Genomic DNA, 55,483 nt, shown 5'->3' on the forward strand with positions numbered 1-55,483 from the left:
GCTCGCCGCGGGCGGCGCGTTCATCACCAAGCGCGCGCACCAGGAATACGTCGAAGAGACGTTCCCGTTCCAGCGGGTGGACTGCTACCTCAACACGTTCCAGGTGCGGCAGTGCTCGGCGTATCTGCTGTTTCGCTTCTGCGTGGACGGGCGCCCCGTCTCGCTCGGCTATCAGCAGATTCTGTTCTCGGACACGAACAAGCGGATCCGGCGGTTCCCCGCGGGCATCATCGAACGCGTCAAGGAATATGAGCTGATCCTGCCGCCGCTCGCGAACTGAGCGGACCATCCGCCATCGCCTGCCCAAGCCCGCTACGGGCTTCAAGGCATCACGGCATCACGGCGTGACGGCACAAGGGCATGAGGACGCGAGGCTGTGAAGGCAGGCGGGCATGAAGTCCTGAAGCCGGCCTAGCCGGCATACCCCTGCCCTGTGCCCCAGCGCCGGGACCGTCCCGGCGGATCGTGCAGCGCGCGGTCCGCCGAGGACCCGGGCTCCGGCAGCCGCAGCGTGAACGTGGTGTGCTCGCCGGGCACCGATTCGCACTCGATGTCGCCGCCGAACACCTCGCAGACGCGCCGGCAGAACGCGAGCCCCATGCCAGCCCCGTTGCCGTGCCCCTTGGTGGAGAAGAACGGGTCGAAGATATGCGGCAGCACCTCGGGGGCGATGCCCGGCCCCGTGTCGCTGAAGCGCAGCACGCAATAGCCGCCCTCGAGCACGGCGCTGATCTCGATCTTGCCCTTGCCCGCATGCTGGATCGCATGCAAGGCATTCTTGAGCAGATTGAAGATCACGAAAATGATCAGCGAATCCGAACCGGAAAAACGCAGCGACGGATCGATGGGCGCCACCACGACGCGCTCGCGGTCCGAGGCCGCAAACGGAAAGCGGTCGAGCGCGGCCTGAATGCACTCGTGAATGGCATGCGGCACGAAGCTGCGGCGGTCCAGCCGGTCGAGCGTGAACGAGGCAAGCGACATCTCCACGACCGTGCTCGTGCTGTCCACCTGACGCTGGATCGCCGAGGCGAGCGTGGGCAGCCGCTCCGACTGCCCCGGGTACAGCCCGTTCACGAGCAACTGGTGCTGCACCGCGAGCTGGTAGCCGCGCAGCAGTTCGGGCAAGGCGGTGCCGAGTTCCTCGGCGTGCATGCCGATGGCGGCAAGCGGTGTCGCCACCTCGTGAGCGACGGTGGCCGCAATCAGATACGGCCGCATCAACCCGTGCCGCACGATGGTGACGGCCAGAATGCCGAGGCTTACCGCGATGAACAACACCCCTGGCGGATAGAACGGCCAGCCGTAGTTGACGGCGTAATCGACGGCGGCAATCGAATAGAAACCCAGACTCACGAGGCTCAGGTCGAGCAGCCGCTGCCGCGCGCGCGCCCGCGACTGGCTGCGCGCCGAAATCAGCAGCCATGCACTGCGCATGGCAAGCAGCACCGTCTGCACGACGTGCACGGGATGCAGGCGCCCCGCGCGCGGGTAATCGCCGAAGAAAAACGTGCCGTAGCCCGAGATCACCTCGTCGGTGACCAGCAGCAGGATGGCGAGCACCACCGAAACGCCGTACGACGCGACGAGAAGCGGCTGCTCCCCACGCCGCGCCGCTACTTCCGTCACGAAGTGGTAGTACGTGGTGGGCAGGAACAGGATGAAGAAGTAGCCACACTTGACGAGTACGCCGGCCACTTCGGGGTTCGACGTCTGGAACAGGAACGCCCACGTGCCCTGCCAGGCGAACGTGGTCAGGCACATCAATGCAAATGGCACCGAGAGGCGCGTCACGCCTTCGGTGAGCAGCACATAAAGCCCAAACCCCAGAAATAGAGCGGATACGAACGCAGGCAGGATGGAGTACATGTGTACCGTCGCGTTTTGCTTCTCGTAGGTGACGCAGTTTTGATGCCGGTGCGCCCGCGTGCTGGCGGCAATGATCTGGTCCAGGACATCCGCCCGCAGCATGCTGGAAACATGAACGACCGGTTCTGGCGCAGGCCATTGTAAGTGAGCCGCACGCCCGCCGTCGCGCCTTTTTGTGGTGTTCGGCGGCCTTTTGTGCAGAGGCGGCATGCGGCTTGCTCGCCTTGTCCCTATCATGAATCCATCATTTCCCCCGCGACGCGAGAATGCCCGCGTGCGGCCGCCCGAGGTGCCCGGCCTGCGCACGCTGACCTCGATGGTGGCCGGCGTCATCGCGATCTGCGCGCTCTACTTCGGGCGCGCCGTGCTCATGCCCATCACGCTGGCCGTGCTGCTGAGCTTCCTGCTGGCGCCCTTCGCCACGGCGCTCAAGCGGGTGGGCTTTCGCCACGTTCCGTCGGTGATCGCGGCGGTGCTCGTGGCGCTCTCGGTGATCGCCGCGACGGGCGTACTGATCGGCGCCCAGGTGGCGCAGCTTGCCGGCGACCTGCCCCGCTATCAGGCGGCGTTCGAACACAAGGCGCAAGTGCTGCACGAAGAGACGATTGGCCGCGCGGACGCGTTGCTGCGCCGCGCCTCGGGAGCGCTCAATCACGTCGCGCCGCCGCGCGACGACGAAGCGAACCGCGAGCGCTCGGCGAGTCCTTCAGACCGCCCGCCGATGCCCGTGGAAGTCCACGAACCCACGCCTTCGCCGCTCCAGCTGATGCAGCGCTTCGCCTCGCCGGTGGTGAGTCCGCTGGAGACTGCCGGCATCGTCGCCGTGGTGGCGATCTTCATTCTGTTGCAGCGGGAAGACCTGCGCGACCGGCTGATCCGCCTGTTCGGGGCACGCGACCTGCATCGCACGACCACCGCCATGGACGAAGCCGCTCGTCGTCTGAGCCGCTATTTCCTCGCGCAGGTGGCGATCAACACGGGGGTGGGCGCGCTGGCGTGCATCGGCCTCGCCATCATCGGCGTGCCGGGCGCGCTGCTGTTCGGCGTGGTAACGGCGCTTGCGCGCTTCCTGCCTTACGTGGGCGCATGGATCGCGGGATTGCTCGCGGTGCTGCTGGCCGCAGCCATCGGGCCCGGATGGTGGATGGCCGTGTGGACGGCGATTCTCTTCGTGACGGTGGAACTCGCCGCCGGGCAGTTCGTCGAGCCGCTGCTCTACGGCAACAGCACGGGACTCTCGCCGTTTGCCGTGATCGTCTCCGTGCTGTTCTGGAGCTGGATCTGGGGGCCCGTGGGGCTCGTGCTGTCCACACCGCTTACGCTGTGCCTCGTCACGCTGGGGCGACACGTGGAGCGCGTGGAATTTCTCGACGTGCTGTTTGGCGATCACCCCGTGCTCACGCCCGGCGAAAACCTCTATCACCGTTTGCTGGCCGGCGACGCCGCCGACGCCCTCGCCCAGGCCGATACGGTGCTCGCGGGCCGGCCGCTGGAAGCGTGGTACGACGAGGTGCTGCTGGATTGCCTGCGGCTGGCGTACGACGACGTCGAGCGCGGTGTCGTGCCGCCTGAGCAGATCACGCGCGTGCGCCGCACGGCGTTCGCGGTGATGGACGGGCTGGCGTCGAATGCGGCCGGCGCCGGGGATGCAGTCAGCGATGCGGCCGGGATGGCGGCCTCTGCGTCGGCTTCGGCCTCCTTGTCCGAACGCGGTGAGAGCCGAAAAAGCCGGCAGGCGCGGCCGGGCAGTGCTGCGCGCGGCGCGCCGGTGAATGACCGCACGTGCAGGCCGGTGCTCTGCGTTCGCGGCCGCGGCGAGTACGACGGCATCGTGGCCGCCGCCACGGCCCAGCTCTTGAACCGGCGCGGCGTCGAAGCCACCGTGACGGGCTCGGACCGCTTCTCCCGCACACGCATGGACGACGCCCGGCCGCCTCGCGACACCGTGATCTGTATCGCGACGCTGCACGCGCGCGAAGCCCCGCCCTGGCTACGCAATCTCATACGGCGATTGCAGCCGCGCGCGACGAATCTGGTACTCGGCATCGCATTGCCGAACGACACCGAAGGCGTACCCGATGTGTCCGATCTCGCGCCATCGGCACGCGAGAACGATACCTCCGCTCACGACGACCTGCCACGCCCCGCCGCTTCGTTCGCCGCGCTGACCGAGGCCTGCGTGGACGCCGCGCGCGGTGAGTCCGGCGGTCTTCAGCCCGAATATCGCGCCCGAAACGACCACACCGAATTGACGACGAAGCCGGACAGCAGCACCACGCCGGTCGCCACGCACTGCGCGAGCAGGTAATAGACGTGCAGGCGCTCGACGAGTGCGTGCATCACCCACGCATTGACCGCCATGCCGGCCGCCGCAACCACGAAAAAACGCGGCGCCGCGTGTGCGTGCTTCGCGCTGCTTTGAAACGTGATGCGGTAATTGAGGACGTAGTTGACCACCGCTCCCGCCGCCGCACCGGCGGTGGAAGCGATGACGGCACTCGCGGCATGCGTCGCGGTGAGCGCCACGAGCAGCGCGTACTGCACGGCGGTCCCCATGAGGCCCATCAGCGCGTAGCGCGCAAAGCGCAGTACGCGGGCTTTGAAGCGGCGCTTCCCGCCATAGTCGATGGGATGGCGGGCGGACTCGTCGCGCACGGCCCTTTCCTGTGTGCTCATTGGGTGGGTCCGTTGCCGGTGTTGCCCACCTTGCCTGCATTGCCCACATTGCCTGTGCTCCCCGACATCGTCGCGCTGCGCGTGTTCCAGGCGTAGACAGCAATGCAAGGCGGCGGCTTCACGCCATGCAGCGGCACCACGTTGCAGGTAGATTCCACGCGACGCACGGGCGCCGGCACCTGGTCCATCAGCAACGGCATGAAGCGCGCGTCCGGCGATGCCGAAACGAGTACGACCGGCTTGCCCGCTCGAATATCGTTGGCCACCTCTTGCACGTCGCGCCGTGCGATGCCGAGCTTCTCGATCATCTCTTCGTTCTCGATGCCCGTCACCGCGGGGTCGTGCCACTTGACCAGCTGGCGCAGCGGCGGCCCGTAATAGGCAAGCAGCACCGCCGACGTATAAGGCGCGAGCACAACTTCGTCGGCCTGCATCAGCTCAGTGCGCGTGTCGCCGAACACGGTGCGCAGCGGTGCCTTCGCGCCGTCGGCGAGCGCGATCTGCCAGTAGAGGCCCACACCGAATGCGATGAGCGTGGCCACACGTGCGGCGAGGCGCAGCCTCGACGGCACCACGACGGCCCAGGCCAGCGCCACCGAGAGCGGCAGCGTGATCCAGCACAGAATGCGCGGCAACAGAATGGGCTGCTTGATGCTCGCGAGCGTCGCAAGCACGACGAACAGCATGGGGATGGCGACCAGCACCGCCATCGCGCGCCGCGGCATGCGCGTGGTCCATAGCGTCACGGCAAGGACCGCAAGCAACAGCGCCGCCACTTCGATGCCGGGAAAGCGCATTCTCGCGATAGGGCCTGCCACGAGCCCGCTCGCCACCACGAGCAGATCTCGAAACGACAGCGGTGGAATCCACGAGAGCCCGGTGCCGTGCCGTCCGATGGAAAGCATCGCCATGAGAAGCGGCAGCCACAGCATGCCGACGATGACGTTCGCCGCCAGCCAGCGAACGATCGCACTCACGCGGACGTGTTGCGTGGCGCGCGCTTCCCTATCCGTCGCAGCGGCCCCTGGTAGCGCGCCGAACGCAAGTGACACGAGTACCACCACGTTGCACGCGGCCACCACGAGCGTGAACGTCGCGTGGCTGTAGAGCGAGATCACGGCGCCTGCCGCGTAGAGCAGCAAGTCGCCGTTGCGCTGTTGTCGCAGATATCGCGCAATGCCCAGCAACATCATGCCCGCGGGAATCAGCGTGAACATATACACGCGCGCTTCCTGAGAGAAATACACGGCCATGGGCGAGACGGCGAACAGCGCGGCCGCGGCGAGCGCAATCGACGTGCGCCCGAACAGCTCGCGCGCCACCGCATAGACGAGCGGCAAGGCCACGAGCGACGCCACCACCGAAAGCGAACGCAACGCCACTTCGCTGTGCCCGAACAACGTCATCCACGGTTCGAGCATGAAGTAGTAGAGCGGCGGCGTGGGTTCGAGCGTGAGCCCCGTGGTGACGAGAAATTTCGCGCCGAACAGGTCGTAGTAGTAGCGCGAAAAAAGTTCGTCGTTCCACAACGGCAGATAGTCGAGGTGGTACACGCGAAGCATCACCGCGAGCCCGAAGATGGCGAGCGCGATGGGTGCGAAAAGCGTATCGGCGGCGGAGCGCTGTACGCGCGACGTGCGCGCGGTGTCCTGCGCGGTGGTCTCATAGGCTGCAGGGTCGGGTGCCGTGCCCGGGTTCGTCGTGTTCATCGATGGGGTCCCTGTGCGCGCGAGGCGCGATCCATGGTCTGCCGACGACTGCGAGAAGATTGCCGCAAGCATGTGCAGAGGTCACCGTAAAGGCGCGCCACCCGGGCGTATGTGTGCTTTCGCACCGAAGGCCCGGCGCACGAGGCGCACGGTTATACGCAATTCGCGGCGCCCGCCATGCGCGCCGATCATCCGAACCTGCAGCCCGAACTTCCAGGTAGAACCATGCTCCTCTCGTTGGTGGTGCCCTTTTACAACGAAGAAGATACCGTCGACCATCTGTTCGCGCGCGTCGTGCCCGTGCTCGCCTCGCTCGAAGGACTCGACTACGAGATTGTCTGCGTGGACGACGGCAGCCGCGACGCCACGCTCGCCAAACTGCAGACCGTGCGGCGCCGCTACGGCAAGGTCAAGCTGGTCGAGCTGTCGCGCAATTTCGGCAAGGAGTCCGCACTGACGGCAGGCCTCGACGAGTCGAACGGCGACGTCATCGTTCCCTTCGATGCCGATCTGCAAGACCCGCCCGAAGTGATTCCACGGCTCGTCGAAAAATGGCGGCAAGGCTATGACGTGGTGCTCGCGCAACGCGTGGATCGCAATACGGACACCTTCGCGAAGCGCAAGACGGCGGCGATGTTCTATCGCGTGCACAACGCACTCGCGCCGCAGCACATACCGGAAAACGTGGGCGACTTCCGGCTCTTCACGCGCGAAGTGCTGGAAGCGCTCAAGCTCCTGCCCGAGCGGCAGCGCTTCATGAAGGGGCTCTTCGCGTGGGTCGGATTTCGCTCCACGGTGGTCGAGTACGTGCGCGATGCGCGCGTGGCGGGCCGCACCAAGTTTTCGGGATGGAAGCTGTGGAATTTCGCACTGGAAGGCTTCACGAGTTTCAGCACGCTGCCGCTGCGCGTGTGGACCTACGTGGGCTCCACGGTGGCGGCATTCGCGGTGCTGTACGGCGCGTTCATCGTCGTGCGCACGCTGTTCAAGGGCAACGCCGTGCCGGGCTATGCGTCGCTTGCGAGCATCATCCTGTTTCTCGGCGGCATTCAGCTCATCGGCATCGGCGTGATCGGCGAGTATCTGGGCCGCGTGTACTTCGAGACCAAGCACCGCCCCATCTATCTCGTGCGCAGGCGCTACGATCCGATCGAAGTGCTCGCCCAGCAGAGCTACGCCACGACGCCCGAAACAGCCGGCGGGTCCGCGCGCTGGGCCGGCAAGCCGCGGCCCGCGACCACCTGAGCGGCTCGGAACGGCAAATCAGCACCTGAGCCGGATCGCGGTCTGTTTTACGCTTCATTTCCGCTTCATTCCCGCTTCATTTCCGCTCCATTCCCGCTTCACGCGCGGCACAAACCAACGGGCGGCTCGCGCGACGGCGGATCGACCTCCGGCAAACGGTCCGGGTCGGGCGGAAGATCCGCGTCGTCATCGTCGCCGGGCGGCGGCATACGATCCGGATCGATTTCAGGCAACGGGTCGGGCGGCGGCTTGCGGCCGGGACCGGAGGGCGGCGGTACGCGCGTATGCGCCGCGATGGCGCGCGCGCCTCGCCACTGCGCCCACGAAGCGAAACGGAAAAGCGAGCCGGGCCGCCGGTTCGCGTGGAAAGGGGATATGGGTTGTGCTGGCTCCATGCCCAAAGACGAGCAACGCCCGTACCCGCACGCGCCCGGCGGCACGGGCGAATGCGGTTAGACTGTCCGTCATGAACAAGTGCCGTTACTGCGGAAAGATCCGTGACGAATGGGACTGCCACGGATACGAGTGCCGGAGGGCCATTGCAAAGGCGCTGCGGCGGCAGCGCTCGGGCCTGCCTATGGTGCCCGACGTGATCCGTAACGAGATTCCTGCGGGCGCCAGCACCGGCGAGGTGATCGTCCAGCTCTCGCGTCAGCGGCTGCGCGCAAGGCGCGGCAACGAAGAACGACGCGAGCGCAAGGCCATCGAAGACGGCGACGACGAGTGAGCGGCACGCGCCCCACTCCGGCCATTCAAGCCTGGCCGCCGCGCAGCGTTTGCAGCAGATCGGCGAACGGCATGGGCCGTCCAATCGCGTAGCCCTGCGCGTAGTCGATACCGATCTCGTTGAGCACGCCCAGAATGGCCGGCGACTCGACGAACTCCGCGATGGTCCGCGCCCCCAGCTTGCCGCTGATCTCGTGAATCGACTCCACGATCGCGCGGTCCACATTGCTGTTCACGATGTCGCGTACGAAGTGGCCGTCGATCTTGATGTAGTCCACCGGGAACTGCTTCAGGTATCCGAACGAACTCACGCCCGCGCCGAAGTCGTCCAGCATGACCGAGCAACCCCGCGAGCGCAGGAACTCGATCAACTCCATCGCCTGCTTGAGATTGGTGACGAAGGCGGTCTCCGTCACTTCGAAGCAGAGCCGCTCGGGCGGCAGCGCCGACCCATCCAGCAGATCCTGCATGAACGAAACCATGGACGGGTCGCTCAGCGAATTCGCCGACAGATTGATGGAGAGCATCACGTTAGGCAGATCCGCCACCGTGGGCCCGATGTCGCGAATCACCGCGCCGATTACCCACTGGTCGATGTCGACCATCAGGTTGTTGCGTTCGGCGGCCGGAATGAAGGCGCCCGGCATCACCAGTTGCCCCGCCTCGTCCACCATGCGCACCAGCACTTCGACGTGGGGCCGCGCATCGCCCGATGCCGGCAGGGCGCGAATCTCCTGCCCATAGAGCCGGAAGCGGTTCGCCTTCACCGCCGACTTGATGCTCGACGCGATGCGCAGCGCCGAATGCTGGCGCGCTGCGTCGCCCACGCCGGGCGTGTAGGTGAAGATGAGGTTGCGCCCCGCAGCCTTCGCAGACGAACGCGCGATGCCCGCCTCACTCATCAGGTCGCTGACCGAACGTGTGCGGTCCGCGAATTCGGTCAGCCCGAAGCTCGCGCCCAGGTCGTAGACGTGATCGCCCCAGGCGAATTCCAGCGCGCGAATTTCCTGCAGCAGCCGTGCGCAGATCTTTTGCGCCTGATGCAGGCGGCAGTCGTAGAGCAAGACGCCGAACTCGTCGGCTCCGAGGCGCGCGAGCTGATCGGTATCGCGCAGTTCGTGGACGAGCAGCCGCGACACCTGGCGCAACAGCGTATCGCCCGCAAGGCTGCCGTCGGCTTCGTTGATCATGCCAAAGCCGTGCAGATCGATCATGCAGAGCGTGTGCACACGACCATGGTCCACATGCTGATGCAGCGCCTGGTCGAGCCGTGCCTCGAACGCGGCGCGATTCGGCAGGCCGGTGAGCCGATCGTGCATCTCGGCTCGTACGAGTTCGCGATGAAAGCGCCGATGCTTCGTGCGGTCCGAGTACACGACGAGTGCTTCGCCGTGACGCCCCGTTGTGTCGGGCATCGCGAACACGGACACGTCGACGTCGTAGCTCTTGCCGTGACGGCTCACCAGCATGCTGTTGAATTCGCGCCGCTCCGCAGCCGCGCCGCGCGAACTCCACTGGCGCGGGTCGAAATTGCAGGGGCGCCCGTGCCGGTCGACGATGCGCAGCACTTCCTTGAGCGGCTTGCCGATGGCGCGCTCCGAAGACCAGTCCGTGGTGCGCTCCGCGGCGGTGTTCATGAAGGTCACGCACTGATGGGCGTCGGTACGGATCACGGCCTGCTCGTCGCTATCCAGCGTGAACCGCACCGTTTCCTCGCGGCGCCGCAAATCGGTGAGGTCGTGCGTGATGACGAGATAACCGGCCGCGCGACGCATGCTGTGCGAAAGCCGCGTCACGACCATGCGCGCCCAGAACTGCGTGCCGTCCTTGCGGCGCAGCCATAGCTCGCCGCTGAAGCGGCCTTCGGCCGTGGCGCTCGAGAGGCTGCGCTCGGCCTCGCTTACCCGCCCCTCTTCGGCGCAAAACAGCTGGCCGAAATGGCGTCCCATGACTTCGCTCGCGCGATACCCCATCTGGCTCTCGGCGCCGCTGTTCCAGGTGGCGATGCGGCCGCGGGCGTCGAGTTCGTAAATCGAATATTCCTCGACCGAGCGCATGGCTTCCCGGACCGACCTGCGTGCCACGGCGCGCCAGGCCGCGTGATCCGGCGTTTTTCGACGTCCGCTGTACAGCCTGAATCCACTGAATGACATTGCTTTGTTCATCTCTTGTCTAGGCGCCGAGTAACGACTGGAAAGCCGCAAACCGAAAAAGAGCGATGCGCACAATCCATTCAGAACGCGGACGCCGCCCGGGGTGCATGCGCGCGGTGCACTCTGGCGATGCACTCGCATAGCCGGCCGATCCAGCCTGGACTGACAGCCAGTGTCCGTTTATCGGCAGTTCTTTAGATTACTTGAGGCGGCTCCCTCGCCTGGCCGCCCTCGCCATGAAGCAACGGAGACGAGGAATCCGGCTGCGGGGTCCGGCTCCGTGGGCCCGACGAGGCTGCGCCAGGATGGGGCACCGCTGGCGCCGCTACCGCAACAGGGGGCTGCGCGACCAAACCGGAAACGGCAAGCCGGATGCATATATGCAAACTGGATATGCCATTTTTTGCGAGTGCCGCAATAAAAAATTTTGCGAGCGCCTAATTCACCGCAAGTATTCCCTTTTCGGGACCCGCAAGTCGGCGATGATAAATCAGTTCGCGCTGCGCGAACTTTCCGGGAGATCAGAATCGGCCGGGCTGAGCCGGCCTCCACGCCTTTTTGGCGCGTGGAGCACAGACGCGCGCTTATCCGCCCTTCTTGAGGACGGCCCTTTCGCGACGCCTCACGCTTGACCCAAATCAACGTCGCAGCAACACCCGGCGGCACGATGGAACGCACTCGCGTTCGCATCCGTTGCCCGGGGAAATGTCCATGTCCGTTGTTCGAAGTCCCTTGTTCAAGGCCGCGCTGCTGGTTGCCGCGCTCCTTGCCGTTTCGTCTGCCAGCATCGCCCAGGGGCCGGGCAAGCCGCCCGTCGTCGAACCGCGCGAACTGGTTTCGCCCCAGGAGCGGCTCGATTACTGCAATGAAATGCACAACGCCTCGACGCTCGACGAGCGCCTCGCCATCGCGCGTCGCATGCGCGACACGCTGGTGGCTCGCGCGAAGGAAAAAGGCGTGGCGTTACCCTCGCCGACGCGCCGCGGCATGCGCGGCGCTCAAGGTGGCGCGCGGGGTGGCGCGGACAGTGGCATGCACGGCGGCAAATCTGGCGTGGGTCCGAACGGCGAGGCGACGATGCGCAGCTACGGTATGGACTGCGGCAAGGTGGGGCTGATGGTGGACAGCGGCGAGCCTGGGGCCGTGGCGGCTCAGGCGCCTGGCCTCGACGTGCACTACGCGAATGGCATTGCCTACGTCTCGGGCGGCGTAGGTCAGGACGAGGCCGACGCCATGCGCGCCGTCCGCGCGGACTACAGCATGCGGGCCACGTTTGCGACGTCCGCCGGAACGTATCTCTCCGACGTTGCCGTGCGCGTGGAAAACGCGGACGGCTCGACGCTCTTCACCACGCGCTCGGACGGTCCGTTCCTGTACGCGAAGCTGCCTGCGGGCCACTATCGGCTGATCGCCACGTCGGACCGGATCGAACGCGCCCGCACCATCGACATACCTCGCCACGGCAGCGTGACCGTCACGCTGACGTGGCCTGCTCCCACATTGAAGCAGCCCGCGAAACAGTCAGGCTGAGGCGGATCGCGCCGAGGCACTGGCGACCCAGGCCGCAATGCCGGGCCACGCTTCGCGCAGCGTGCGCGACCCCATGAAAAGCCCGATGTGCCCGCCGGGCACGAGCTTCTTCACGATGTCCGCGGGCGGCGTGCCGAGGTATTTGTCCGCATCGAAGACCTGCTCGCGCGTGGTGATGTCGTCGGATTCGCCCGCCAGCAGATAGACCGGGCACGTCACCGTGCGCAGGTCGAGGCGCTTGCCGAGTGCCACGAACTCGCCCTTCGCGAACCGGTTCTCCTTGAAAATCTGGCCGATGGCCTGGAGATACCAGCGCCCCGGCAGATCGACGGGATTCTCGTACCAGCTTTCGAACGCCTCTTCCTTCTTCAGATACGCCGGGTCGTCGATGTGCTCGTAGAGGTCGACGTGGTCGGTGATGTAGTGCTGGTCCGGATGCATGTTCTTCCAGCCCCGCAGCATGAACCGCCCGCGCATCAGGCCGTCGCCCAGGCGCACCAGGTCTTCGTAGAACGACAGGGGCAAGGTGTGGGCCATCTGCTTGATGGGACCGTCGCCCGCGTCGGTATCGATGGGCGAGCCGGCCAGCACGAGGCTCGCCACCTTGTGGGGAAAGCGCGCCGCGAACATCGCCGCCATCCAGCCGCCCTGGCACAGGCCGATCAGGTTCACGCGGCCGCCCAGCTCGTCCACGCACACGTTCAGTTCGGCGAGATACTGGTCGATCTCGAGATCCTTCATGTCAAGCGTTGCCGTTTTCCAGTCGGTTAGATAAAGCCGTTTGAGGCCATGCTTGCGCAGCGTTTCCATGAGACTCTGACCGGGCTGGAAGTCCGCGATCATCGCGCTGTGGCCCGCGTAGGGCGCGTCCACGATGGTCGGTAGAACCGTGTCGGACAGCGCAGCGTGCGATGCCGCCGCGCTGTGGTTCGCGTTCGGCGTCGAGGAGTAGTCGCGCAGCACCATGGTGCGCAGATCGAGCAGCGGGCGGCTCGGTGTCGCGAGGGCCGGATGCAAACCGAAGTGGATCTTCTCCTCTTCGGCGAGAAAGGCCAGATTCTTCGCGGACAGTTGGATGCCGGTTTGAACCATGGCGGCCGCGGCGGCGATCGGCCAGAAGAACGGCAGCGCCGGCGCGCGGTCCTTGCGGTGTGAGCGGGAAGCGGATCCAGACGCGGGAGTAGGCGTGTTCATGGGATTCCTGTCGACGTCAGAAGGTGATCGGGAGCGTGGAGTCGGGTGGAGTCGGGCTCGAAGCATGAGACACGAGGAAGTCTGTATGACGTGCTCCCGAAATAATTGATCGCCGTCAGACGTTGCAGAAGAATGACGACGCGGCGGCCCGGCCTTATCCGGTGAACTTTTCATGACAAGGAGACAGCAATGGACCTGAAACTGCGCGGCAAGGTGGCGGTGCTGACGGGCGCGAGCGTGGGCATCGGACTCGCGGTGGCGGAAGGCCTGGCGGCCGAAGGGGTGAACCTCGTACTCGCCGCGCGGCAGGAGGCGCGCCTTGCGTCCACTGCACGCGAGATCGCCGCGAAACACGGCGTCAAGGCCGTGCCGGTGGCCTGCGACGTCGCCACATCCGCGGGCGTGGAGGCGCTCGTGCGCGGCGCGCTCGAATCCTTCGGTGGCACGGACATCCTCTTCAACAACGCGGGCACGGGCAGCAACGAGACCATCATGGCCGCGCCCGACGAGAAATGGCAGGCGTATTGGGACTTGCACGTGATGGCCGCGGTCAGGCTCGCACGCGGGCTCGCGCCGGGCATGAAAGCGCGCGGCGGTGGCGTGATCCTGCACAACGCGTCGATCTGTGCGGTGCAGCCGCTCGGCTACGAGCCCATCTATAACGTCACGAAGGCCGCCCTCATGATGTTCTCGAAGAACCTCGCGAACGAACTCGTCGGCGACAACATCCGCGTGAATACCATCAATCCCGGGCTCGTGCTGACGCCGGACTGGATCAAGACGGCGAAACAGCTGAGCGCTCAGGACGGTGGAGACTGGGAAGCTTATCTACAGCGCGTGGCCGACGAGCACGCGCCGATCAGGCGCTTCGCGACGCCGGAGGAACTCGCGGACTTCATCGTGTTCCTCTGCTCGCCGCGGGCCAGTTACAGCGTAGGCGCGACCTACTTCGTGGATGGCGGGATGCTGCGGACGGTCTAAGACGCCGTGCCGTGAATCGAGCGTGCGCGGCGCGCCTGTAGCGGTGCGCCGCCGTGAAGCGTCATGCCTTATCGCGATTCACCAGCTGCTCGAGACGATAGCCGTAGCCGTAGATGGGCGAGAGCCGGTAGCCGTTTTCCGGCCTGAGCCCGAGCTTGGTACGCACCACGGAAATGTGCGTGTCCATGGTGCGCGACGGCGCGCCAGCCGAGGACGGCCACACCGCTTCGAAGATCTGCTCGCGCGACAGCGACGCGTCGATGCACTGAAAAAGCAGCAGGGCAAGGCTGAATTCTTTCTGGGTCAGCGTGACGGCTCGCCCTTTCACGAACACTGCGCGTGTGCCGAAATCGAATTCGAAGTCGCCGAACACAGCCTTGCCCGTACTCTGGTCAATTCTGTGATCGATCTTCCGGTCGATGGCCTGGCCGTTCCTGTAGCCATTCGCATGGCCGTTCATGCCCGCGTATCCGTGCGCGCCGTGTGTAGCCAGCGCGACCGAGCGCTCGGCAAGCGCCCGGGCCAGCATGGCATCGACCTCACCGAGCAGTGCCGCTGCGGACAGCGGCCCGATCACGCAACGGTCCACGGGGACATCGCCGATTACGCCAGGCGGTGCTGCGCCCCCGGCCTGCACAATGCACAGCACCGGCGTTCTGGCCGGACTGCGTTGCCGCGCCCAGCCCAGCGGCATGTCGCCGCGCATGCGGGACATGTCCCAGTCGATTACCACGAGATCCAGTGCTTGCTGTTCGAGCGCGTGCGCGAGCGACACGCCGTCGAAAAATGCCCGGCAGGTATGGCCGCCGCGCAACAGCGCCTGAGCGGCAAAGTCGGCGCGCGTCACGTCCGCGGCCAGAATCGCTATCCTCATGCTCCCCCCGCAATGCTGCAACATGGCGGCTTTGTTCCCGGTGCACCCGGCACTCCGTCACTGTGAACGCGACAACCATGCGAGCCGGTGCGGCCCTGTCGCGTTGGCGAAACATCCGGGCGCTGCCGCGGCGGCGCGACTGAAGACGGCAAACGGCGCGCAACGATGACGCACATGCCGCATGCAAACCAAACGGACGCTATCGCGTCTGATCCGTTTGCATTGGGTTTTGCCCTTCTTTTTGCCGTTCTTTCAGCCGGCCGCGCCGAGCAGGCGCACGAGCGCAAGGCACTGACGTTCGGGAATAAAGTCGATAATCGAAACGGCCAATCGGTTTCGCGACCGAAAAAATTTCGGCGAGATTTAACACTTACGATGACGGCCAGTTTCTCCTGCGAATCGATTCTATTGGAACGTCACGAGGGCGAATGTCAAAGATCGTCAGATTGGGAATGACGCGCCCATGTCGGCCGCGCGGCAACGGCGCCGCGCGTGCATAGCGATGTGCATGGCGAAAAGAGAAAAAACAGCGGCTGTTAGCGGGACGAGATAACGGCGGACGCCGGCGTATCGGTACTCTGTGCCACCACACTGCTGTCGGACGCGCCTTGCATGTGGATCTGCCGGTTAATGACGCTGTCGCGCAGAATAGCGCTGAGGCTCACGAGTAATGCGACCACCACGACACCGAGCGCGCAATACCCGGCGATTTTTAGCGTTTTCATCGTCACGCTCCGTCAAAAGCGAGTGACTGATATAGCGGACAGTTGCCGTCCACCAGAATGTGGGAACGTCGCCATATATACCACGGCCGTACGAAGCGAATATGGCAAAAAGATGGGTAGCGCACTGCGCCGTCATGCCGCATGGCCATACCGGATTCACGGCGTGCATCTTGCGCACACGGCACGGGTGTAGTGGAACCCGGTCTACTTCTTTTACCTGGCGCCGGACCGATAGTGCGATTCAATTTGCATCGGGCCATCCGGTGTTCTCTAATCAGACCTGCGCGTCTTTCTTCCCTCGTCCTGTCGCCCCCGGAGAGCAACATGGCTCAGCCCAACAAAGCGGAAGTCGTCCACGCCATTGCAGCTGAAACCAATACGCCGGAAGAAACGGTGGCAAGAATGTACGAAGAAACATGGGACGACTACCGGGCCGACGCCCGCATCCTCGACTATGTGCCGCTGTTCGTCGCGAAAAAGGTTCGCGAAACGCTACGGCATAGCCACACGCGCAGCGCGAAGTAAGCCGGCCGCTTCTCCTTTTCCCTGCTTTTGAAGTCGACGCTGCGCCAGCGGCGTCGCATGCTCGGGCACGCCCCTGGTCAGCCGCGCTCACTGACAACGTGCAGGTTTTTGCACGCACCTCGCTCGTATGCCCTGCTCCGCCGATATGCGGCGCGACTCCATCACGCACCCTGCGCACACCGTCCGGCGCTGTCCGCGCATCCGCTCGCGAAATGAACTGATACAACCTCACCGCGTGCTTTAAGGCTCGTTTAATTCTTCGCTGCAACCATACGACCATCCCCTGTTCGGCCGCCAAAGCATCGGCGGCATTTTTTTGGGCTGTTGCAGCCTCACAGGGCGTGCCAGGGTCGCTGACACGTGGGGAGAAACCACAATGACCAGAAAAACAGTGCTGGACGAGAGCGCGGTGCTTCAACTGCTTCACACCATGCAGCGCGATACCGCAGTCAAGCCCGTGCAAAGCTGCAGGATATCGGCGCCGCAGCGTCATCCGTTCGGACGTTCGTACCGGCTTGTCGAATGGACACTGCCTGACGACGAAGACGCGAGACGGCAGGTCGTGCCCGCCGAAAGCAGCGCGCTGGATATCGCGCGCGTGGTCGCGTCCCATGTCCCGGGGCGGCGGGTTCTTCAGAACGGCGAAGCGTAACGTGGCGAACGTGGTCGCTGCCTGAATCCCGTCACGCCGCCGTACGGCGACCCGACGCGCCAACGCCGAACTTTCTGCGATATTGCGCCGGACTCGTCAGCGCAATGCGCCTGAAGTGACGGCGTAGCGACTCTTCCGAACCAAAGCCTGCGAGCTGCGCCACCTGCGCGATCGGCATCTCGCCGGATGCTTCGAGCAGTTCGCGCGCAATCGCCACTCGCTCGCGAATCAGCCACTCCACAGGCGCCTGGCCCGTGGCCTCGCGAAACTGGCGCTGCAGCGTGCGGGGGCTCATCGCGGCTCGTTCCGCGAGCGAGGCGAGCGTATGGGTCTGCGCCGCGTTCGTGCGCATCCAGTCCATCAGCTTCGCAAGACGACCGCCGTTGTCGGGCGGCATCGGTCTCGGCACGAACTGCGCCTGCCCGCCGTCGCGATGCGGCGGCACGACGAGGCGCTGCGCCACGCGATTCGCTACCGCCGGCCCGTAATCGCGGCGCACGAGATGCAGCAGCATGTCGAGCCCGGCCGCCGACCCCGCGGACGTCATCACCTCACCTTCATCGACATACAGCGCGTCGGGTTTCACACGCAGCTGCGGGTAGCGCTGCTGCAACTGCTGCGCGTAGCGCCAGTGCGTCGTGACGGTTTTGCCGTCCAGCACGCCGGCGGCCGCAAGCACGAACACACCCGAGCAGATCGAGCACAGACGCGCGCCGCGCCGCCAGGCGGCGTATAGCTTCTTCAGCAACGCGGGCGGCGGCAGTTCGGCGGCATCGCGCCAGCCCGGCACGACGATGGTTTGCGCACGGTCGAGCAACGCCAACGTGTGAGGCGCAGCGAGCGTGATGCCGCCTGCCGCGCGTATCGGTCCACGCTCCACGGCACACACCGCAAAGCGGTACCAGTCCACACCGAGTTCCGGGCGCTCGAGCGCGAACACCTCGGTGACGCAGCCGAATTCGAAGGTGCAGAGCCGGTCGTAGACCAGCGCGACGACGAGATGATCTGGCATGGCGCGATGTTACCGGAGATTGTCGATTGCGCCACTTACCTGCGCGGCGTCGCCATCGCACCATGTGGACTCCATCCCGATCAAAGAGGAGCCCCACCATGCCGCCCGAGTTTTCACGCAGCGCAACCAGCGCCCACGCAATCGATGCCAAGCCGGACGCGGCACCGAACGCCGTCACCGCCGTACCCGCGGCCCCGAGTGCCTCGGCCCTCGCGCATTTCGAATCGTCGCTGGGTTTCGAGACCGATTGCTGGGACGTCCACGATGCGCTCGCTTCCGGCACGCCCGACTTCGTGTTGCTCGACGTGCGCAGCCCTGCTCTCTACGCACGCGGCCATGTGCCCGGCGCAGTCAATCTGCCACACGGCAAGATCGTGGCGTCGAAGCTCGCGGGTTACGCCGCGGACACGCTCTTCGTCACCTACTGCGCCGGCCCGCATTGCAACGGCGCCGCGCGTGGCGCCATCCGTCTCGCCCGACTCGGCCGGCCGGTGAAGGTCATGATCGGCGGCCTCACCGGCTGGCTCGACGAGAGCTTCGCGCTCGACGCTACGCCGCCAGCAGCGTCTCCAGCTGACGCTGCAACGACGGGCTGACCGGCGTCATCGGCGCGCGCAGCTCGTTGCGCATGACACCGAGCGCGGCGAGCGCCGCCTTCACGGGCGCCGGGTTGGGTTCTGCGAAGAGTGCGCGCACGAGCGGCACGAGCTCGTGCCACAGCGCGCGTCCTTCGTCGAGGCGCCCCTCGGCAAGCGCGCGATACATCGCCACGAAGCGCTCCGGCTGCACGTGCGCAGACGCCGTAATGCCGCCGCTGCCGCCCATGCACAGCGTGCCGAACAGATTCAGGTCCTCGCCGCACAGCACCTGGAGCCGGCCATCCAGAATCAGCGCCAGCGTCGTTTCGAGCGACCCGGAGCAATCCTTCACGCCTACGATGCGCGGATGTTCCGCGAGCGTAAGCAGCGTCGGCAGATCGATACGCACGCCCGTGCGCTGTGGAATGTCGTAGAGCAGGATCGGCTTCGCGCTCGCCTCGGCGAGTGTGGAGAAATAATCGATGAGCCCGGCCTGCGACGGCCGCACGTAGTACGGCGCGCTGATGAGCAGCCCCGCAATGGGCTTCTCGTTGAGCATCGCAATCTGCTCGCGCACGCTTGCCACCTGATTGCCGCTCACGCCGGCCACCACGGGCAGTGGGCCTGCGGCACGCAGGATCGTGGCGAGCACGGCGGCCTGTTCGGCTGCATCGAGCGCGGCCGGCTCGCCCGTCGTGCCCAGCGCGACAAAGCCCGCTACCCCGGCCTGCGCCTGGCGGCGAACCATCGCGGCAAGTGCCTCGTGATCCACGGCCCCATGGGCGAACGGCGTGACGACAGGAATCCAGATACCCGAAAAAATCGACATGACATACCTCGAATGCGACCGTATGGAAGATCCGCAGAGCGGTGCGCGGCGAGGCTGGTGAAGACCCGGGGACTACAGAAACGGCGGGGGATATTGCGGGGCCGGGGGCTGCCAACTGTTCCGTCGCACATCTGACGGAACAGCAGGCTCCGGTCAGATGAGCAGCTGTTTTTTGGCTTTCGAGCCGGCGAACATGCACGCCACCGCGGCCCGCGCGGCGAGACCGGCGGACTGGAACACACGATGTTGGAAAAAGGCGGCGGAATGCATGGGCGGCAGTTTAACCGGTTTTGGACGGCGGTGGCGCCCGCGGCGGAAAGACGAAGCCGTGCGCAGGCGCAAGCTCGGGCCAAATCCGCTTGACTTCCACAGGCGACGAACTAATATACGCACCGCGTATAGATTCCTTTCGCCGACCAACCGCACGGTGCCACCATGAGCGTCCCCCAACAAGCCTTCCTTCGCGACGCCATGCGGCGTCTGAACATGACCCGCGACTCCTTCGCAAGCCGCATCGGCGTGTCCCGCCGGGCGCTGGACACATGGCTTCTGCCCGACGATTCGCAGGAATCGCGCGGCATGCCCGAAATCGTGGAGCGCTTCGTTTCCGAGATCGTGGTCAATGCCGAGCCCGGCGAAGGCTATACGCAAAGCGTAGATTCACAGTCGCTTGCCAGCCAGATGCTGTTCGAAGGCAAGCCCCAACTGCTTTCCGTCGACCAGTTCTCGCGCGACGCCGTAGAAGCGCTCTTTCGCGTCGCCGACATCATGCAGCCCATCGCCCAGCGCCGGAAAATCTCGCGCGTGCTGGAAGGCGCCGTGCTGGGCAATCTGTTCTTCGAGGCCAGCACGCGCACGCGCGTGAGCTTCGGCGCGGCGTTCTGCCGGCTCGGGGGATCGGTATGCGACACGACGGGCTTCACGTTCTCGTCGATGGCGAAAGGCGAATCCATCTACGATACGAGCCGCGTGATGAGCGGCTACGTCGACGCGATGGTGATTCGTCATCCTGAACAAGGCTCCGTGGCCGAATTCGCGCGCGCCACCAACATTCCCGTCATCAACGGCGGCGACGGCCCCGGCGAACATCCGAGCCAGGCCCTGCTCGACCTCTACACCATCCAGCGCGAATTCTCGCGGCTCGGCAAGATCGTGGACGGTGCGCACATCGCACTCGTAGGCGATCTCAAGTACGGCCGCACGGTGCATTCGCTCGTGAAACTGCTTGCGCTGTATCGCGGCATCAAGTTCACGCTGATCTCGCCGCCCACGCTCGAAATGCCCAGCTACATCATCGAGCAGATCTCGCGTAACGATCATGTGGTGGAACAGACGCACGCGCTCGCGGAAGGCCTGCGCGGCGCCGACGTGGTGTACGCCACGCGCATCCAGAAAGAACGCTTCGCGGACGAATCGTTCGAAGGCTACACGCCCGAATTCCAGATCAACCAGGCGCTCGTCGATGCCGTCTGCGGGCCGGACACGCTGATCATGCACCCGCTGCCGCGCGACAGCCGGCCGGGCGCCAACGATCTCTCAACCGACCTCAACCACGACTCGCGTCTCGCCATCTTCCGGCAGACGGACAACGGCATTCCGGTGCGCATGGCGATCTTCGCAGTGCTGCTTGGCGTGGAAAAACTCGTCCAGCATTCGATGCGCGATGCCACGTGGAAACGGCCCGCATGGCTCGGGCCGGACGACGCGATCTTCCACGGCATCGACTGATGCGTGCCGCGGGGCGCATCGACGCGCCCCGCGCGCGCTTTTAGTGATGCAGGAAGATAGGCGCCGAGTACGACGACACTTGCCGCTCAGCGGGCTGACCCGATTGCGACGAACCCGCCACCGTGCCGCCATAGGCCTGCGCGTCACCGTTTTGCGCGGCTACACGTGCCTGCGCAGCCTGCAATTCCGACGGGTAATTGGTACGGTCGCCGGACGGGTTGTAGCCGGCCTTCTCCAGTTGCACCAGTTCGGCGCGAACCTGCGCACGCGTCACAGGCGCATTCGACTGCGCGAACGAAGCCACCGGCGCAGCGATAGCAAGGGCGATAACCACAGACTTGACGAGCGATTTCATGATGGACCTCCTAAGTTTGTTTGTCCGGCAAGCCCCAGACCACTGTTTGTCTGAAGCTGTTAGAGAGCAGTGTAGGAGTTGAGCCGCCCTAGTTAAACGGGCCGCGCCCGAAATCACTGTTTTGTCTGGCGAGATAATCGCGTCGCGCCTGCAAAACGACCGCCAAATAACTCCCCAAACGAAACAAGCCCGCCACTCCCCATTAACGGGAGTGGCGGGCTAGCGCCTTCAAAGCCAGAGCCTTCAAATACCGCTCAAATCACGCGCCAGCCCATTCATCCGGCCGGCGCTGCTTCCATCAATGACGCACGAAGATGGGCGCCGAGTACGACGACACTTGCACGTCGGTGCGCTGGCCCGATTGCGACGAACCCGCTACCGTGCCGCCATAAGCCTGCGCGTCACCGTTCTGCGCCGCGACGCGCGCTTGCGCTGCCTGCAGTCGCGCCGGATAGTCGACGCGGTCCGAAACCGGGTTGTAGCCCGCCTTTTCCAGTTGCACCAGTTCGGCGCGAAGCTGGGCGCGTGTTACGGGCGCATTCGACTGCGCAAACGAAGCCACCGGTGCAGCGACGGCAAGAGCGATAACCACGGACTTGATAAGCGATTTCATGATGAACCTCCAAAAGTTGTTTATCGGATAAGCCGCAGACCGTTGTTTGTCTGAAGCTGTTGGATGCCAGTGTAGGAGTTGCGCGGCCCGCGTTAAACGGGTCGCGCCTGAAATCACTGTTTTGGCGAGCCATACAATCGGCGCCCGCGTGCCGACACACCGACCTTATGCAACGTCACGCAACGTTATGCGACGGCCGGAAAATCGATGTCCGTGTCGTTCACGCGGTTAACCAGATTCGTGAACGTGATCGACGCGATCGCGAGATTGATCTCGATGACCTGGCGCTCCGTGTAGCCGGCGGCGCGAATCGCGTCCACCGCATCAGCCGGCACCGTACCGCGCGTGCCGACGAGCGTGCGCACGTACGTGACCAGCGCGTCGCGCTTCGCGTCGCCGGTTGCCGCGCCCGACCTCGCCTGCTTCATCTGTTCGGCCGAAAGCCCCGCGAGCTTGCCCATCAGCGTGTGTGCAGCGACACAGTAATCACAGCCCACGTGCTCGCTCACCACGAGCTTGATGACTTCGATATCGGACTTGCCGAGCGTGCTGGCGGCCACCGCGGCGTCGAACGCGAGCACAGCCGAAAGCGCTTCGGGGCTGTGCGTGCCGACCGTGGCGTAAGCGTTCGGCACCTTGCCGACGGCCTTCTTGATCTTCGCAAACACTTCGGCGGCGGCACCGGTGGCGGCTTCGGGGCGGATGCTGGTGAGACGGGTCATGATGTGCTCCTGAGTTGAGGGGTTAGCCATGTCGTATGGCATGGACGTCAGTGTAGGCACACACCGCGAGCCGTTTAATGCCACAATTGCGCAAATTCATGCTCAAACGTCTCACATGGAACTACTCGACCGACTCCTTTCGCTGATGCCCGTCGCCGGGCGACTCGACGTGCGCTGCCACTTCGGCTCCCCGTGGCGGCTGGACGAGCCACGCGCCGGCGAGTGGGAAATCCGCTATCACGTGCTGTTGCGTGGCGAGGCCATCGTCGAAATACCCGGCGCGCCACGCGGCGAATCCGCGGTGCGCATGAAGGCGGGCGACATCGTGCTGTTCCCGTCCGGCAGCGCGCACACCGTGCACGACGGCAGCGGCAAACGGGCACGCGCCGTGCGCGAGGAACAGGTTGACGGGTTGACCATCGCGACCAACGGCAGCACGCGTGGCGGTGCCGACCTGCTCTGCGGATGGTTCGTGTTGCCGGTCGTGCCGCAGCAGTTGCTACGCGATCACCTGCCGCAACGCCTCATCGTCAGCAGCATGACCGCGAGTGTCGAGCAGGACGAACGCGATACCGCCTTCGCGGCCAGTCGTCTTGCGCGTCTCGTCGAACTCATGCGCGAAGAAGCGTTCGAGCAGCGTCCCGGTTATGGAACGATCGTGAATCAACTCTCCGGTGCGCTGTTCGCGTTGACACTGCGCTGCGCGAGCGAATCTGCCGACGCCCCGCGCGGCCTGCTTGCACTCGCGCAGAGGCCGCGTCTGCAACCGGCCATTGCCGCGATGTTCGACGAGCCCGCCCAACCGTGGACCCTCCCCGCACTCGCCGCGCGCTGCCACATGTCGCGTGCGACGTTCGTGCGCCACTTCGAAGAAGCGTTGGGCCGTTCGCCCGCCGACGTGCTGACCGAAATCCGCATGACGCTGGCCGGCCGCAAGCTCGCGCAAACACGGCTTTCCGTGGCGGAGATCGGTGAAGCGGTGGGGTATCAGTCCGACGCCGCATTCCAGCGCGTATTCAAACGACACGTGGGCGTGACCCCGGCGCAATGGCGCGCGCAGGCGAAACGCGATGCGGTGAACGAAGGGGCGTAGCCGCGCAACAGCGCAAGCCGTCGATCGATCGCACACGCTACCCATCGACCCATCGCGTTCGAGCGTGCGGTAGCGAAATCCCGTAGCGAAATCGCAGGCCTTCGGCGTAACGTCGCTCACGCCCCTCCAAGCCCTTTTCTGTCGATCACGACAGCATGCCGACACCTGCGTGACAGCCTCGCGCCAGACCGCTGTCATATCGAACGAAAGTCGCGACATCTGCTTTACTTTGCCGCGTGTTGCGTGCAACGTGCGACGTTGATGCGCGGGCCTGCACCCTGCGCGCGGCACTGAAATTGCTGCCTCTGCACCCACCTTCATGGAGTGAGCAGAACGTCATGTCCAGCGATCGATTCACGACGACACCCACCCATGCCGAGACGCCTGATGACGAGGCGACGGCATCGACTCATCGGCCCCACGCTTCCGATGCCGACAGCGCGCCGCCCCCGGCCAATACGGCCCGCCGCCGCTTCCTGCAGTCCGCGGCGGCGGCCGCAACGATAGGCGCGGCGCCGCATCTGCGCGCGCAGGCGCCTCAGGTGGCGGCGCCCTCTGCCGTGCCGCCATCGGTCTCGCCCACGCCCCAGCGCGCAGCCGTCCCGCCGCAGCCTGTGCGGCTCGACATCAACGGCCGCGAGTACACCTTGCAACTCGAACCGCGCGTCACGCTGCTCGATGCGCTGCGCGAATACGCCGGCCTCATGGGCACCAAGAAGGGCTGCGACCGCGGCCAATGCGGCGCATGCACCGTGCTCGCCAACGGACGCCGCATCAACGCGTGTCTCACGCTCGCCGTCATGCACGAAGGCGAACGCATCACCACCGTCGAAGGCCTCGCGAACAACGGTGTGCTGAGTCCCATGCAGCAGGCGTTCATCGAACATGACGCGTTTCAGTGCGGCTATTGCACGCCAGGCCAACTGTGCTCGGCCACGGCGCTTCTGAACGAGTTCTCCGCAGGCACCGCGAGCGCCGCCACCGACGACGTACGCACGCGTCCCGCGCAACTTTCCGACGACGAGATCCGTGAGCGCATGAGCGGCAACCTATGCCGCTGCGGCGCGTATCCGAACATCGTGGCCGCCGTGCGCGCTATGCATACGGCGAAGGCATAACCCACGCATCGATCCACGCAACAGACAACAGACAGGAGCGAGCCCACATGCAAGCGATCTCCTATGAACGCGCAACCGACGTCTCGAGCGCGGTGCGTGCCGCGCAGCAACCGGGCGCGGTGTTCATCGGCGGCGGCACGAATCTGCTGGACCTCATGAAAGGCGGCGCGGCGCATCCCGTCAAGCTCATCGACATCACGCGCATCAGCGGTCTCGATTCGATCGATACGCGACCGGGCGGCGCGCTGCGCATCGGCGCACTCGTACGTAACAGCGACGCCGCGAATCACGCGCTCGTTCGCACGCGCTATCCGTTGCTCTCGCAGGCGCTGCTCGCCGGTGCCTCGGCACAGTTGCGCAACATGGCGACGGTGGGCGGCAACCTCATGCAGCGCACGCGCTGCGCGTATTTCTACGATCCCGCGTTCGCCCAGTGCAACAAACGCAACCCGGGCAGCGGCTGCGCAGCGATGGGTGGCCACAACCGCATGCACGCCATACTCGGCGCGAGCCCGCAGTGCGTGGCCGTGAATCCGTCGGACATGAGCGTGGCGCTCGCGGCGCTCGATGCCGTCGTGCTCGTGAGCGGCCCGAGCGGCGAGCGGCAGATCCCGTTCGCCTCGTTTCATCGTCTGCCCGGCGACCGTCCCGATCTCGACACCACGCTCGAACCCGGCGAACTCATCACCGCGGTCGATCTTCCGCCGCCGCGCTTCGCCGACCACGCGCATTACCTCAAGGTCCGCGACCGCGCGAGCTACGCGTTCGCGCTCGTTTCGGTGGCGGCTGCGTTGCAGATGGACGGCCACACCGTGAAGGAAGCGCGCATCGCGCTGGGCGGTGTGGCGCACAAGCCGCTGCGCGCCACGGCAGCAGAGCAACGGCTCGCGGGCCAGCGCCTCACCGATGCCACGTTGCGCGACGCTGCTGCCCTCGCCCTGCGCGACGCCCGGCCGCTCGAGGGCAACGCCTTCAAGGTGCCGCTCGCGCAACGCGCCATCGTGCGCTGCGTGAAGCGCGCCGCAGGACAGATCGGAGACTTCGCATGAACAACCTGACCGGCCAGCCGCTCGATCGTATCGACGGCGTGCTCAAGGTGACGGGCGAGGCACGCTACGCCGCCGAGTTTCCCGAAGCGCGCCTCGCGCATGCGGTGCTCGTCACGAGCACGATTGCGTGCGGCAGCATCGCATCCATCGATGCGAGCCGAGCGCAGTCCATGCCTGGCGTGCTGCTCGTCATGACGCACGAAAACGCCATGCGTCTGCCCAACAGCGGGCGCTCGCCGTTGTCGCCGCCCGCGGGGCGCCGGCTCACGCTGCTGCAGGACGACCAGGTGCGCTACAGCAACGAGCCTGTCGCCGTGGTGGTGGCCGACACGCTCGAACGCGCAACGGACGCCGCGAACGCGCTACGCATCCAGTACCGCGCGAGCAACGCCGCGCTCGACTTCGATCGCGCCAAGGCTGCGGCCCACACGCCGCCTGACCAGCAGAACCGCCCGATGGCCACGCAGCGCGGCAACGTGGAGGCCGGTTTGCACGAAGGCGCCGCCGTGCTCGACGTGACCTACACCACGCCGATGCAGCACCACAATCCCATGGAGCCGCACGCCACGATGGCCCACTGGGACGGCCCGCAGCTCACGCTCTACGACTCGACGCAAGGCGTCTCGGGCGCGCGCACGGCGGTGGCCGCCGTGTTCGGCATCGCGCCCGACAACGTGCGCGTGATCTCGCCGTTCCTCGGCGGAGGCTTCGGCTGCAAAGGGTCGTCGTGGTCGCACGTTTCGTTGTGCGCGATGGCTGCAAAGCAGACGGGCCGCCCCGTGCGCCTTGCGCTCACGCGTCCGCAGATGTTCGGCCCCGTGGGCGGCCGTCCGCACACCGAGCAGCGCCTCATGCTCGCCGCGCGCCACGACGGCACGCTCACCGGCATGCGTCACGACACGCTCGCCAACACCTCGGCCTTCGAAGACTGGACCGAGATGTGCGGCCTCGCCACGCGCATTCTCTACGCCGTGCCGAACCAGGCCACCACGCACCGGCTCGTGCCGCTCAACGTCGGCACGCCCACCTTCATGCGCGCGCCGGGCGAAACGCCGGGCTCGTTCGCGCTCGAATCCGCCATGGACGAACTCGCGTGGCGCCTGCGCATGGACCCCGTCGCGCTGCGGCTCGCCAACTACGCCGAGGTCGATCCTCAGGATGGCAAACCATGGTCGAGCAAGGCGCTGCGCGAGTGCTATCGCGTGGGCGCGCAGCGCTTCGGCTGGTCGCGCCGCACGAGCACGCCGCGCTCCATGCGCCGCGGCGACACGCTGGTCGGGCTCGGCATGGCGACGGCGACGTATCCCGCGAATCGCAGCGAAGCATCGGCCATCGCGCGCATCCTGCCCGACGGCACGGCCATGGTGGCCTCGGGCACGCAGGACATCGGCACGGGCACCTACACGGTGATGACGCAGGTGGCCGCCGACGCGCTCGGCTTTCCCCCGCAGAACATCCGCTTCGCGCTGGGCGATTCGACCTTGCCGCGCGCGCCAGGGTCGGGCGGCTCCCAGTCGGCGGCCAGCGTCACGCCCGCGGTGCGCGAAGCAGCATTGCAGGCGCGCGCGAAGCTGATCGCCGCGGCCATTGCCGACAAGGGCTCGCCGCTCTTCGGCGCCGCGGCCGAAGACGTCACCGTGGAAGACGGCTGGGTGACGAGCCGCCGCGACAACTCGCGGCGCGATCCGGCCGCGGCCATCATCGCGCGGGCGGGCGGCCAGCCCATCGAGGCACAAAGCACCACGAAGCCTGGCGAAGAGAAAGCGCGCTACTCGTTCCACTCGTTCGGCGCCGTGTTTGCCGAAGTGCACGTGGATGCGGAACTCGGCACCATTCGCGTGGCGCGCATCGTGGGCGTCTACAGCGTGGGGCAGCTGCTCAACGCGAAGACCGCGCGCAGCCAGTTGATGGGCGGCATCGTGTGGGGCGTGGGCACCGCGCTCGAAGAAGGCACGCAACTCGACCTGCGCCATGGCCGCTTCACGAACGCGAACCTTGCGGAGTATCACGTGCCCGTGAACGCGGACATCCACGACATCGACATCACGTTCGTGGACGAAAACGACCAGCATTTCAATCCGCTCGGCATTCGCGGCATTGGCGAGATCGGCATTACGGGCGTGCCCGCTGCGATTGCCAATGCCGTCTATCACGCAACGGGTGTGCGGGTGCGCGATCTGCCGATCACGCTCGACAAGGTGATGGGTCCCGCGCAGGCGTGAGCAGCGCCGTCCACCGCAGCGGCGCGCCGAACGCCGCCGCGCACGTCAAGGCTTGCGCGCCCAGTGCGCAAGCCCCGCACAGAGCATGAGCAGCGAGCCCGTGACGAAGAACACCGCGTGCAATCCGAACAGCACGCCAATCTGCCCGCCGATCAGCGGGCCCGCCACCTGCCCGCTGAACTGCGCCGATTGCAGGTAACCGAGCATCTGGCCGGTGCTGCGTTCGTCCACGGCGTGCCGGGCGAGCTTGGCGATGGCGGGCAGCAGCCCCGCCAGCGTCATGCCCATCAGCACGCGCAGCGCCGCAAGCTGCCACCACTCCGTGACGAACGCCTGCGGAATCATGACGAGCGCTGTCGCCATGAGACAACCGACGATCACGTTCCAGCTGCCGATGCGATCCGCGAGCGCGCCGAGGCGCGCCGCCGTCAACATGCTGCCGAGTGCCGAGCACGCCATGACGACGCCCGCCACGCGCGTCAGCCGATCCGCCGCGACGCCGAGCCCGCCGATATAGACCGTGATGATGGGCTCGATCGACATGTTCGCGAGCAACACCATCATCGCCGTGACAAGCAGCGCGGCGATCACCGCGTAGTTGGCGCGATGCGGCAAGCGCGTGCCGTTGCGCCCGTCAACGGCCGGGCGCGATGTCGCCCGTGATGCCCGCGCCCCCGCATCGCCGCGCTGAAAATCTTCCTTCACGACAAAGATCGTAAGCAAAGCAGCCACGGCGATCATCGCGCCGCCCGCGAAGAAGGTGCCGCGAATGCCGATCCAGCCCGGCAGCAGCCCGCCCACAAGCGGCCCGATCAGATTGCCCGCGAGCGCGCCGGTCGACAGCACACCGAGCGCCCAGCCTGCGCGTTCGCGCGGCGCCTGGGTGCCCACCATTACCGTGGACGCCGATGCATAACCGCCCACCAGCCCCGCGACGAGGCGCAGCGCCACGAGCTGATGCACCGTGTGAGCCACGCCGATCAGCGACATCACCACCGCCATGCCGATAGCGGCGCGCACCAGCATCGGCTTGCGTCCGTAGCGGTCGGCCAGCCGGCCCCACAGCGGCGACGTCACCGCCGTGCCCAGAAACGTGGCGCCAAACGCCACGCCGGACCACTGGATCACCGCAGCCTGCGAGCTCACGCCGAGTTGCCGCACATAGAGCGGCAGAAACGGCAGCAACATGCTGAGGCTCACGAGCGTGGTGAACGAGCCGAACACGCAGACGGCCAGGTTGCGCCGCCAGTAGCGCTCGTTGCGCCCGGCATAGCTGCCAGGGGCTGACGCGTGCACGTCCGCTGTTACGTCGGCTACGGCGGTGACATCATCAGCCGTCGCGGCCGCTTCCACCGTTCCGTCCACGTCGGCGGGCCGGCTCATTTCGCCTTCTCTGTCACGATCAGATCGAGTGCCAGCGCGAGCACCAGAGCGACCGCGCCGATGGCGAACAGCATCGCGTAACCGCCGCCCGTTCGGGAAAACAGGAACGACAGTCCATACGCGGCCACCGCCTGCATCACGGCGAAGCTCGTGGTCGCCTTGCTCCATGCGCCTTTCTGCGCCGCGGGGTGATGCGCGAGCATTTCGTTCACGCGGCCCAGCACGATCGGCACGATGCCGGGCGCGAAGGCGCCCATCACCACGCTCGAGATCATCAACGGCACGGGGCCGAGCCCCAGCAGCGGCAGCGCCACCGCGATCATCTGCACCCCGTATGCGATGCGCAGCGCCCGCGCAAAGCCCGCCCGGTCGGCGAGATGACCGCTCACCAGCGGACCCACCATCGCGCCAAGGCCATACAGCACCCAGTACTGTGCGCCGCCGTCCACGCCCTTGCCGAGACCGCGCGCCACGTAGTCCACGAGGAAGATCATGTGCGGCACGAGACCCACCGCATTCAAGCCGTAACCCGCGTACAGCGCGCGCAGTCCGCGAACCGGTGGCGCCTTGTGCGCGGCGTGGGGGGTGTGCGTGGCGGTGGACGCGTGCACCGTCGGCTCCTCATGCGGCCAGCCGTTCCACGCGACAACGGTAAGCACGAGCGAGACCGCGGCGAGCCCGAGCCAGGTCTGCGTCAGACCTTGATGCAGCAACAGCGGCACGATGGTCCCCGAGGCTGCAATGCCAAGCCCGATGCCCGTGAAGATCGCCCCGCTCGTAAAGCCGCGCCGCGAAGGCGGTACGTGCGCGAGGATGGTGGGCGCGGCCATCACCATCAGCACGCCGCCCGACACACCCGACGCGAGCCGCCACAAGAAGAACCAGAGGAACGACACCGGCAGAGCACACGCGACGAACGCCACCGTGACGAGCGCCATCATCGCGCGCAGCACCCACGCGGCGGGAAACTGCTTCGCGAGAGCACGCGCCGCGAGTGCGCCCGCGAGATAACCGCCCAGGTTGGCCGCGCCCAGATACGCGGCCGTCGAAGCGTCGAACCAATGCGCACCGATGATGGCGGGCAACAGCGGCGTGTACGCGAAACGCGCGAGGCCAATGCCGACGAGACTCGCGCTCGCCCCGGCCACGGTGCCGCGCCAGAGATTGAAGGAGGCCGCGCCTGCGGCTCTGCCCTTGGTTGCTGCGTAATCCATCGTCGACTCCTTCCGGCCGGGGAGGGAGAAAGGTCCCGGCCTTCGCTGAAAGGCAGTCTAGATTGAATCGTTTTGCAACTGAATGACCTCGCCACGGAAGACATTCTTCCGCGCGGCGATCGAATCACCACCCTCACGCAAGACCCACGCAAGGCCCACGCAAGCCCGTGCAAGGCCCGCGCGAGGCAGGCCGCACGTTACCGGCGGTCGGTAATCCGCTGCCGCTGCGCGAACTGTTCGCGCAAACGGGGCGCCGCGAAGTCGACGAACGCACGCACCTTCGGCACCGAAAGCCGCCCTTGCGGCGTGATCAGATGCACCGGCAGCGGCGCATGCTCGTTGTCTTCGAGCACGATCTTCAGCGCCCCGCCGCGCACCGCCTCCGCCACGTGATACGAGAACACGCGCGTCACGCCGTGCCCCGCGCAGGCCGAGGCCACCGCCGCGCGCACCGTGTTGACGGTGAAGCACGGCGTGAACTGCACGACGAAAGGCACCGTGGAGCGCCCCGCAGGCGGGAAGCTCCACGAGTCGAGGCCGAAATGCGTCATGGCGATGATGCGATGGCCCGCAAGATCGGCGGGCTGCGTGATGGGCGGATGCCCGCCCAGATAGTGCGGTGCGGCGGCCACCACGCGCCGCACTTCGCCCACGGGAATGGCGATCAGCGACGAGTCCGGCAGATGCGCGATGCGCAGCGCCACGTCCACGCCTTCGTCGATGAGACTCACGGGACGGTCCAGCAACTGCAGGCGCACGGTGACATCGGGATGGAGCGCCATGAACGCTTCGAGCACGGGCTGCAATAGCTCCTCGCCCGCGGCCACGGGCGCCGTGACCGTGAGCAGGCCGCGCGGGGCCGCGGCCTCGCCGGCAACGAGCAGGTCGGCCTCTTCGAGATCCGTGAGAATGCGTCGGCACGCGCCCGCATAGCGTTCGCCGGCTTCGCTCAGCCTCAGCGTGCGCGTCGTGCGGTGCAGCAGCGCTGTGCCCGTGTGCTCTTCGAGGAATGCGACGGCACGACTCACGGCGGCGGGCGAGCGTCCGAGGCGCCGGCCCGCGCCCGCGAGGCTGCCTTCGTCCACCGCCGCAACGAACACCCGCATGGCGTCGATTCTGTCCATTTAGCCTGTCGCTTTAGTCCGTCGGTTGGTCCGTCGGTTGGTCCGTCGGTTGGCCTGTCAGTTGGCCCATAAAAGCCTCACATCGAAGTTGCCGCAGTCTACCGCGCCATGCCCGAAGGCATCGTCCAGCCGGGCATGAGCACGCGCGTGCCGCCGGCAAGCGGCGTGCGGCAAGCGCGTGTCGCGTCCGCTTGCTGGCCGGCTCCTTTAAAATGCCGTCATTTTTTGCGTCCGCGGCCACGGCCCGCATCTCGACAAGGGGAGTACATGATCATCAAACCGCGCGTGCGCGGCTTCATCTGCGTCACGGCCCATCCCGCCGGCTGCGAAGCCAACGTCAAGGAGCAGATCGATTACGTGACGGCGCAAAGCCGTGACGGTGCTGCAGACGAGGTGGCGAACGGGCCGAAGAAAGTGCTCGTGATCGGCGCCTCCACGGGCTACGGGCTCGCCGCGCGCATCGTCGCCGCGTTCGCGTACGGGGCCGATACGCTCGGCGTGTTTTTCGAACGCCCCGGCAGCGCGAGCAAACCGGCCACGGCCGGCTGGTACAACAGCGCCGCGTTCGAAAAATTCGCGCGGCGAGCGGGCCGCTACGCGAAAAGCATCAACGGCGACGCGTTCTCCCACGCCTTGCGCGAGCAAACCATCGACGCCATTCGCCGCGATCTGGGCCAGGTCGATCTCGTCGTGTACAGCCTCGCGGCACCGCGGCGCACGCACCCAATCACCGGCGAGACCTTCGTCTCCACGCTCAAGCCCATCGGCAAGACCGTCACGCTGCGCGGCCTCGACACCGACAAGGAAACCATCGGCGAGACGGTGATCCAGCCCGCCACGCAGGCCGAGATCGACAACACGGTGGCCGTGATGGGCGGCGAAGACTGGCAGATGTGGATCGATGCGCTGAGCGAAGCCGGCGTGCTCGCCGACGGCGCGAAGACCACGGCGTTCACCTACCTCGGCGACACGCTCACGCACGACATCTACTGGAACGGCACCATCGGCGCCGCAAAGAAGGACCTGGACCGCAAGGTGCTCGACATACGCGCGAAGCTCGCCGCGCACGGCGGCGACGCGCGCGTGGCCGTGCTCAAGGCCGTGGTCACGCAGGCGAGTTCGGCCATTCCCGTGATGCCGCTGTATCTCGCGCTGCTGCTCAAGGTCATGAAGGAAAACGGCACGCACGAAGGCTGCATCGAGCAGGTGTATGGGCTCTATCGCGAGAGCCTCTACGGCGCCGCGCCGCATCTGGACGACGAAGGCCGCCTGCGGGCCGACTACAGGGAACTGGCGCCCGAGGTGCAGACGCGCATCGGCGACCTCTGGAATCACGTAACGAAAGAGAACCTCTACGAACTCACGGACTTCGCCGGCTACAAGCAGGAATTCCTGCGGCTCTTCGGCTTCGGCCTCGCGTCCGTGAACTACGACGCCGACGTGAATCCGGACGTGGCCATTCCGCATCTCGTCGATCTGACCGCGCAGGGATAAGGTCTTCGCACATTGCATCGCGTGGCATTGCATCGCGTCACGGCTTCCCGCTCGCAAAATGCCGTGACGCGATGCGAACCCGCGGAAGAAATTACAAACGGGCGCCTCCCATCAACGCCCGCTGCGCGCTCGACCCGCGCTGCCGCTACGGCTTCGAAACCGTCAGCGTGACGCGCGAAGCGCCCGCTGCCGCCGCCGTGATTTCCGTACGATCGCCCCGTGCGCCCAGGTAGAAGTGCTGGCGCGCGGGCGAGTTCTGGTCGTGCGTGGCATCGGGCAGACACGAGGCGATGTCGGCCCCCACGCCCTGCAACGCAGCCGCCGACGATCCCGCGTCGTGCGGCGTCCATTCGCATCGATACGCCGCGCGCGACGGCGTGCAGCGCGCGTCGTCGCCATAGGGTTGGGCGACGGCGCGTCCGTCGTCGGGACCGAGCGACTGGAAGCCCTGGGGCGCTGCCGCGACGATGCGTTTGAGCGCCGCGCAGGGGCTCGGCGTATCGTCCGCCCCGTCTGCCCGCGCGCTCGCGAGGGGAAGCGCGAGCCCCGCTGTCATCGTTGCCGCCAGGGTGGCGATGGCGGGCAAGAGGCGAAAACGTGTCATGACCGTTCCTCCATTGCATGCACGCAATGCTGCAAGCCGCGTGCCGGGCACGCTTCGTGCGAAGCGGCCAGTGGGTGCATCGCATGCGTGGCAACCCGCTATTGCAACTGCGCAACCCCAGCAATCCAACACTCAGCCACAGCAAGGACGCCCGGGAGGAACCATGACTACTCGCGTCTCGACAAGCTCGGTACTCGCCTGCGCGCTGCTCGCCACAGGGCTCGCGCTCAGCGTGTCGTCCCCTGCCCAGTCGCGCAAGCAGGAAGAAAGTGCCTGCAAGGGCGACGCATTTCACTTCTGTGCAGAGGACATTCCCAACAAGCAGAAGATCGCCCACTGCCTGCAATCGCACTACGACGAGTTGAAGCCCGCGTGCCAGGCCATGTTTTCGAAGCCTTCGCAACGGTCGCAACCGGCGCAGCCCGGGCGGAAGGGCGCCGATACGCAGTCCAGTTGAGCCCGCATGTGCCGAGGCACATCCGCACTCGGCCTATAAGCCATCGGGCCTCGCACCAGGCCTATAAGCGCCCGCCGGTCGCGACGCTTGCCTCACGACCGGTTGCGCCGCACAATCGGCCTCATTCCCCACCTGGCCGTTCTCATGCCTTCCTACGAATCGTTCGCGACCGGCGTGCTGCTTGCCGCCGGTACGGGCTCACGCTTCGATCCCGACGGTCTGCGCAACAAGCTGCTCGCGCCGCTGCCCGATGGCACGACGGTCGCGCACGCGGCGGCGCATCGTCTGCTGCTCGTCGTGCCTCAGGTCGTGGCGGTGGTTCGTCCTGGCGCAGACGCGCTCGCGCGCGTGCTCAACGAAGCGGGCTGCGACGTGATCTTCTCCCCCGCGGCCGAGCGCGGCATGGGCGCAAGCCTCGCCGCCGCTGTCGAGGCGACGGACGATGCGCAAGGCTGGGTCGTTGCCCTTGCCGACATGCCGTGGATCGCGGTCTCCACCGTTGAAGCCGTGGCGCGCGCCGTCGATCAGGGCGCGCCGCTCGCCGCGCCGTACTATCGCGGGCAGCGAGGCCACCCGGTGGGCTTCGGTGCCGCGCATCGCGAAGCGCTCGTGGCATTGGACGGCGACACCGGCGCACGCGCGCTCTTCTCGTCACAGGCCGTGACCCGCATCGAGGTGAACGACCCCGGCATCCTGCGCGACGTCGATACGCCGGCCGACCTCAAGGGCGAATGAAACGACAGACGACGCGTCGATGCGCCACGCTCGCGCGCAGGCACATCGCTTGCCCCACGTCGTTCAAGTCCCGCGAAAATGTCCTACGAAAGCAGCGTGCCATTGTCTAAGCTGATGTGACCGCCGCTCTCACCGGTCTTGCCGCCAGTCGTCGTTGTTGCGACGATGGTGACCCGCTGTCGCGCGCCACTGCCCGCTACCCTTCCGACGCCCATGAGCGAAACCAACCCGCGCCTCTTTGTCGTCTCCCCTCATTTCGACGATGCCGTGTTCGGATGCGGCGCCCTGCTCGCCACGCATCCCGATGCCGCCGTCTGCACCGTGTTCGCCGGTGCTCCCGAGCACGACCTGTCCACGCCCTGGGACAAGCAGTCCGGTTTCAGCGGCGCGCACGAAGCCATTCGCATGCGCGCGGCAGAAGACGACCGCGCGCTCGACTTGCTCGATGCGATTCCGGTCCGCATGCCGTTTCTCGATGCGCAGTACCTCGACTCGCCCACCGTGAGCACGCTCGCGGCCGCGCTGGAAGAGGTCATTTACGGGTCCACGGCCAATACGCTGCTGATGCCGCTCGGGCTTTTTCACAGCGACCACGCGCTCGTGTTCGCGGCGTGCTGCGAAGTGCTGCCGCGGCTCGCGCATCTCTCGTGGTTCGCCTATGAAGAAGCGATTTACCGGCGCCTGCCGGGCCTCGTGCAGGAACGCCTCGCAGATCTGCTCGAACGCGGCATTACTGCCACGCCCGCGCATCCCGCGCACGATCACACGCTCGACGAATCGCGCCAGGCGTTCGCCAAACGCGAAGCGGTACTCGCCTACGAAAGCCAGTTGCGCGCGCTGCCCAACGGTTACGACGACGTGTTCGCGCCCGAACGCTACTGGCAGCTCGATGCCATCCGGGCGCACGGCAAACGCGCGAGGAAGCCGGTGCGGTGAGCGACGCGCGGCGCACCGAAGTCCCTGCATCGCCGCGCGGTATCGCCTACGCTATGAAAGACGACGACCGGCGAGCGCCGGCTGCTTCCCGTGCACTTTCGAAGCACGCCGGCCTCGCTCCTTCCCGCGAGGTGAGTTGATGATCCGCATGCATACCGCCCCCATACCCGATCCGCTGGCGGACCCCACGCGCGACCCCGACAGCGAGCGCACATCGCCGCCCACGCCGGGCCATCACAACGACGAACCTCAGCGCCCCGAAGGGCCGCCCGAGAAAGATCCGGTCACGCGTCCGGGCGCACATCACGCACACGACAGATACGACGAATACGACGAATGTGCAGAACACGTTGCAGTGTCGTGCGACGCCCTCTCGCTCTGCGAATAGCAACGACACATCGCAAGGAATAGCAGGCGCTGCAAACAACGAGGGAGCACATTCGCATCGCAGGCAAGCGTGCGACAAACAGCCTGAGCATGAGGCTCGAAATTACGGGTTTCCCCTGCTGCGCTGCGGCATCCGCAGTGCCGTTATGGCAAGTAACCCCGCCAGGGACGCGCGTTGCCCGAGAGCGGCCTTACAAAGAATGAGCCCCCACCATGCACAAGCTAACCCTCAACCAGAAACTGGGTTCGATGATCGTCGTTCTGTGGATCGGTCTGATCCTGATCGGTGCGTCCGGCGCGTGGCAAAGCCGCACGTCGATGATCGCTGAACGACGCACCCAACTCGTCGCGCTCATCCAGCAAGCCAACGGCGTCATCAAACACTATTACGACCTCTCTCAGCAGCACGTGCTGAGCGAAGACGACGCGAAGAAACAGGCGCTCGCCGACATCGCCGCCATGCGCTACGGGGCGGACGGCTACATCTCCATCAACAATTCGCAGTCCGTCATGTTGATGCATCCCATCAAGCCTGAACTGGTCGGCAAGCAGATGGCGAACTTCACCGATCCGGCCGGCAATCACATGTTCACAGACATCGTGAATGCGGCCAGCAAGGAAGGCGGCGGCTTCGTCGATTACCTGTGGTCGAAGCCGGGTAGCCAGGAACCGGTGCCCAAGACGAGTTACGCGCTGCGCTTCGCGCCGTGGGACTGGATCGCCGTCACGGGCATGTACATGGACGACGTGCGCACGGCGTTCCTCGAAAGCCTCGCGCGCTGGCTCGCCATCACGGTGACGCTCGGCGCGGTGGCCACGGCCGTGATGGTGCTGGTGCTGCGCAGCGTGCGGCGCAGCCTGGGCGGCGAACTGGAAACCGCGCTGGAAACGGCGCACCGCATCGCGCAGGGCGACCTCACAGCGCACGTCACCGTGCAAGGCCGCGACGAGCGCAGCCTGCTGTTCGCACTGCGCGCCATGCAGGAGTCGCTCGTGAACACCGTGGGACGCGTGCGCAGCGGTGCCGAGAACATCAACGTGGGCGCCAACGAAATTGCGGCGGGCAACACCGACCTTTCGCAGCGCACCGAGGAACAGGCCGCCGCGCTCGTGCAGACCGCGTCGAGCATGGACCAGATGACCTCGAACGTGAAGCAGAACGCGGACAGCGCCACGCAGGCGGCAACGCTTGCGAGCGAAGCGGCGGAAATCGCCACGCGCGGCAGCCGCGTGGTGGACGACGTGGTGCGCACCATGGGCGAGATCACGCACAGCGCGCAGCAGATCGGCGACATCATCGGCGTGATCGACGGCATCGCATTCCAGACCAACATCCTCGCGTTGAACGCTGCGGTGGAAGCGGCACGCGCAGGCGAACAGGGCCGCGGCTTCGCGGTGGTCGCAGCGGAAGTGCGCAGCCTCGCGCAGCGCTCGGCCACGGCGGCGAAGGAAATCAAGGCACTCATCGAGAAATCGACAGACACCGTGGAAGGCGGCGCGGCGCTCGTTTCGAACGCGGGCTCGACGATGACGGAGATCGTGCAGTCGGTGAAGCGCGTGAACGAGATTCTCGAAGAGATCAGCCATGCCTCGCGCGAGCAGAGCGCGGGCATCGAGCAGGTGAACCGCGCCGTGGGCGAGATGGACCAGGTGACGCAGCAGAACGCGGCGCTCGTGGAACAGGCTGCCGCAGCGGCCCATTCGCTCAAGGACCAGGCAAGCGCGCTGCGCGACGCTATTGCGAGCTTCCAGTTGCCGGCTTGATCGCCACCATGCAGAGGCCGGCTTCGCTGGTCTCTGCAAAAAATGAAGACGCCGGCGCGTGCGCCGGGCGTCTTCGAAACCACGCCATGCCGGAATGGCGCACTCACTAGACGAGTGAGCGGCGCGGAATTTGAAAGGGTCGCGACACGGCCCGGGCGCGGTCTTTGTGCCTTCTCTGCGTGCTTTCTCTGCGCGCGTTGGTCCTTCCCCTGCAAACGCCGGCCCCGCGCTCATCGGGAGCGCAAATCATGTCGCGACGCCACGCTCCGGCCATCGCTTCACACGTTCATTACATTATGATTACGGCCTACCCACCCGCTTCGTGACGGCGACCGCTGTCCGCTCTCGTTCATGACCTACACGAAGAACCGGCAACGGCCTGCCGGCTATGCCCGCAACAGTGTTCACCCCGCGCTCGCGGCGCGCCTGCCCTCGTGGCGCTCGAAGTTCGTCGTGCTGCTCGCCTCCGCGGCCTTCGCCACACTCGCGGGCCGCGCGCTGTGGGTACAGGTCGCCAATCGCGAGTTCTACGTCGTGCAGGGCGAAAAGCGCTATCAACGCACGGTCGAACTGGATGCCACGCGCGGGCGCATCGTGGACCGCAACGGCGGTCTGCTCGCAGTGAGCCTTGCCACCTACGAAATGTGGGCCACCCCCAAGCTCGTGGACGAAGCGGCGTACGGTCCGCTCGCGGAATTGCTCGACATGCAGCTCGACGAGTTGCGCCGCCGCTTGCGCAGCGACCGCTCGTTCGTGCTGCTCAAACGCCAGGTGGATGCACAGACGGCGCAGCACATCGAGCGGCTCGCGCTCGCCGGCATCACGCAGATTGCGGATACGAAGCGCTTCTATCCCGAAGGCGAATCCGCGGCGCACGTGGTGGGCTTCACCGACATCGAAGACAAGGGACAAGAAGGCGTGGAGCTGGCGGCAAATGCGCAGCTTTCCGGCACGCCGGGGCACCGCGAAGTGATTCGCGACCGCCTGGGGCGCGTGGTCTTGGAAACGCGTCCGCCCGTGCCCGCACGCAACGGCGAGACCGTTCGTCTCACGGTCGACCGGCGCATTCAGCAACTGGCCTACGCGCAGCTGAAGACCGCGGTGGCGAAGCACAACGCGCATGCGGGCAGCGTGGTCGTGCTCGACGCGCACAACGGCGAGATTCTCGCGCTCGCCAACTGGCCGTCGTTCGATCCCAACGACCGCGCCCGGCTCACGGGCAGCCAGTTGCGCAACCGCGCGGTGGTGGACACGTTCGAGCCCGGCTCCACGATCAAGCCGCTCGTCGTCGCGCTCTCGCTGGACGAACGCAAGGTGCGTCCGCAGACCATCGTGGATACGTCGCCGGGCACCTGGCGCATCGGCCCCGCCGTGATTCACGACACGTCGAATCATGGCCGCGTGACGGTGGCCGAGGCGCTGCAGAAATCGAGCAATGTCGCGCTCGCGAAGCTCGCGCTGAACCTGCCGGCCGAAACCCTCTGGCGCAAGTATCAGGACTACGGCATCGGCCACCAGCCGGCGCTCGCGTTCCCGGGCGCCGCGTCGGGGCAGTTGCGGCCATACGCACGCTGGCGGCCCATCGAGCAGGCCACGATGGCCTACGGTTACGGCCTGTCGATGTCGCTGCTGCAGATCGCGCAGGTCTACACCGCGTATGCAGGCGACGGCACGCTGCACCCTGTGCGTCTCACGCAAAGCGCCCCGGCCACCGACGCAAACGGCGCACCCAACACCAGCGCACCCGCGCAGCCGCGCCGGGTGACGACACCCGCCACGGCGGCCGCGATCCGTTCAATGCTGGAGATGGCCACGGGCGACGGCGGCACCGGCCGCGCCGCGAACGTGCCGGGCTACCGCGTGGGCGGCAAGACCGGCACGGCGAGAAAGCACGTGGGCCAGGGCTATGCGAAGAACCGCTACCGCTCGCTCTTCGTCGGCATGGCGCCGATGAGTCGCCCGCGCGTGATCGTCGCCGTGATGATCGACGATCCCGCTGCCGGCCAGGGCTTCTACGGCGGCACGGTGGCGGGTCCCGTCTTCGCGGGCGTGACCGAAGGCACACTCAAGCTACTGGGCGTGCCGCCCGACGCCTGAAAACGGCGCCTGAAAACAACGCGGAAGCACCCGAGCCGAACCTGAGCGCTATCCGGCGTGCCGGCTTCGGCTCGCCGGAAAAGCCGTCAGCTTTCCTGGTGTTCGATCAGCATCCAGCCTTTTTTCGCATGGCCATCCACGGAACGGTCGAAGCCTGCGTTAAGCTTCCATTCCCACGTGGGCGCCGGCATTTCGCTGCCGTGCGCGGCAAGCGCCTCGATCTGCCGCTTCACCTGCTCGCGATTCGCCATGAAACGCGAGCCGGCATACACGACGTTGTAGAGCGGGACGAGCGAGTCGACCAGAAACACCCGAACGACTTTGCCGGGCGCAACCACGATTTCAGTGGTCGATCCGACCGAGATGGGAAAGCGGATGGAAAGAGAAGACGTCTGCATTTCAGGGTTCGTTTTTATGCCTCGGCCAGCGCATGGCGCATGGCATCGGCCAGTTCCGCGGCGGCAAACTTGGCGACGTAGCCGTTTGCGCCTACCTTCTTCACATGCTGTTCGTTCGCGCTGCCCGACAGCGACGAGTGGATGACCACGGGAATGGCGCGCAGCTCGTCGTCGGACTTGATCATGCGCGTGAGCGTGAAGCCGTCCATCTCGGGCATTTCGAGGTCCGTGAGCACGAGCGCGATCTCGTCGGAAACGCGGCTGCCCTGATCGCGCGCACGCTGCACGGCGCCCTGCAGGAACTCCCACGCCTCGCGGCCGCTCTTGGTCGTGACGTAGGACACGCCCATTTCATCGAGGCTTTGCTCGATCAGCTTGCGTGCCAGACCCGAATCGTCCGCGGCCAGCACCTTCGAACCGGGACGCAGCGTGATGCGGCCCGTCTCCTGCTCGGGCTGGGCGCCGTGGTCGGGCATTACGTCGCGCAGAATCTGCTCGACGTCGATCACCTGCGCGAGGCGGCTGTCGGGCGTATTGCCGTCCAGTCGCGCGAAGCCGGTCACGGCGCCGTTGCCGAGCGACGCATCGGCGGGAATGACGTGATTCCATTCCAGCCGCACGATGTCGTCCACCTCTTCCACCGCGAAACCCTGCGTGGTGCGGGCAAATTCGGTGACGAGGAGAATGCGCGGGCCACCCGCCGTGCGACAGCCGATGGTCTGCGCCAGGTCGATGACCGGCATGACCTGGCCGCGAATATCCACCACCCCCATCACTTCGGGACGTGAGCCCGCGAGGGCGGTAATGGGCGGCATCTCCACGATTTCCCGGACCTTGAACACGTTGATGCCGTACAGCTCGCGCTGGTCCGAGCCGGGCGCGCTGCCCAACCTGAACAGCAGCAGTTCGAACATGTTGTTGCCGGCCAATCTGACACGCTGCTCAATGTCCTGCTGGGCTTTGTCGATCATGCAGAACTCCTCTCTGTCTCTTTCCTCATAGGGGGCAAGAGGCATAACGGCAGACGGGCGCATTACTTGAGAGCGGTCTTTTAGGGACGGTTGATCGAAAACAGGCCGGATTGATATGAGCAAAACCGCGGCAAACGAAAAGCAAGGGATCGCCCTTATCGCGTCCTGAACAGGGCATGTTCAACCACGCATGTTCAACGACGCATGTTCCACGAACAAAGCGCCGATGAACGCGCGCGCCAGGACCTCGAAACGAAGCTCGCTCTCCACCCCGCTGACGGAGCCCGTCTGTAAGCTCTCGCACCTGTGCGCAGGCCGTTCGGCGAACCGATGCAAACGCAACGCAAAACGCCCCGCCGTGGTGGAAAGCGTGCATTCGCTGCTCTGTGGTCGAGCATTTACGCCTTCAGACGCCATGTCCTGAAACATACCTATAAACGTCATTTACGCCACCCTCCGCGACGCCTACGATTTGCCTTGCCGAATCCACACCACTCAACCGCAAGGAGCAAATCATGACTCAGGCACATCAAGGCACGGCGCTGGTAACGGGCGCATCGTCGGGCATCGGCGCCATTTACGCCGACCGCCTCGCGCGGCGCGGCTACGACCTCGTGCTCGTGGCGCGCAATCGCGAGCGCCTCGTCACGCTCGCCGACCGCATCACCACCGAAACGCGCCGCAACGTGGAGGTGATCGAAGCCGATCTCGGCGACCGCGCCGCGCTGGCTGCCGTGGAAGCGAAACTCAAGGAAGACGCGAGCATCGGTCTGCTCGTGAACAACGCGGGCATCGGCACACACACGCCGCTGCTGGAGAGCAACGTCGAACGCATGACAGACATGATCGAGCTGAACGTGACGGCGTTGACGCGCCTCGCCTACGCCGCGGTGCCCGGCTTCGTTGCGCGCGGCAAGGGCGCCATCATCAACATCGCGTCGATCGTCGCCATTACGCCCGAAATGCTCAACGGCGTGTATGGCGGCACCAAGGCGTTCGTGCTGGCGTTCAGCCAGTCGCTGCACCACGAACTGGCGAGCAAGGGCGTACAGGTGCAGGCCGTGCTGCCCGGCGCCACCGCCACGGACTTCTGGCAGACGGGCGGCCTGCCGCTCGAACACCTGGACAGCAACATCGTGATGCCCGCACCGGACATGGTGGACGCGGCGCTGGTGGGCTTCGACCGCGGCGAGCTGGTCACCATTCCGTCCCTGCACGCGGGCGAAAAGTGGGACGCCTACAACGCGGCGCGTCTCGCCATGTTCAACGAGTTGTCGCGCAACGTGCCGGCGCCGCGGTACGCCGCTGCGCGCTAGTTGTCGAACGTGCCTTGATATTCGGGGGCGGCGTCTGTGCGGGTGTTCAGTTCGAACATCACGCCGCCCGGCGCGCGGCAGAAGAAACGCGAGCCGCGGCCGTTGTTGAAGACCTCGGTCTCCATCTGCACGCCGTCTGCCTTGAAGCGTTCGTACAAGGCGCGCACGGCCGCGAGGCTCGGTAGCTCGAAGCCCGCGTGGAAGGCTTTCGGCCAGGCGGGCACGTCGTCGCGTGCGTGATCGATCACCACGTCGAAGCCGGGGCGCTTCAGGATGTACGACTGCTCCCACGTGCCGGCAATCGTGAAGCCGAGATACTGCTCGAAGAAGCGGGCGGTGGCGGCGGTGTCGGCCGAAGGGAAGCTCAGGTGATTGAGCTTCATGGTTTGCGCCGTGGCGTGTGTCGTGGTTTGTGTCGTGGTTTCTGAGGTGCGTTGAATCGTATCGGTCATCGTGAGTCTCTCGAAGCGTGGCGATGGCCCCATGCCATCTCGCCCAACGACGCCAGAATAGAAGCCCGACCACCCTTGCCACAACTCGCATTCCCTGCACGCTGCGGCACGCCGGGAAACGCTGACGGCACGGCGTGTTTCGACGATGGGCTGTGGTCGAGCGCGTGCCTGTTGCTCACATTTGCGTGTTTGCCGCCGTGCTCCGCGTTTGAGTCGGCGTGCGCCGGCACGATACCGTGCGGCTCGATCAAGCCCCGTGCCACAGCTTCACGAGCGGACCTTGCGCGCCGTAGAGCGGGTCCGACTTCGGATACCCCACGCGCTCCAGTGCTGCGAGGCGCTCCGCGTCCAGCGCCGTGCGGCTGATGCCGGTGTCCTGATCCGGCGGATACGCGCCCACGACGAGCAAGTCCCGGCTCGCGTCGATGCGGCAATGGCCGGTGCCCGCGGGCAGCACGACCACGTCGCCCGCACGCAGCGTGACCTCGTGCCCGCCGGGCAGCGGCCCGCCCAGCATCACGCGCGCCGTGCCCGCCGCAATGCCGAGCACCTCGTGCGTGGACGGATGGAAGTGGTGGAAGTCATACACGCCATTGCGCCATTGCGGCGGCCAGCCGTTCTGCGCGAAGCGCGCTTCGAAGCGCGCGGCGGGGTCGCGGCCGGACGGCGCAATCGCGTCTCGATAAACGAGCACGGGCAGCCGCGGATGATTCGGAATCCAGCCGTTCGGTGCAAGGCGCAGCGTTTCGGGTTGAATGACGGCGGGAGCGGCGCCCTCCACCACAGGCAGCACGCAAAGCGCAGGCACGAGGCGCGCGAGCATCCGCGCCCCGATGAGGTCGAATGGCATTCGGTGAGCGTTCGTCATCGGTTCCCTCCTTTCGCGACGAGGCCTGGCTCAGGGGACATACAAAGTCATACCCCGGCTACACCCAGGCTACACCCAGGCCACACCCAGGCCACGCAGCAGTTTTCAGGCCCGCCGCCGCGAGCGCGCCGCGGCACGATACGTTAACATCGGCAGCTTCCCCGCTCCTTCCGTAGAGGTTCGCCGATGCCCTATCTTGCCCAACTTGCTGCCGTAGCCGGCGTGATGCTGCTGGCCTGCATCAGCCCCGGTCCCGACCTGATCGCCGTCACGTCGCACGCGCTCTCGCGCCGGCGCGCCGGACTCTGCGCCGCGGCCGGCATCGCCACCTCGCACGCACTGTGGGCCACGCTCGCCGTGTTCGGGCTCGGTCTGATCCTCGCGAAGCTCGCGTGGCTTTACGAAGGCATCCGCATTGCGGGCGCCCTCTATCTGCTGTACCTCGGCGTGAAAACGCTTGCGGGCCTGCGCCAGCCGTCCGAGCCGCAACCTGCTGCCGCCGCGTACACGGGCAGCGGCTGGCATTCGTACCGTCGCGGCGTGCTGGTCGGGCTCACGAATCCGAAGGCCGCTGCGTTCTTCGGCAGTCTGTTCGTCACGCTGCTGCCCGTGCACGCGCCCATGTGGGTGCACGGTGCAACGGTGGCGACCGTCGCTGCGGTCTCCATCGGCTGGTTCAGCACGGTCGCGGTGCTGCTCTCCACGGCGAGCGTGCAGCGCGGCTACGCGAAGATCCGCAAGCCGATCGATGCCGTCATGGGAACGGTGCTGCTGGGGCTCGGCGCGAAGCTTGCCATCGATCGTTGATTGAACCGTTGATTTAGCCGACTACCTTGCCGCCCGGCGCATTCGCGCCGGGCAACCAGCGGCCTCGCATCAAGCCGCCGTGGTGCGGCCATAGAGCGGCCACTGAGGCCGCTACAGAGCCACATCAAAGCACCACCTCAAAGCACCACATCAAAGCGCCGCATCGATCCCGATGCCGGCCGCCGCCTTGCGGTGATATCCGCCCGTCGCGAGCAGCAGACTGCGCGTGTAATCGTGCTCCACCTGCTGCGCGCGCACCGCTTCCACCGAAAGCTGCTCCACGATCTCGCCGTTGCGCATCACGGCCACGCGCGCGCACAGAAAGCCCACTACCGCGAGGTTGTGACTCACGAGAATCATCGTGAGCCCGCGCTCGCGATGCAGCCTTCGCAACAGGTTGAGAATCTCGGCCTGCACGGAAACGTCGAGCGCCGATGTCGGCTCGTCGAGCAACAACACGCGCGGCTCCACGATCAACGCCCGTGCAATCGCCACGCGCTGCCGCTGTCCGCCCGAAAGCTGATGCGGGTAGCGAAACCGGAATGACGGCCCCAGCCCCACTTCGCGCAACGCATCGACAATGCGTTCGTCCTCGCGGTCAAGCCCGTTGATGGCGAGCGGCTCACGCAGCGTCTGGTCCACCGTGAAGCGCGGATGCAGCGACCCATACGGGTCCTGAAACACCATCTGCACGTTGCGCCGGAAAGCGCGATCGGGCTTCGCGCCTACGGCGTGGCCTGCGATCTGCGCACGGCCTTCGACGATGGGCGCAAGACCCGTCAACGCCCGCAGAATGGTCGACTTTCCCGAGCCCGATTCGCCGACGAGCCCGAACACCTCGCCCTCGTCCACATGAAAGCTCGCGCCGCGCACGGCATCGAACGGACCGGTTTGCGTGCGAAAGCGCACCGTGATGGCATCGACGTCGATCATGGCCGCACTCCTTCGCCGGTCCCGGCTTGATGGGCGCGGTCATTCAGCCACGCGGGGTCGCGTTCGAGCACCGGCAAGGTGTCCGGCGGGTTCGTGAGCGGCGGATTGGCCGCCAGCAGCCCGCGCGTATAAGGATGCTGCGCGTGCACCAGGTCGCGCGCCGCACAGGTTTCCACCACGCGTCCCGCGTACATCACGACGACGCGGTCGCAGAACGACATCACGAGCGGCAGGTCGTGGCTGATGAACACGAGGCCCGTGTCGTGCCGCTCGATCATCTCGTCGAGAATTGCGAGCACCTGCATGGAGACGAGCACGTCGAGCGCGCTGGTGGGCTCGTCGGCCACCAGCAGCTTCGGCCCCGCGGACACCATCATCGCGATCATCACGCGCTGCCCCATGCCGCCCGAGAGTTCGTGCGGATACGCCGTGGCTACGCGCTGCGGATCGCGAATATGCACCGCGGCGAGCGCCGCGAGAATCTTCTCGCGCATGGCGCGGCGGCCCAACCTCGGTTCGTGCAGCGCGAACGCCTCCCGCATCTGCGCGCCCACGGTCATGACCGGATTCAGCGAGTACTTCGGGTCCTGCAGGATCATGCCCATCTCGCGGCCGCAGAGTTTGCGCCGTTCGCGCGCGGGCATGCCGATCAGGTCTGCGCCGTCGAAGCGCAGCGTCTTCGCGCTCAGTTGCGCGGCGGGCGGTAAAAGGCCGAGCAGCGCGCGGCCCGTGAGCGACTTGCCCGAGCCCGATTCGCCCACAATGCCAAGCCGCTCGCCATGCTTCACCGTGAGCGAGAGGCCCCGCACCGCTTCAGTGAGCGCGCCGTCGTGGCCGCGAAAAGCGATGCGCAGGTCTTCTATTTCGGCGAGCGGCGCGCTGCCAGAGCGTTCGGTTGCCATCATTCAGTCTCCATGCCGCGGGTCGAACACGTCGCGCAAGCCGTCGCCCAGCAGGTTGAACGCAAGGCTGACGGCGAGAATCGCGCAGCCCGGAATGGTCGCGACCCACCACGCTTCCAGCAGCACGTTGCGGCCCGATGCCACCATGAAGCCCCATTCGGGGCTGGGCGGTTGCGCGCCCAGGCCCAGAAACCCCAAGCCCGCGACGGTCAGAATGATGCCGGCCATGTCGAGTGTGGCGCGCACGATCACCGACGACGAGCAGAGCGGCACGATATAGCGCAGCAGCAGCCGCGCGCGCGAGGCGCCTTGCAGCCGCGCCACGTGGATGAAGTCGGCCTGCACGAGGCGCAGCGTTTCGGCCCGCGCAAGGCGCGCATAGGCGGGCCACGCGGTAATCGAGATCGCGATCACCGCGTTCACGACGCCCGGGCCCAGCGCAGCCGCGAACGCCAATGCGAGCACGATCTTCGGAAACGCGAGCGCGATGTCGGTCACGCGCATCAGCACGTTGTCGATCCAGCCACCGAAGAAGCCCGCCGTCGTGCCGATCAAGAGACCGATGGGCACCACCACGACCACGACGAGCACCGCGATGGAAAGCGTGATGCGCGCGCCGTAGATGAGCCGCGAGAAAATGTCGCGGCCCAGTTGATCGGTGCCGAGCCAGTGCGACGCAGAGCCCGGCGGCAGCAGCCGGTCGGAGAGCACCTGGCGCAGCGGATCGTGCGGCGCGACGAGCGGCCCGAACACCGCAAGCGCCACGAGCAGCGCCAGAATCGCGAGGCCGAAGAGCGAGAGCGGATTGCTCGCGAAGCGGCGCCAGCGGCGATACGCGCGGCCCAACGCCGCCTGGCCGCGCGAGCGCGGCGCGTCGGTCAGAAGCCAGGCGCGCCAGTGCATGGCGGGCGTCGGCTCCATCACGGCCTGCGCGGCGCCCACGGGCTCATGAGGCACCTCGTCCTGCGACGCCTGCGCGGCGCCGTCCGGAAGCTTGACGAGGTCGGTCGAATCGGAACGCGGGTGCACGGAAAGAGTTCTCCAGAACATCAACGGGCACGCGGATCGAACACGCGGTAAAGCGCATCCGTCAGCAGGTTCAGTGCGATGAACGTGACGCCGATCACGAGCGTGCTGCCCAGCACGGCATTCATGTCGGCATTGAGCAGCGCGCCGGTCAGATAGGAACCGATGCCGGGCCAGGCGAACACGATCTCCGTAAGCACCGACCCTTCCAGCAGGAAGCTGTACGAGAGCGCAATGACGGTGAGCAGCGGCACCATGATGTTGCCGAACGCATGCATCCAGATCACGCGGCGCTCGGGCACGCCCTTAGCACGCGCGGTGGTGATGTACTCCTGGCTCAACTGGTCGAGCATGAACGAGCGCGTCATCCGGCTCAGATACGCGACCGAGTAGTAGCCCAGTATCGCGGCCGGCAGCACGATGTGCGAGAGCGCGTTGAAGAACACGTCCCATTCGCCCGCAATCAACGCGTCGATCAGCAGGCTGCCCGTGTGCGTATCCACCATGCCGTCGAACATGGGGTCGAGCCGGCCCGGCCCCGACACCCAATGCAGCCGCGCATAGAACAACAGCAGCCCCATGAGCCCGAGCCAGAACACCGGCACCGAGCTGCCGATCAGCCCCACGAAACGCGCCACGTGGTCGATCCAGCGGTTATGCCGCGCAGCGGCGATCACCCCCAGCGGCACGCCGATCAGCACGCCGATCACCGTCGCGAGCGTCGCGAGTTCGAGCGTGGCCGGGAACACGCGTTTGATGTCGTCGATCACGGGGTTCGCCGTGAGCAGCGAAACGCCGAGATTGCCGTGCAGCACGTCGCGCGCATAGAGCCAGAACTGCACCGCGAGCGGCTGGTCGAGCCCGAGTTGCGCACGCGCCGCCGCATACGCCGTGGCGGACGCGCGGTCGCCCACCACCATCAGCACCGGGTCGATGGGCACCTTGCGGCCAATCACGAACGTGACGGCGAGCAGCCCCACGAACGTGATGGCGAGCGTGACGGCCCAGCGCAGCACGCGCAGTGTCCAGCGCACGCTCGCGTGGCGCGCCGCGCCTTTGTGCAGGGTTTCGAGCGGCGTAGCCGGCATCGACAGGGACATGTTGATTTCCTCCAGCGAGAGGCGCGGGCGCGCCTCTCATGCTGCGCTTATTACCACGCCTATTGCTTCTTGACGTGCAGGTACGACACGAGGTCGTTGATCGGGCCCACTTCGAGGCCGGTCACGCCGGGCCGCGCAGCGACCTGCGAAACCTGCTGGAACATGATGACGAACGGCGAGCGCGCGAGCAGTTGCTTCTGCATGGTCTGATACAGCTGCGCGCGCTTCGCGGACGACGATTCGGCCAGCGCCTCGTTGGTTTCCTTCGTGAGGTCGGGGATGTCCCACGAATTGCGCCACGCGAGCATCTTGTAGGCCGACTTCTCCGAGTTGTCCGGATTCCATGCGAAGCCCTGCGCGTTGCTGTGCGGATCGATGTAGTCCGCCGACCATTCGCCGATGTAGATATCGTGCTGACGCGCGCGGTACTTCGCGAGCGTCTGCTTGTTGTCGCCCGGAATGATCTCCACCTTGATGCCGCCCTGCGCGAGATTGGCCTGAATGGCCTGCGCGATTTCGCTATAGGGGTAGCCGTTGCGCACGTCCATCGTCACGTTGAAGCCGTTCGGCAGGCCGGCTTTGGCGAGCAGCGCCTTGGCCTTCGCCACGTCCTGATGGTAGGGGTTCGTGTTCAGCGCGCCGAGGAAGCCTTCGGGCAGGAACGTCTGGTGCACCTTGAAGGTGGTCTTCGCGATGTTGGTCTGAATGCCGTTGTAGTCGATCAGCCACTTCATGGCTTCCTGCACTTCGGGCTTCGCGAGGTTCGCATTCTTCACGTTCAGGCCGAGGTACAGCAGCGTAGCCTGCGGCACCGCCGTGATGTGCGCCTTGCCCGATTTTTCGAGCGCGGCGAGGTCGTCGGGGCTCAGGTTGCGGGCCACATCGGCGTCGCCGTTTTCAAGCAGCAGCCGCTGGCTCGCCGCTTCGGGCACGTGACGCAGCACGATGCGCTTCATGGCAAGCGGCAGGCGGTAGCCGTCGAAGCGCTGCAAGACGATGCTCTCGTTCGCCGTCCACTTCACGAGCCGGTACGCGCCCGAGCCCGCTTCGTTCGTGCGCAGCCACTCGTTGCCAAAGTCGTTGTTCTTCTGGTGCGTGAGCAGCAGCTGCTTGTCCACCACCGACGCCGGCCACGCGCCCAGCACGTTCAGCACGAAGGTCGGCGCGTACTTCTGGTCGGTGGTGATGCTGACCGTCGTGTCGTCTATCTTCTTCACGCGTTGCAGCACGTTGTCCTTCGTGAGGCCGATGCCTTGCAGCACCGCAGCCGCGCCCTTGTCGAGCAGCACCGTGCGCTGAATGGACCAGGCCACGTCGTCTGCCGTGAGCGGGTTGCCCGAGTGGAACTTGAGGCCGCTCTTGATCTTGAACGTGAAGGTGAGTCCGTCGGGGCTCACGGTCCATGACTGCGCCACGTCGCCATTGAATTTCGAGGGGTCTTTGAGATCCACCCGCACGAGCCGGTCGTAGGTGTTCGCAATGTATTCCTCCGGCACGAGTTCGTAGACTTCGCCCGGATCGAGCGTGGAAAACTCGTCGAGCATCGTGGCCATCACGAGCATGTCTTTCGGCGTGGCGGCCAGCGCCGGCGCGCCGAATCCGAAGCCCAGAGCTGCCGCCATGCTGGCCGCGGCCAGCCCATTGCGCAAAACGCGATTCATGTTCGCTCCCGTAAGTGGTCGTGCAGTGGTAGTGAAAAGAGGTGTATCGGCAAAACTGGTTATCCGCTATGCGCTGCGTCAGGACGCTATATCTGGGCGTTACATCTGGGCGCTACATCAACCGCAACGGGCCGCTTTCTTCGTTGTCGATGAGCGGCAGCGCCATCGCCCCGGGCAGTTCGTAATGCCACCACTCGCTCTTGATGTGCGTGAAACCCGCGGCGTGCATCACGCCGATCAGTTGCAGCCGGTTGCGCTGCACGTGCTCGGGCAGGCCGGGGTGAAAGTGCTCCGATTCGATGGTCATCGCGTCGAAGCCCGTGCCCATTTCGAGCGCGTTGCCTTCGGTGTCGAGCAATGTGAGGTCGAGCGCCGCGCCGCGGCTGTGGTGCGAGCCGCGCTTCACGTCCGCCACGTAGGTGGGGTCCGGCAGGAAGTCCCACAGCACCTGCTGCGCTTGCGGCGGGCGGTAGGCGTCGAAGATGCGCAGCGTGTAGCCGCTTGCACGCGCAATCTCCACGGCACGGCGCAGCGCGGCTTCCGCGGGTTCGAGCAACAGGCAGTGGGCCGCCTTGTAGATGGGCTTGCCCGTCAGGTTGCGGTCGGTCGCGTAGACGATGTCGAGATCCACGCCGTGGCTTTCGGGCGTGATGGGAACGAGGCGGTGCGGGTGCGTCATGAATGAGGTCATGAATGGGGTCACGAAGAAGCAGACGTAGTGCGATGCGATTGACGGGACGCCGGCACGTCGAACTGTTCGAGTTCGCGCTGCAGCTCGCGGTTGCGGGCCACGCGCGCGTCGATGGCGGGGCCGAGCCGTTCGACCACCGACGTAATGAGCAGATTGAACAGGCACGTGAGCGGCGCGAGCGAATCCCAGAACTGCCCGACGTCGGTCTTCACCTGGATGAGGTCGCAGGCGAAGTCGCGCGCCCACGGGCAGTAGAGGTCGGTGACGAGCGCGAACGGCAAGCCGCGGCGCGCGGCGGCTTCGCAGTAGCGGCGCGCGATGCGCGAGTACGCGCGCGTGTCGGTCACGATCAGGTAGGGCTCGGCGAACTCGGCATTGAGCGAATCCACGTACGAGCCCGACATGCCGTCCGAGTAGAACACCCGCGGCCGGATGTATTCGAGGTAGCTGTAGAACGCGTTGCTGATGCCGCGCGTGGACTGGATGCCGAGTATGTAGACGGCCTCGGCATGCGCGATGCGCTTCGAGACGTTGGCAAACGCCTCGCTCTGCGCGAGCGCGTAGACGTGGCGGATGGCGTCCAGTTCGAGTTCCAGCGCGTTCGGTGCGCCTGGCGAGGCAAGCGGCGAGGCGATCTGCGACGAGGCTGCCGCGGGTGCTCCTTCGCCGTTCGATGCGGTAGCCGCGTCGTCATGGCCGGCTCCATTCTGGCCTGCGGCAGCGCGCCGGCGGTACTCGTCGAGCCGGTCCGTGATCATCCAGGGCCGTTCGAGCGCGCCGCGCAACTCGCGCTTGAGATCGTCGAGGTTGCGGTAGCCCACGCTGCGCAGGAAACGGCCCACCGAGATGCCGCTCGTGCCCGTGCGTTGGGCGATCTCGTCGGCGGTCTCGAGCCCGAGGCGGTCGAGGTTCGCCAGCATGTAGCTCGCAATGCGCTTGGCGGTGGGCGTGAGGCCGGCAAAACTGGCTTCGACGGTCTGGGCGAAGGTGGGTCGCATCGCGCGGTGTGGTGAGTGGGTTGATTAGCGTGTTGGTTAGTTATCTGTCATTCGACAGCTGAATGACATGCATCTAACAAAGCCAATAAACCCAGCGCCAGCTTAAAAATTCAATCGGCATAGATGGGCCGATAGCCGGCCCGATAAATGGCCCGATAGATGGGCCGATAAGCCGCCACGGTAAAATCGCGGGGTTTCCGGCAAACCGCTACATGACCTACACGCTCGCCCACACCGTTACCGCGGAACTCGACATCCGCAAAAGCCGCTTCCTCGCCTGTGCCGTGCCCGTTGCCGACCGCGACGCCGCAATGGAGGTGCTGCGCGGCCTGCGCCAGGAACATCCCACGGCCACGCACGTCTGCTGGGCGCTGCTGGCGGGCGGCCAGTCCGGCATGTCGGACGACGGCGAGCCGTCCGGCACCGCGGGGCGCCCCATTCTCGAAGTGCTGCGCCATCACGACCTGGACGGCGTGCTCGCGGCCGTGGTGCGCTACTACGGCGGCGTGAAGCTGGGCGCGGGTGGCCTCGTGCGCGCTTACACCGACGCCATTGCGACGGCGCTGCAAGACGCGCCGCGCGTGGAGCGCATCGCTCAGGCCTTGCTGACCGTGGAGATCGGCTATGCCGACGAAACGCGCGTGCGGCGCTGGATGGAACAGGAAGGTTTCACGCTCGCGGATAGCCGCTACGCGATGGGCGTTCAATTCACCATCAGCATGCCGGCCACGATGGTGGAACGCGCACGCGATGCGCTGCGGGATATGACGCAGGGCCGCGCGGTGTTCGTGGAATCAGAGGATTCGGCGAATTCGGCGGACTAGCCGACGCATAACCAGGCGCATTGAGCGCGCCAAGCGCATTCAGCGTGCACGCCATGCCAACCCAGGCACAACAACGAACGAGGATCGCAACATGATGGACCGGTTTCTGGCGATGAAGGTATTCGCCCGCGTGGTCGAATCCGGCAGCTTCACGAAGGCAGCCGAAACGCTGCAACTCACGGCGCCGCAGGCCTCGCGCATCATCCAGGCGCTCGAAGCGCATCTGGGCGCGCGGCTCCTGAACCGCACCACGCGCAGCGTGAGCGTGACCGAAGACGGCGAGCGCTACTACCAGCGCTCGCTGCGCGTGCTCGCCGAAGTGGACGAGATGGAGTCGGAACTCACGCATGCGCGGCTGAGCCCGAAGGGCAAGATCAAGGTCAACATGCCGGCGCTGATCGCGAAAACCTCGATCATTCCGGCGCTGCCCGAATTCTTCGCGGCGTATCCCGACATCGAAATCGAAATGGGTCTCTCGGACCGGCAGGTGGACATCGTCGAAGAAGGCGTGGACTGCGTGATCCGCACCGGCGAGCTGGACGACTCGGGGCTCGTGGCACGGCGCATCGGCAACATGGGGCGCGTGACCTGCGCCGCGCCCGCCTACCTCGACAAATACGGCGAGCCGAAATCGCCCGAGGATCTGAGCGAGCACATCGGCGTCAATTACGTGTCGAGCAACACCGGGCGCGTGCGGGCCTGGGACTTCCAGGTGAACGGCAAGACCGAGCTCTTCGACATGAAAAGCATGATCGCCGTGAACGAGGTGGGTGCCTACGTGGCTTGCGGGCTGCAAGGGCTCGGCATCGTGAAGGGCACGCGCTTCATTCTGGAGCCCTATCTGGCAAGCGGCGCGCTGCGCGAGATCCTGAAGGACTACCCTTCCATCCCGCGCCCCATCTCGATTCTCTACTCGCCCAACCGGCAGTTGCCGCACCGCATCCGCGTGTTCGTCGACTGGGTGGCGGCCGTGTTCGCGCGCGAGCCGCTGCTGCAATGCACGGCGTGAACGCCGCAAGCGCGGCAGCGGCAGCGGCAAGCGGCAAGCGGCAAGCGGCAAGCGGCAGCGACGTTACACGCCCCAGGCGCGACGCACGCGCTCGCGAATATCCGCTAGCCGCGCAACGGGCTCGTTCGAAAACACGAAGCGCAGATAACGGCCCGCGTCAGGCCCCCAGCCCGACATCGCGGTAGCCGCCACCTCGCCCTTTTCGAGCAGCAGCCGCGACGCTTCCTGCGGCGCGAGCCCCAACTGTTCCGTGTCGATCAGAAGCGACCAGCCGCCGTGCGGCGGCACCACCGGCAGGCCGCGCAAGGCATCGAGCAGACAGTCGCGGCGCGCCTGCCATTCAGCAACGGCCTGCGCGATACCGTCGTCGGCGCAGGTGAGCGCGGCCGTCGCCCCCGGCATGCCGATGCCCACCTGGCACACCACGTTCGAGAGGCTCGTGAGCCGCACGTCGGCCATGATCGACTCGGGGCCCACAATCCAGCCCACGCGCCAGCCGATCATGCGGTACTCCTTCGACACGGAACCCACCGTCATGGTCCGCTCGCGCATGCCGGGCAGCGCCGCGGGATGAATGACCTCGCGGCTATCGAACAGGATGCGTTCCATCGCGGCGTCGTAGACGAGCCATGCGTCCGCGCGACGGCAATGATCGGCAATCGCGTTCCATTCCTCGGCATTCGCGACGAAACCGCCCGGCATGGAAGGCGACACCATGAGGAACGCCCGCGTGCGCCGCCCGACGGTTGCCGCGAGACTATCCAGATCGAGGCGCCAGCCCGCAGCGCCGGGCACGAGCCGCACAAACACGGGCACGCCGCCCACCAGCCGCACGCGGTTGATGAGGCCCGCGTAGGTCGGATCGGTGAGCACCACTTCGTCGCCGGGCTCCAGGATGGAAAGCAACACGTTGAGGATGCCCGCAAGGCCGCCCGCGGAAACGATGCATTCGTTGGCGGGATCGTAGACGGCACCGGCCGTGCGCTGCATGCGCGCGACCACGGCCTCGCGCAGCGCCGTCTGGCCGGTGAACGGCAGGTAGCTGTTGGCGTCGTCGTCGTCGATGGCCGCGTGCGTCGCGCGGATGGCTTCCGCGGGCGGACGCAGGTCCGTGTCGAGATTTTCGAGCCGCAGGATGTGGCGGTTGTGTTGCG

General features: G+C 66.1%; 54 protein-coding genes (2 of these 54 running past the window's edge). 26 read left to right on the top strand and 28 right to left on the bottom strand.

The genetic code is table 11. The features are described from left to right. Nucleotides 1–280: the 3' portion of an acyl-CoA thioesterase gene (locus PKKP23_RS07470; RefSeq protein WP_126876419.1), read on the top strand. It extends 218 nt beyond the left edge of the window; the window shows 280 of its 498 coding nt (coding positions 219–498); the start codon falls outside the window, past its left edge; its stop codon occupies nt 278–280. Between the two features lie 131 nt (nt 281–411). Here PKKP23_RS07470 and PKKP23_RS07475 read toward each other — a convergent pair whose 3' ends face one another. Beyond that, entirely contained in the window at nt 412–1,869 is a 1,458-nt protein-coding gene (locus PKKP23_RS07475) for a sensor histidine kinase (RefSeq protein WP_126876558.1), read from the bottom strand. A 235-nt stretch (nt 1,870–2,104) separates the two neighbouring features. Here PKKP23_RS07475 and PKKP23_RS07480 point away from each other — a divergent pair, with 235 nt between their 5' ends. Continuing rightward, entirely contained in the window at nt 2,105–4,177 is a 2,073-nt protein-coding gene (locus PKKP23_RS07480; RefSeq protein WP_240658813.1) for an AI-2E family transporter, read from the top strand. On the opposite strand, the gene PKKP23_RS07485 is transcribed toward PKKP23_RS07480, so the two are convergent. Next, entirely contained in the window at nt 4,081–4,545 is a 465-nt protein-coding gene (locus PKKP23_RS07485; protein WP_126876420.1) for a GtrA family protein, read from the bottom strand. The genes PKKP23_RS07480 and PKKP23_RS07485 overlap by 97 nt on opposite strands. Next, complete coding sequence (locus tag PKKP23_RS07490) at nt 4,542–6,254, bottom strand: glycosyltransferase family 39 protein (protein ID WP_161978084.1); 1,713 nt, start codon at nt 6,252–6,254, stop codon at nt 4,542–4,544. Before PKKP23_RS07490 ends, PKKP23_RS07485 begins: the two co-directional genes overlap by 4 nt. Before the next feature lie 225 nt (nt 6,255–6,479). On the opposite strand from PKKP23_RS07490, the gene PKKP23_RS07495 reads away from it, so the two are divergent. Together PKKP23_RS07495 and PKKP23_RS07500 are read left to right on the top strand one after the other, a co-directional pair. Beyond that, nucleotides 6,480–7,499: a glycosyltransferase family 2 protein gene (locus PKKP23_RS07495; protein WP_126876422.1), complete on the top strand. Its 1,020-nt coding sequence runs from the start codon at nt 6,480–6,482 to the stop codon at nt 7,497–7,499. Between the two features lie 466 nt (nt 7,500–7,965). Further along, nucleotides 7,966–8,226: a hypothetical protein gene (locus tag PKKP23_RS07500; RefSeq protein ID WP_026121988.1), complete on the top strand. Its 261-nt coding sequence runs from the start codon at nt 7,966–7,968 to the stop codon at nt 8,224–8,226. Nucleotides 8,227–8,251: 25 nt separating this feature from the next. Here PKKP23_RS07500 and PKKP23_RS07505 read toward each other — a convergent pair whose 3' ends face one another. Beyond that, the gene (locus tag PKKP23_RS07505; RefSeq protein WP_017777496.1) at nt 8,252–10,282 is read right to left on the bottom strand and encodes an EAL domain-containing protein; all 2,031 of its coding nucleotides are present in this window, start codon (nt 10,280–10,282) and stop codon (nt 8,252–8,254) included. A gap of 807 nt (nt 10,283–11,089) precedes the next feature. Between PKKP23_RS07505 and PKKP23_RS07510 the strand changes: the two genes are divergently transcribed. Next, the gene (locus PKKP23_RS07510; RefSeq protein ID WP_126876423.1) at nt 11,090–11,908 is read left to right on the top strand and encodes a carboxypeptidase-like regulatory domain-containing protein; all 819 of its coding nucleotides are present in this window, start codon (nt 11,090–11,092) and stop codon (nt 11,906–11,908) included. On the opposite strand, the gene PKKP23_RS07515 is transcribed toward PKKP23_RS07510, so the two are convergent. Beyond that, a complete protein-coding gene (locus PKKP23_RS07515; RefSeq protein ID WP_126876424.1) occupies nt 11,900–13,102 on the bottom strand; it encodes an alpha/beta fold hydrolase in 1,203 nt (400 codons plus the stop codon). The two genes, PKKP23_RS07510 and PKKP23_RS07515, sit on opposite strands and share 9 nt — an antisense overlap. Nucleotides 13,103–13,291: 189 nt before the next feature. Here PKKP23_RS07515 and PKKP23_RS07520 point away from each other — a divergent pair, with 189 nt between their 5' ends. Then, nucleotides 13,292–14,083: an SDR family NAD(P)-dependent oxidoreductase gene (locus PKKP23_RS07520; protein ID WP_126876425.1), complete on the top strand. Its 792-nt coding sequence runs from the start codon at nt 13,292–13,294 to the stop codon at nt 14,081–14,083. Between the two features lie 61 nt (nt 14,084–14,144). On the opposite strand, the gene PKKP23_RS07525 is transcribed toward PKKP23_RS07520, so the two are convergent. Continuing rightward, nucleotides 14,145–14,957, bottom strand: coding sequence for a response regulator transcription factor (locus PKKP23_RS07525; RefSeq protein ID WP_240658815.1), 813 nt, complete (start codon nt 14,955–14,957; stop codon nt 14,145–14,147). Nucleotides 14,958–15,122: 165 nt separating this feature from the next. Here PKKP23_RS07525 and PKKP23_RS07530 point away from each other — a divergent pair, with 165 nt between their 5' ends. Next, entirely contained in the window at nt 15,123–15,413 is a 291-nt protein-coding gene (locus PKKP23_RS07530; protein WP_126876426.1) for a hypothetical protein, read from the top strand. A gap of 80 nt (nt 15,414–15,493) precedes the next feature. On the opposite strand, the gene PKKP23_RS07535 is transcribed toward PKKP23_RS07530, so the two are convergent. Beyond that, nucleotides 15,494–15,682, bottom strand: coding sequence for a hypothetical protein (locus PKKP23_RS07535; protein WP_126876427.1), 189 nt, complete (start codon nt 15,680–15,682; stop codon nt 15,494–15,496). A 324-nt stretch (nt 15,683–16,006) separates the two neighbouring features. Here PKKP23_RS07535 and PKKP23_RS07540 point away from each other — a divergent pair, with 324 nt between their 5' ends. After that, on the top strand, nt 16,007–16,207 hold the full coding sequence (locus PKKP23_RS07540; RefSeq protein WP_126876428.1) for a DUF3562 domain-containing protein: 201 nt from the start codon (nt 16,007–16,009) through the stop codon (nt 16,205–16,207). A gap of 376 nt (nt 16,208–16,583) precedes the next feature. Beyond that, nucleotides 16,584–16,859, top strand: a complete 276-nt coding sequence (locus tag PKKP23_RS07545; protein WP_411828962.1) for a DUF2866 domain-containing protein — start codon at nt 16,584–16,586, stop codon at nt 16,857–16,859. 31 nt (nt 16,860–16,890) lie between these two features. Here PKKP23_RS07545 and ftrA read toward each other — a convergent pair whose 3' ends face one another. Beyond that, nucleotides 16,891–17,871 (bottom strand): transcriptional regulator FtrA, encoded by a 981-nt coding sequence (gene ftrA, locus PKKP23_RS07550; protein WP_126876429.1) that lies wholly within the window; start codon nt 17,869–17,871, stop codon nt 16,891–16,893. A gap of 98 nt (nt 17,872–17,969) precedes the next feature. Here ftrA and PKKP23_RS07555 point away from each other — a divergent pair, with 98 nt between their 5' ends. Continuing rightward, on the top strand, nt 17,970–18,467 hold the full coding sequence (locus PKKP23_RS07555) for a rhodanese-like domain-containing protein (protein WP_240658817.1): 498 nt from the start codon (nt 17,970–17,972) through the stop codon (nt 18,465–18,467). Here the strand turns inward: PKKP23_RS07555 and dapA are convergent. After that, nucleotides 18,421–19,278: a 4-hydroxy-tetrahydrodipicolinate synthase gene (gene dapA, locus PKKP23_RS07560; protein ID WP_126876430.1), complete on the bottom strand. Its 858-nt coding sequence runs from the start codon at nt 19,276–19,278 to the stop codon at nt 18,421–18,423. The two genes, PKKP23_RS07555 and dapA, sit on opposite strands and share 47 nt — an antisense overlap. 435 nt (nt 19,279–19,713) lie before the next feature. Between dapA and PKKP23_RS07565 the strand changes: the two genes are divergently transcribed. After that, complete coding sequence (locus PKKP23_RS07565) at nt 19,714–21,006, top strand: aspartate carbamoyltransferase (protein ID WP_026121984.1); 1,293 nt, start codon at nt 19,714–19,716, stop codon at nt 21,004–21,006. 40 nt (nt 21,007–21,046) lie between these two features. Here the strand turns inward: PKKP23_RS07565 and PKKP23_RS07570 are convergent, their stop codons facing one another. The 3 genes from PKKP23_RS07570 to PKKP23_RS07580 form a co-directional block, all read right to left on the bottom strand. Next, nucleotides 21,047–21,361 (bottom strand): DUF4148 domain-containing protein, encoded by a 315-nt coding sequence (locus tag PKKP23_RS07570; RefSeq protein ID WP_126876431.1) that lies wholly within the window; start codon nt 21,359–21,361, stop codon nt 21,047–21,049. A gap of 298 nt (nt 21,362–21,659) precedes the next feature. Then, entirely contained in the window at nt 21,660–21,974 is a 315-nt protein-coding gene (locus tag PKKP23_RS07575; protein ID WP_017777483.1) for a DUF4148 domain-containing protein, read from the bottom strand. Nucleotides 21,975–22,159: 185 nt separating this feature from the next. Then, nucleotides 22,160–22,696: a carboxymuconolactone decarboxylase family protein gene (locus PKKP23_RS07580; protein WP_017777482.1), complete on the bottom strand. Its 537-nt coding sequence runs from the start codon at nt 22,694–22,696 to the stop codon at nt 22,160–22,162. A 115-nt stretch (nt 22,697–22,811) separates the two neighbouring features. Between PKKP23_RS07580 and PKKP23_RS07585 the strand changes: the two genes are divergently transcribed. The 4 genes from PKKP23_RS07585 (at nt 22,812) to PKKP23_RS07600 (ending at nt 28,178) form a co-directional block, all read left to right on the top strand. After that, nucleotides 22,812–23,789, top strand: coding sequence for a cupin domain-containing protein (locus tag PKKP23_RS07585; protein ID WP_126876432.1), 978 nt, complete (start codon nt 22,812–22,814; stop codon nt 23,787–23,789). 338 nt (nt 23,790–24,127) lie between these two features. Continuing rightward, nucleotides 24,128–24,907 carry a (2Fe-2S)-binding protein gene (locus PKKP23_RS07590; RefSeq protein ID WP_126876433.1) on the top strand — a complete coding sequence of 260 codons (780 nt, stop codon included), beginning with the start codon at nt 24,128–24,130 and terminating at the stop codon, nt 24,905–24,907. Between the two features lie 47 nt (nt 24,908–24,954). Further along, a complete protein-coding gene (locus PKKP23_RS07595) occupies nt 24,955–25,956 on the top strand; it encodes an FAD binding domain-containing protein (protein WP_126876434.1) in 1,002 nt (333 codons plus the stop codon). Next, on the top strand, nt 25,953–28,178 hold the full coding sequence (locus PKKP23_RS07600; RefSeq protein WP_126876435.1) for a xanthine dehydrogenase family protein molybdopterin-binding subunit: 2,226 nt from the start codon (nt 25,953–25,955) through the stop codon (nt 28,176–28,178). Before PKKP23_RS07595 ends, PKKP23_RS07600 begins: the two co-directional genes overlap by 4 nt. A 45-nt stretch (nt 28,179–28,223) precedes the next feature. Here the strand turns inward: PKKP23_RS07600 and PKKP23_RS07605 are convergent, their stop codons facing one another. The 3 genes from PKKP23_RS07605 to PKKP23_RS07615 form a co-directional block, all read right to left on the bottom strand. Beyond that, a complete protein-coding gene (locus PKKP23_RS07605; RefSeq protein WP_126876436.1) occupies nt 28,224–29,561 on the bottom strand; it encodes an MFS transporter in 1,338 nt (445 codons plus the stop codon). After that, nucleotides 29,558–30,775 (bottom strand): YbfB/YjiJ family MFS transporter, encoded by a 1,218-nt coding sequence (locus PKKP23_RS07610; RefSeq protein ID WP_126876437.1) that lies wholly within the window; start codon nt 30,773–30,775, stop codon nt 29,558–29,560. The genes PKKP23_RS07605 and PKKP23_RS07610 overlap by 4 nt, the downstream gene beginning before the upstream one ends. A 197-nt stretch (nt 30,776–30,972) precedes the next feature. Beyond that, nucleotides 30,973–31,899, bottom strand: coding sequence for a LysR family transcriptional regulator (locus tag PKKP23_RS07615; RefSeq protein WP_126876438.1), 927 nt, complete (start codon nt 31,897–31,899; stop codon nt 30,973–30,975). Nucleotides 31,900–32,166: 267 nt separating this feature from the next. Between PKKP23_RS07615 and fabV the strand changes: the two genes are divergently transcribed. After that, nucleotides 32,167–33,393 (top strand): enoyl-ACP reductase FabV, encoded by a 1,227-nt coding sequence (fabV, locus tag PKKP23_RS07620; RefSeq protein WP_126876439.1) that lies wholly within the window; start codon nt 32,167–32,169, stop codon nt 33,391–33,393. 145 nt (nt 33,394–33,538) lie between these two features. On the opposite strand, the gene PKKP23_RS07625 is transcribed toward fabV, so the two are convergent. Then, a complete protein-coding gene (locus tag PKKP23_RS07625; RefSeq protein WP_126876440.1) occupies nt 33,539–33,997 on the bottom strand; it encodes a hypothetical protein in 459 nt (152 codons plus the stop codon). Between the two features lie 163 nt (nt 33,998–34,160). On the opposite strand from PKKP23_RS07625, the gene PKKP23_RS34295 reads away from it, so the two are divergent. The 6 genes from PKKP23_RS34295 to PKKP23_RS07655 all read left to right on the top strand — a co-directional run bounded on the left by PKKP23_RS34295 (nt 34,161) and on the right by PKKP23_RS07655 (nt 40,373). After that, complete coding sequence (locus PKKP23_RS34295) at nt 34,161–34,454, top strand: hypothetical protein (protein ID WP_176048889.1); 294 nt, start codon at nt 34,161–34,163, stop codon at nt 34,452–34,454. A 144-nt stretch (nt 34,455–34,598) separates the two neighbouring features. Continuing rightward, nucleotides 34,599–35,189: a nucleotidyltransferase family protein gene (locus tag PKKP23_RS07635; RefSeq protein WP_126876441.1), complete on the top strand. Its 591-nt coding sequence runs from the start codon at nt 34,599–34,601 to the stop codon at nt 35,187–35,189. A gap of 213 nt (nt 35,190–35,402) precedes the next feature. Next, a complete protein-coding gene (locus PKKP23_RS07640) occupies nt 35,403–36,125 on the top strand; it encodes a PIG-L deacetylase family protein (protein ID WP_126876442.1) in 723 nt (240 codons plus the stop codon). Nucleotides 36,126–36,273: 148 nt separating this feature from the next. Beyond that, nucleotides 36,274–36,513, top strand: a complete 240-nt coding sequence (locus tag PKKP23_RS34060) for a hypothetical protein (protein WP_168724538.1) — start codon at nt 36,274–36,276, stop codon at nt 36,511–36,513. A 212-nt stretch (nt 36,514–36,725) separates the two neighbouring features. Next, nucleotides 36,726–38,276 carry a methyl-accepting chemotaxis protein gene (locus PKKP23_RS07650; RefSeq protein WP_017777468.1) on the top strand — a complete coding sequence of 517 codons (1,551 nt, stop codon included), beginning with the start codon at nt 36,726–36,728 and terminating at the stop codon, nt 38,274–38,276. Between the two features lie 351 nt (nt 38,277–38,627). Next, nucleotides 38,628–40,373 carry a peptidoglycan D,D-transpeptidase FtsI family protein gene (locus tag PKKP23_RS07655; RefSeq protein WP_126876444.1) on the top strand — a complete coding sequence of 582 codons (1,746 nt, stop codon included), beginning with the start codon at nt 38,628–38,630 and terminating at the stop codon, nt 40,371–40,373. Nucleotides 40,374–40,459: 86 nt separating this feature from the next. On the opposite strand, the gene PKKP23_RS07660 is transcribed toward PKKP23_RS07655, so the two are convergent. Both PKKP23_RS07660 and PKKP23_RS07665 read right to left on the bottom strand, forming a co-directional pair. After that, nucleotides 40,460–40,771 (bottom strand): hypothetical protein, encoded by a 312-nt coding sequence (locus tag PKKP23_RS07660; RefSeq protein ID WP_042301348.1) that lies wholly within the window; start codon nt 40,769–40,771, stop codon nt 40,460–40,462. 14 nt (nt 40,772–40,785) lie between these two features. After that, nucleotides 40,786–41,742: a chemotaxis protein gene (locus PKKP23_RS07665; RefSeq protein WP_017777465.1), complete on the bottom strand. Its 957-nt coding sequence runs from the start codon at nt 41,740–41,742 to the stop codon at nt 40,786–40,788. A gap of 515 nt (nt 41,743–42,257) precedes the next feature. Between PKKP23_RS07665 and PKKP23_RS07670 the strand changes: the two genes are divergently transcribed. Next, complete coding sequence (locus tag PKKP23_RS07670; RefSeq protein ID WP_126876445.1) at nt 42,258–43,058, top strand: SDR family NAD(P)-dependent oxidoreductase; 801 nt, start codon at nt 42,258–42,260, stop codon at nt 43,056–43,058. Here the strand turns inward: PKKP23_RS07670 and PKKP23_RS07675 are convergent. Next, a complete protein-coding gene (locus PKKP23_RS07675; protein ID WP_126876562.1) occupies nt 43,055–43,441 on the bottom strand; it encodes a VOC family protein in 387 nt (128 codons plus the stop codon). The genes PKKP23_RS07670 and PKKP23_RS07675 overlap by 4 nt on opposite strands. Before the next feature lie 316 nt (nt 43,442–43,757). After that, complete coding sequence (locus PKKP23_RS07680; RefSeq protein ID WP_240658819.1) at nt 43,758–44,378, bottom strand: cupin domain-containing protein; 621 nt, start codon at nt 44,376–44,378, stop codon at nt 43,758–43,760. 186 nt (nt 44,379–44,564) lie between these two features. Here PKKP23_RS07680 and PKKP23_RS07685 point away from each other — a divergent pair, with 186 nt between their 5' ends. Next, nucleotides 44,565–45,185, top strand: coding sequence for a LysE family transporter (locus PKKP23_RS07685; RefSeq protein WP_126876446.1), 621 nt, complete (start codon nt 44,565–44,567; stop codon nt 45,183–45,185). Between the two features lie 150 nt (nt 45,186–45,335). Here PKKP23_RS07685 and PKKP23_RS07690 read toward each other — a convergent pair whose 3' ends face one another. The 7 genes from PKKP23_RS07690 to sapR form a co-directional block, all read right to left on the bottom strand. Then, the gene (locus tag PKKP23_RS07690) at nt 45,336–46,118 is read right to left on the bottom strand and encodes an ABC transporter ATP-binding protein (RefSeq protein ID WP_126876447.1); all 783 of its coding nucleotides are present in this window, start codon (nt 46,116–46,118) and stop codon (nt 45,336–45,338) included. Further along, nucleotides 46,115–47,023: an ABC transporter ATP-binding protein gene (locus PKKP23_RS07695; RefSeq protein WP_420873202.1), complete on the bottom strand. Its 909-nt coding sequence runs from the start codon at nt 47,021–47,023 to the stop codon at nt 46,115–46,117. The genes PKKP23_RS07690 and PKKP23_RS07695 overlap by 4 nt, the downstream gene beginning before the upstream one ends. Then, nucleotides 47,024–47,941: a nickel transporter permease gene (gene nikC / locus PKKP23_RS07700; RefSeq protein ID WP_176048901.1), complete on the bottom strand. Its 918-nt coding sequence runs from the start codon at nt 47,939–47,941 to the stop codon at nt 47,024–47,026. 128 nt (nt 47,942–48,069) lie between these two features. Further along, a complete protein-coding gene (locus tag PKKP23_RS07705; RefSeq protein WP_420873203.1) occupies nt 48,070–49,146 on the bottom strand; it encodes an ABC transporter permease in 1,077 nt (358 codons plus the stop codon). 59 nt (nt 49,147–49,205) lie between these two features. After that, the gene (locus PKKP23_RS07710) at nt 49,206–50,807 is read right to left on the bottom strand and encodes an ABC transporter substrate-binding protein (RefSeq protein WP_026121977.1); all 1,602 of its coding nucleotides are present in this window, start codon (nt 50,805–50,807) and stop codon (nt 49,206–49,208) included. A gap of 112 nt (nt 50,808–50,919) precedes the next feature. Beyond that, nucleotides 50,920–51,486: a D-alanyl-D-alanine dipeptidase gene (gene ddpX, locus PKKP23_RS07715; RefSeq protein ID WP_126876448.1), complete on the bottom strand. Its 567-nt coding sequence runs from the start codon at nt 51,484–51,486 to the stop codon at nt 50,920–50,922. A gap of 20 nt (nt 51,487–51,506) precedes the next feature. Continuing rightward, a complete protein-coding gene (gene sapR / locus PKKP23_RS07720; RefSeq protein ID WP_017777453.1) occupies nt 51,507–52,496 on the bottom strand; it encodes a sap1 transcriptional regulator SapR in 990 nt (329 codons plus the stop codon). 212 nt (nt 52,497–52,708) lie between these two features. On the opposite strand from sapR, the gene PKKP23_RS07725 reads away from it, so the two are divergent. Next, a complete protein-coding gene (locus PKKP23_RS07725) occupies nt 52,709–53,320 on the top strand; it encodes an IMPACT family protein (RefSeq protein ID WP_017777452.1) in 612 nt (203 codons plus the stop codon). Nucleotides 53,321–53,414: 94 nt separating this feature from the next. Then, nucleotides 53,415–54,329 carry a LysR family transcriptional regulator gene (locus PKKP23_RS07730; protein ID WP_168724546.1) on the top strand — a complete coding sequence of 305 codons (915 nt, stop codon included), beginning with the start codon at nt 53,415–53,417 and terminating at the stop codon, nt 54,327–54,329. A 63-nt stretch (nt 54,330–54,392) separates the two neighbouring features. On the opposite strand, the gene PKKP23_RS07735 is transcribed toward PKKP23_RS07730, so the two are convergent. Next, a protein-coding gene (locus PKKP23_RS07735) for a pyridoxal phosphate-dependent aminotransferase (RefSeq protein WP_126876450.1) crosses the window boundary here: on the bottom strand, nt 54,393–55,483 show its 3' portion. 67 nt of this gene lie beyond the right edge of the window; 1,091 of the gene's 1,158 nt are visible here — the last part of the coding sequence; its start codon lies off the right edge, out of view; it ends in the stop codon at nt 54,393–54,395.

The organism is Paraburkholderia kururiensis JCM 10599 = LMG 19447 (assembly GCF_003986935.1).
Lineage (GTDB): Bacteria > Pseudomonadota > Gammaproteobacteria > Burkholderiales > Burkholderiaceae > Paraburkholderia > Paraburkholderia kururiensis.

Bases quoted from the DNA above. Each gene is read 5' to 3' on its own strand.
- PKKP23_RS07475 (WP_126876558.1), bottom strand. From the start codon at position 1,869: ATGTACTCCATCCTGCCTGCGTTCGTATCCGCTCTATTTCTGGGGTTT.
- PKKP23_RS07480 (WP_240658813.1), top strand. From the start codon at position 2,105: ATGAATCCATCATTTCCCCCGCGACGCGAGAATGCCCGCGTGCGGCCG.
- PKKP23_RS07485 (WP_126876420.1), bottom strand. From the start codon at position 4,545: ATGAGCACACAGGAAAGGGCCGTGCGCGACGAGTCCGCCCGCCATCCC.
- PKKP23_RS07490 (WP_161978084.1), bottom strand. From the start codon at position 6,254: ATGAACACGACGAACCCGGGCACGGCACCCGACCCTGCAGCCTATGAG.
- PKKP23_RS07495 (WP_126876422.1), top strand. From the start codon at position 6,480: ATGCTCCTCTCGTTGGTGGTGCCCTTTTACAACGAAGAAGATACCGTC.
- PKKP23_RS07500 (WP_026121988.1), top strand. From the start codon at position 7,966: ATGAACAAGTGCCGTTACTGCGGAAAGATCCGTGACGAATGGGACTGC.
- PKKP23_RS07505 (WP_017777496.1), bottom strand. From the start codon at position 10,282: ATGCGCTCGGTCGAGGAATATTCGATTTACGAACTCGACGCCCGCGGC.
- PKKP23_RS07510 (WP_126876423.1), top strand. From the start codon at position 11,090: ATGTCCGTTGTTCGAAGTCCCTTGTTCAAGGCCGCGCTGCTGGTTGCC.
- PKKP23_RS07515 (WP_126876424.1), bottom strand. From the start codon at position 13,102: ATGAACACGCCTACTCCCGCGTCTGGATCCGCTTCCCGCTCACACCGC.
- PKKP23_RS07520 (WP_126876425.1), top strand. From the start codon at position 13,292: ATGGACCTGAAACTGCGCGGCAAGGTGGCGGTGCTGACGGGCGCGAGC.
- PKKP23_RS07525 (WP_240658815.1), bottom strand. From the start codon at position 14,957: ATGAGGATAGCGATTCTGGCCGCGGACGTGACGCGCGCCGACTTTGCC.
- PKKP23_RS07530 (WP_126876426.1), top strand. From the start codon at position 15,123: ATGACGCACATGCCGCATGCAAACCAAACGGACGCTATCGCGTCTGAT.
- PKKP23_RS07535 (WP_126876427.1), bottom strand. From the start codon at position 15,682: ATGAAAACGCTAAAAATCGCCGGGTATTGCGCGCTCGGTGTCGTGGTG.
- PKKP23_RS07540 (WP_126876428.1), top strand. From the start codon at position 16,007: ATGGCTCAGCCCAACAAAGCGGAAGTCGTCCACGCCATTGCAGCTGAA.
- PKKP23_RS07545 (WP_411828962.1), top strand. From the start codon at position 16,584: ATGACCAGAAAAACAGTGCTGGACGAGAGCGCGGTGCTTCAACTGCTT.
- ftrA (WP_126876429.1), bottom strand. From the start codon at position 17,871: ATGCCAGATCATCTCGTCGTCGCGCTGGTCTACGACCGGCTCTGCACC.
- PKKP23_RS07555 (WP_240658817.1), top strand. From the start codon at position 17,970: ATGCCGCCCGAGTTTTCACGCAGCGCAACCAGCGCCCACGCAATCGAT.
- dapA (WP_126876430.1), bottom strand. From the start codon at position 19,278: ATGTCGATTTTTTCGGGTATCTGGATTCCTGTCGTCACGCCGTTCGCC.
- PKKP23_RS07565 (WP_026121984.1), top strand. From the start codon at position 19,714: ATGAGCGTCCCCCAACAAGCCTTCCTTCGCGACGCCATGCGGCGTCTG.
- PKKP23_RS07570 (WP_126876431.1), bottom strand. From the start codon at position 21,361: ATGAAATCGCTCGTCAAGTCTGTGGTTATCGCCCTTGCTATCGCTGCG.
- PKKP23_RS07575 (WP_017777483.1), bottom strand. From the start codon at position 21,974: ATGAAATCGCTTATCAAGTCCGTGGTTATCGCTCTTGCCGTCGCTGCA.
- PKKP23_RS07580 (WP_017777482.1), bottom strand. From the start codon at position 22,696: ATGACCCGTCTCACCAGCATCCGCCCCGAAGCCGCCACCGGTGCCGCC.
- PKKP23_RS07585 (WP_126876432.1), top strand. From the start codon at position 22,812: ATGGAACTACTCGACCGACTCCTTTCGCTGATGCCCGTCGCCGGGCGA.
- PKKP23_RS07590 (WP_126876433.1), top strand. From the start codon at position 24,128: ATGTCCAGCGATCGATTCACGACGACACCCACCCATGCCGAGACGCCT.
- PKKP23_RS07595 (WP_126876434.1), top strand. From the start codon at position 24,955: ATGCAAGCGATCTCCTATGAACGCGCAACCGACGTCTCGAGCGCGGTG.
- PKKP23_RS07600 (WP_126876435.1), top strand. From the start codon at position 25,953: ATGAACAACCTGACCGGCCAGCCGCTCGATCGTATCGACGGCGTGCTC.
- PKKP23_RS07605 (WP_126876436.1), bottom strand. From the start codon at position 29,561: ATGAGCCGGCCCGCCGACGTGGACGGAACGGTGGAAGCGGCCGCGACG.
- PKKP23_RS07610 (WP_126876437.1), bottom strand. From the start codon at position 30,775: ATGGATTACGCAGCAACCAAGGGCAGAGCCGCAGGCGCGGCCTCCTTC.
- PKKP23_RS07615 (WP_126876438.1), bottom strand. From the start codon at position 31,899: ATGGACAGAATCGACGCCATGCGGGTGTTCGTTGCGGCGGTGGACGAA.
- fabV (WP_126876439.1), top strand. From the start codon at position 32,167: ATGATCATCAAACCGCGCGTGCGCGGCTTCATCTGCGTCACGGCCCAT.
- PKKP23_RS07625 (WP_126876440.1), bottom strand. From the start codon at position 33,997: ATGACACGTTTTCGCCTCTTGCCCGCCATCGCCACCCTGGCGGCAACG.
- PKKP23_RS34295 (WP_176048889.1), top strand. From the start codon at position 34,161: ATGACTACTCGCGTCTCGACAAGCTCGGTACTCGCCTGCGCGCTGCTC.
- PKKP23_RS07635 (WP_126876441.1), top strand. From the start codon at position 34,599: ATGCCTTCCTACGAATCGTTCGCGACCGGCGTGCTGCTTGCCGCCGGT.
- PKKP23_RS07640 (WP_126876442.1), top strand. From the start codon at position 35,403: ATGAGCGAAACCAACCCGCGCCTCTTTGTCGTCTCCCCTCATTTCGAC.
- PKKP23_RS34060 (WP_168724538.1), top strand. From the start codon at position 36,274: ATGCATACCGCCCCCATACCCGATCCGCTGGCGGACCCCACGCGCGAC.
- PKKP23_RS07650 (WP_017777468.1), top strand. From the start codon at position 36,726: ATGCACAAGCTAACCCTCAACCAGAAACTGGGTTCGATGATCGTCGTT.
- PKKP23_RS07655 (WP_126876444.1), top strand. From the start codon at position 38,628: ATGACCTACACGAAGAACCGGCAACGGCCTGCCGGCTATGCCCGCAAC.
- PKKP23_RS07660 (WP_042301348.1), bottom strand. From the start codon at position 40,771: ATGCAGACGTCTTCTCTTTCCATCCGCTTTCCCATCTCGGTCGGATCG.
- PKKP23_RS07665 (WP_017777465.1), bottom strand. From the start codon at position 41,742: ATGATCGACAAAGCCCAGCAGGACATTGAGCAGCGTGTCAGATTGGCC.
- PKKP23_RS07670 (WP_126876445.1), top strand. From the start codon at position 42,258: ATGACTCAGGCACATCAAGGCACGGCGCTGGTAACGGGCGCATCGTCG.
- PKKP23_RS07675 (WP_126876562.1), bottom strand. From the start codon at position 43,441: ATGAAGCTCAATCACCTGAGCTTCCCTTCGGCCGACACCGCCGCCACC.
- PKKP23_RS07680 (WP_240658819.1), bottom strand. From the start codon at position 44,378: ATGACGAACGCTCACCGAATGCCATTCGACCTCATCGGGGCGCGGATG.
- PKKP23_RS07685 (WP_126876446.1), top strand. From the start codon at position 44,565: ATGCCCTATCTTGCCCAACTTGCTGCCGTAGCCGGCGTGATGCTGCTG.
- PKKP23_RS07690 (WP_126876447.1), bottom strand. From the start codon at position 46,118: ATGATCGACGTCGATGCCATCACGGTGCGCTTTCGCACGCAAACCGGT.
- PKKP23_RS07695 (WP_420873202.1), bottom strand. From the start codon at position 47,023: ATGATGGCAACCGAACGCTCTGGCAGCGCGCCGCTCGCCGAAATAGAA.
- nikC (WP_176048901.1), bottom strand. From the start codon at position 47,941: ATGGAGCCGACGCCCGCCATGCACTGGCGCGCCTGGCTTCTGACCGAC.
- PKKP23_RS07705 (WP_420873203.1), bottom strand. From the start codon at position 49,146: ATGTCCCTGTCGATGCCGGCTACGCCGCTCGAAACCCTGCACAAAGGC.
- PKKP23_RS07710 (WP_026121977.1), bottom strand. From the start codon at position 50,807: ATGAATCGCGTTTTGCGCAATGGGCTGGCCGCGGCCAGCATGGCGGCA.
- ddpX (WP_126876448.1), bottom strand. From the start codon at position 51,486: ATGACGCACCCGCACCGCCTCGTTCCCATCACGCCCGAAAGCCACGGC.
- sapR (WP_017777453.1), bottom strand. From the start codon at position 52,496: ATGCGACCCACCTTCGCCCAGACCGTCGAAGCCAGTTTTGCCGGCCTC.
- PKKP23_RS07725 (WP_017777452.1), top strand. From the start codon at position 52,709: ATGACCTACACGCTCGCCCACACCGTTACCGCGGAACTCGACATCCGC.
- PKKP23_RS07730 (WP_168724546.1), top strand. From the start codon at position 53,415: ATGGACCGGTTTCTGGCGATGAAGGTATTCGCCCGCGTGGTCGAATCC.